This is a genomic window from Allosphingosinicella deserti, assembly GCF_003012735.1.
Taxonomy (GTDB): Bacteria; Pseudomonadota; Alphaproteobacteria; order Sphingomonadales; family Sphingomonadaceae; genus Allosphingosinicella; species Allosphingosinicella deserti.
On the sequence record NZ_PXYI01000003.1, the window covers coordinates 1 to 55,612 of the forward strand.

At 66.7% G+C, this 55,612-nt stretch carries 57 protein-coding genes (1 of these 57 cut by a window edge); 34 read left to right on the plus strand and 23 right to left on the minus strand.

Translation table 11 applies throughout. The features are described from left to right. Positions 1–187 precede the first annotated feature (187 nt). Together C7I55_RS08385 and C7I55_RS08390 are read right to left on the minus strand one after the other, a co-directional pair. On the minus strand, positions 188–604 hold the full coding sequence (locus C7I55_RS08385) for an iron chaperone (protein WP_106512501.1): 417 nt from the start codon (positions 602–604) through the stop codon (positions 188–190). Positions 605–742: 138 nt separating this feature from the next. Further along, complete coding sequence (locus C7I55_RS08390) at positions 743–1,795, minus strand: helix-turn-helix transcriptional regulator (protein WP_146150970.1); 1,053 nt, start codon at positions 1,793–1,795, stop codon at positions 743–745. A gap of 127 nt (positions 1,796–1,922) precedes the next feature. Here C7I55_RS08390 and C7I55_RS08395 point away from each other — a divergent pair, with 127 nt between their 5' ends. Then, positions 1,923–2,690 carry an SDR family oxidoreductase gene (locus tag C7I55_RS08395; RefSeq protein WP_106512503.1) on the plus strand — a complete coding sequence of 256 codons (768 nt, stop codon included), beginning with the start codon at positions 1,923–1,925 and terminating at the stop codon, positions 2,688–2,690. A 224-nt stretch (positions 2,691–2,914) separates the two neighbouring features. Then, a complete protein-coding gene (locus C7I55_RS08400) occupies positions 2,915–3,814 on the plus strand; it encodes an NAD(P)/FAD-dependent oxidoreductase (protein ID WP_106512504.1) in 900 nt (299 codons plus the stop codon). A gap of 195 nt (positions 3,815–4,009) precedes the next feature. On the opposite strand, the gene C7I55_RS08405 is transcribed toward C7I55_RS08400, so the two are convergent. Genes C7I55_RS08405 through C7I55_RS08420 form a run of 4 tightly spaced genes read right to left on the minus strand, consistent with a single transcriptional unit; the run spans position 4,010 to position 8,917 of the window. Beyond that, a complete protein-coding gene (locus C7I55_RS08405; RefSeq protein ID WP_106512505.1) occupies positions 4,010–6,067 on the minus strand; it encodes a 3-hydroxyacyl-CoA dehydrogenase NAD-binding domain-containing protein in 2,058 nt (685 codons plus the stop codon). A gap of 15 nt (positions 6,068–6,082) precedes the next feature. Then, positions 6,083–6,868: an SDR family NAD(P)-dependent oxidoreductase gene (locus C7I55_RS08410; protein WP_106512506.1), complete on the minus strand. Its 786-nt coding sequence runs from the start codon at positions 6,866–6,868 to the stop codon at positions 6,083–6,085. A 13-nt stretch (positions 6,869–6,881) separates the two neighbouring features. Further along, on the minus strand, positions 6,882–7,652 hold the full coding sequence (locus C7I55_RS08415) for an SDR family NAD(P)-dependent oxidoreductase (RefSeq protein WP_106512507.1): 771 nt from the start codon (positions 7,650–7,652) through the stop codon (positions 6,882–6,884). 20 nt (positions 7,653–7,672) lie between these two features. Next, positions 7,673–8,917: an acyl-CoA dehydrogenase family protein gene (locus C7I55_RS08420; protein ID WP_106512508.1), complete on the minus strand. Its 1,245-nt coding sequence runs from the start codon at positions 8,915–8,917 to the stop codon at positions 7,673–7,675. 135 nt (positions 8,918–9,052) lie between these two features. Here C7I55_RS08420 and C7I55_RS08425 point away from each other — a divergent pair, with 135 nt between their 5' ends. From C7I55_RS08425 to C7I55_RS08450, 6 genes are all read left to right on the plus strand, one after another. Beyond that, positions 9,053–10,531, plus strand: a complete 1,479-nt coding sequence (locus C7I55_RS08425) for a flavin-containing monooxygenase (RefSeq protein WP_106512509.1) — start codon at positions 9,053–9,055, stop codon at positions 10,529–10,531. A gap of 75 nt (positions 10,532–10,606) precedes the next feature. Then, positions 10,607–11,794 (plus strand): acyl-CoA dehydrogenase family protein, encoded by a 1,188-nt coding sequence (locus C7I55_RS08430; protein ID WP_106512510.1) that lies wholly within the window; start codon positions 10,607–10,609, stop codon positions 11,792–11,794. A gap of 98 nt (positions 11,795–11,892) precedes the next feature. Next, on the plus strand, positions 11,893–13,008 hold the full coding sequence (locus tag C7I55_RS08435) for an acyl-CoA dehydrogenase family protein (protein WP_106512511.1): 1,116 nt from the start codon (positions 11,893–11,895) through the stop codon (positions 13,006–13,008). Positions 13,009–13,158: 150 nt separating this feature from the next. Continuing rightward, a complete protein-coding gene (locus C7I55_RS08440; protein ID WP_106512512.1) occupies positions 13,159–14,325 on the plus strand; it encodes an acyl-CoA dehydrogenase family protein in 1,167 nt (388 codons plus the stop codon). 171 nt (positions 14,326–14,496) lie between these two features. Beyond that, positions 14,497–14,724: a hypothetical protein gene (locus C7I55_RS08445; protein WP_106512513.1), complete on the plus strand. Its 228-nt coding sequence runs from the start codon at positions 14,497–14,499 to the stop codon at positions 14,722–14,724. Between the two features lie 127 nt (positions 14,725–14,851). Further along, positions 14,852–15,301, plus strand: coding sequence for an FKBP-type peptidyl-prolyl cis-trans isomerase (locus tag C7I55_RS08450; RefSeq protein ID WP_158266344.1), 450 nt, complete (start codon positions 14,852–14,854; stop codon positions 15,299–15,301). Positions 15,302–15,506: 205 nt separating this feature from the next. Here the strand turns inward: C7I55_RS08450 and C7I55_RS08460 are convergent, their stop codons facing one another. From C7I55_RS08460 to C7I55_RS08485, 6 genes are all read right to left on the minus strand, one after another. Continuing rightward, positions 15,507–15,728: a DUF805 domain-containing protein gene (locus C7I55_RS08460; RefSeq protein ID WP_106512515.1), complete on the minus strand. Its 222-nt coding sequence runs from the start codon at positions 15,726–15,728 to the stop codon at positions 15,507–15,509. Positions 15,729–15,822: 94 nt separating this feature from the next. Then, positions 15,823–16,257, minus strand: a complete 435-nt coding sequence (locus tag C7I55_RS08465; RefSeq protein WP_146150972.1) for a MarR family transcriptional regulator — start codon at positions 16,255–16,257, stop codon at positions 15,823–15,825. A gap of 413 nt (positions 16,258–16,670) precedes the next feature. Then, on the minus strand, positions 16,671–17,531 hold the full coding sequence (locus C7I55_RS08470) for a helix-turn-helix transcriptional regulator (RefSeq protein ID WP_332888420.1): 861 nt from the start codon (positions 17,529–17,531) through the stop codon (positions 16,671–16,673). A gap of 47 nt (positions 17,532–17,578) precedes the next feature. Next, a complete protein-coding gene (locus C7I55_RS08475; protein ID WP_106512518.1) occupies positions 17,579–17,989 on the minus strand; it encodes a PaaI family thioesterase in 411 nt (136 codons plus the stop codon). A gap of 19 nt (positions 17,990–18,008) precedes the next feature. Continuing rightward, positions 18,009–18,626 carry a TIGR04282 family arsenosugar biosynthesis glycosyltransferase gene (locus tag C7I55_RS08480; protein WP_199192769.1) on the minus strand — a complete coding sequence of 206 codons (618 nt, stop codon included), beginning with the start codon at positions 18,624–18,626 and terminating at the stop codon, positions 18,009–18,011. Continuing rightward, complete coding sequence (locus C7I55_RS08485) at positions 18,623–20,758, minus strand: FAD-dependent oxidoreductase (protein ID WP_106512520.1); 2,136 nt, start codon at positions 20,756–20,758, stop codon at positions 18,623–18,625. The genes C7I55_RS08480 and C7I55_RS08485 overlap by 4 nt, the downstream gene beginning before the upstream one ends. Positions 20,759–20,775: 17 nt before the next feature. On the opposite strand from C7I55_RS08485, the gene C7I55_RS08490 reads away from it, so the two are divergent. Genes C7I55_RS08490 through C7I55_RS08500 form a run of 3 tightly spaced genes read left to right on the plus strand, consistent with a single transcriptional unit; the run spans position 20,776 to position 22,969 of the window. Further along, complete coding sequence (locus C7I55_RS08490) at positions 20,776–21,789, plus strand: radical SAM protein (RefSeq protein ID WP_332888412.1); 1,014 nt, start codon at positions 20,776–20,778, stop codon at positions 21,787–21,789. A gap of 8 nt (positions 21,790–21,797) precedes the next feature. Beyond that, positions 21,798–22,433 carry a TIGR04283 family arsenosugar biosynthesis glycosyltransferase gene (locus C7I55_RS08495; protein WP_199192770.1) on the plus strand — a complete coding sequence of 212 codons (636 nt, stop codon included), beginning with the start codon at positions 21,798–21,800 and terminating at the stop codon, positions 22,431–22,433. A gap of 53 nt (positions 22,434–22,486) precedes the next feature. Next, positions 22,487–22,969 carry a GNAT family N-acetyltransferase gene (locus C7I55_RS08500; protein WP_106512521.1) on the plus strand — a complete coding sequence of 161 codons (483 nt, stop codon included), beginning with the start codon at positions 22,487–22,489 and terminating at the stop codon, positions 22,967–22,969. Positions 22,970–22,986: 17 nt separating this feature from the next. Here C7I55_RS08500 and C7I55_RS08505 read toward each other — a convergent pair whose 3' ends face one another. Then, complete coding sequence (locus tag C7I55_RS08505) at positions 22,987–24,006, minus strand: hypothetical protein (RefSeq protein WP_106512522.1); 1,020 nt, start codon at positions 24,004–24,006, stop codon at positions 22,987–22,989. Positions 24,007–24,337: 331 nt separating this feature from the next. Between C7I55_RS08505 and C7I55_RS08510 the strand changes: the two genes are divergently transcribed. From C7I55_RS08510 to C7I55_RS08535, 6 genes are all read left to right on the plus strand, one after another. After that, positions 24,338–24,979: a hypothetical protein gene (locus tag C7I55_RS08510; RefSeq protein ID WP_106512523.1), complete on the plus strand. Its 642-nt coding sequence runs from the start codon at positions 24,338–24,340 to the stop codon at positions 24,977–24,979. Between the two features lie 189 nt (positions 24,980–25,168). After that, on the plus strand, positions 25,169–25,480 hold the full coding sequence (locus C7I55_RS08515; RefSeq protein ID WP_106512524.1) for a UrcA family protein: 312 nt from the start codon (positions 25,169–25,171) through the stop codon (positions 25,478–25,480). A gap of 88 nt (positions 25,481–25,568) precedes the next feature. Beyond that, positions 25,569–25,973, plus strand: a complete 405-nt coding sequence (locus tag C7I55_RS08520; protein ID WP_106512525.1) for a DUF423 domain-containing protein — start codon at positions 25,569–25,571, stop codon at positions 25,971–25,973. A gap of 116 nt (positions 25,974–26,089) precedes the next feature. After that, positions 26,090–27,925, plus strand: a complete 1,836-nt coding sequence (gene typA / locus C7I55_RS08525; RefSeq protein WP_106512526.1) for a translational GTPase TypA — start codon at positions 26,090–26,092, stop codon at positions 27,923–27,925. Positions 27,926–27,993: 68 nt separating this feature from the next. Then, the gene (locus C7I55_RS08530) at positions 27,994–28,407 is read left to right on the plus strand and encodes a DUF805 domain-containing protein (RefSeq protein WP_106512527.1); all 414 of its coding nucleotides are present in this window, start codon (positions 27,994–27,996) and stop codon (positions 28,405–28,407) included. A 122-nt stretch (positions 28,408–28,529) separates the two neighbouring features. Next, positions 28,530–28,931, plus strand: coding sequence for a DUF805 domain-containing protein (locus tag C7I55_RS08535; protein WP_106512528.1), 402 nt, complete (start codon positions 28,530–28,532; stop codon positions 28,929–28,931). Positions 28,932–28,950: 19 nt separating this feature from the next. On the opposite strand, the gene C7I55_RS08540 is transcribed toward C7I55_RS08535, so the two are convergent. Beyond that, positions 28,951–29,355 carry an EVE domain-containing protein gene (locus C7I55_RS08540; protein ID WP_106512529.1) on the minus strand — a complete coding sequence of 135 codons (405 nt, stop codon included), beginning with the start codon at positions 29,353–29,355 and terminating at the stop codon, positions 28,951–28,953. Positions 29,356–29,415: 60 nt separating this feature from the next. On the opposite strand from C7I55_RS08540, the gene C7I55_RS08545 reads away from it, so the two are divergent. Next, complete coding sequence (locus C7I55_RS08545; RefSeq protein ID WP_106512530.1) at positions 29,416–29,928, plus strand: hypothetical protein; 513 nt, start codon at positions 29,416–29,418, stop codon at positions 29,926–29,928. 245 nt (positions 29,929–30,173) lie between these two features. Then, the gene (locus C7I55_RS08550) at positions 30,174–31,004 is read left to right on the plus strand and encodes a cell wall hydrolase (protein WP_106512531.1); all 831 of its coding nucleotides are present in this window, start codon (positions 30,174–30,176) and stop codon (positions 31,002–31,004) included. Positions 31,005–31,011: 7 nt separating this feature from the next. Here C7I55_RS08550 and C7I55_RS08555 read toward each other — a convergent pair whose 3' ends face one another. Beyond that, positions 31,012–31,599 carry an alpha-ketoglutarate-dependent dioxygenase AlkB gene (locus tag C7I55_RS08555; RefSeq protein WP_106512532.1) on the minus strand — a complete coding sequence of 196 codons (588 nt, stop codon included), beginning with the start codon at positions 31,597–31,599 and terminating at the stop codon, positions 31,012–31,014. An 80-nt stretch (positions 31,600–31,679) separates the two neighbouring features. Here C7I55_RS08555 and C7I55_RS08560 point away from each other — a divergent pair, with 80 nt between their 5' ends. Together C7I55_RS08560 and C7I55_RS08565 are read left to right on the plus strand one after the other, a co-directional pair. Further along, the gene (locus tag C7I55_RS08560; RefSeq protein WP_158266345.1) at positions 31,680–32,444 is read left to right on the plus strand and encodes a PilZ domain-containing protein; all 765 of its coding nucleotides are present in this window, start codon (positions 31,680–31,682) and stop codon (positions 32,442–32,444) included. Between the two features lie 179 nt (positions 32,445–32,623). Then, positions 32,624–33,658, plus strand: coding sequence for a helix-turn-helix transcriptional regulator (locus C7I55_RS08565; RefSeq protein WP_106512534.1), 1,035 nt, complete (start codon positions 32,624–32,626; stop codon positions 33,656–33,658). Positions 33,659–34,106: 448 nt separating this feature from the next. Here the strand turns inward: C7I55_RS08565 and C7I55_RS08570 are convergent, their stop codons facing one another. From C7I55_RS08570 to C7I55_RS08580, 3 genes are all read right to left on the minus strand, one after another. Then, on the minus strand, positions 34,107–34,784 hold the full coding sequence (locus tag C7I55_RS08570) for a DJ-1/PfpI family protein (RefSeq protein ID WP_106512535.1): 678 nt from the start codon (positions 34,782–34,784) through the stop codon (positions 34,107–34,109). 241 nt (positions 34,785–35,025) lie between these two features. After that, complete coding sequence (locus C7I55_RS08575; RefSeq protein ID WP_106512536.1) at positions 35,026–35,928, minus strand: hydrogen peroxide-inducible genes activator; 903 nt, start codon at positions 35,926–35,928, stop codon at positions 35,026–35,028. A gap of 97 nt (positions 35,929–36,025) precedes the next feature. Beyond that, the gene (locus tag C7I55_RS08580) at positions 36,026–36,709 is read right to left on the minus strand and encodes a spermine/spermidine synthase domain-containing protein (RefSeq protein WP_106512537.1); all 684 of its coding nucleotides are present in this window, start codon (positions 36,707–36,709) and stop codon (positions 36,026–36,028) included. A gap of 392 nt (positions 36,710–37,101) precedes the next feature. On the opposite strand from C7I55_RS08580, the gene C7I55_RS08585 reads away from it, so the two are divergent. Further along, a complete protein-coding gene (locus C7I55_RS08585; protein WP_106512538.1) occupies positions 37,102–37,656 on the plus strand; it encodes a 3'-5' exonuclease in 555 nt (184 codons plus the stop codon). On the opposite strand, the gene C7I55_RS08590 is transcribed toward C7I55_RS08585, so the two are convergent. Next, the gene (locus C7I55_RS08590; RefSeq protein WP_106512539.1) at positions 37,653–38,219 is read right to left on the minus strand and encodes an NADPH-dependent FMN reductase; all 567 of its coding nucleotides are present in this window, start codon (positions 38,217–38,219) and stop codon (positions 37,653–37,655) included. The two genes, C7I55_RS08585 and C7I55_RS08590, sit on opposite strands and share 4 nt — an antisense overlap. Positions 38,220–38,464: 245 nt before the next feature. Between C7I55_RS08590 and C7I55_RS08595 the strand changes: the two genes are divergently transcribed. After that, positions 38,465–40,336, plus strand: coding sequence for an ABC-F family ATP-binding cassette domain-containing protein (locus C7I55_RS08595; RefSeq protein WP_106512540.1), 1,872 nt, complete (start codon positions 38,465–38,467; stop codon positions 40,334–40,336). A gap of 52 nt (positions 40,337–40,388) precedes the next feature. Here the strand turns inward: C7I55_RS08595 and C7I55_RS08600 are convergent, their stop codons facing one another. Then, on the minus strand, positions 40,389–40,817 hold the full coding sequence (locus tag C7I55_RS08600) for an OsmC family protein (RefSeq protein ID WP_106512541.1): 429 nt from the start codon (positions 40,815–40,817) through the stop codon (positions 40,389–40,391). 158 nt (positions 40,818–40,975) lie between these two features. Here C7I55_RS08600 and C7I55_RS08605 point away from each other — a divergent pair, with 158 nt between their 5' ends. The 10 genes from C7I55_RS08605 (at position 40,976) to C7I55_RS08650 (ending at position 51,381) form a co-directional block, all read left to right on the plus strand. Continuing rightward, positions 40,976–41,653 (plus strand): TIGR02117 family protein, encoded by a 678-nt coding sequence (locus tag C7I55_RS08605; protein ID WP_158266346.1) that lies wholly within the window; start codon positions 40,976–40,978, stop codon positions 41,651–41,653. Positions 41,654–41,732: 79 nt separating this feature from the next. After that, entirely contained in the window at positions 41,733–42,320 is a 588-nt protein-coding gene (locus C7I55_RS08610) for a urate hydroxylase PuuD (protein ID WP_106512543.1), read from the plus strand. A gap of 157 nt (positions 42,321–42,477) precedes the next feature. Continuing rightward, positions 42,478–46,086: a hydantoinase B/oxoprolinase family protein gene (locus tag C7I55_RS08615; protein ID WP_106512544.1), complete on the plus strand. Its 3,609-nt coding sequence runs from the start codon at positions 42,478–42,480 to the stop codon at positions 46,084–46,086. Further along, positions 46,083–46,796 (plus strand): DUF969 domain-containing protein, encoded by a 714-nt coding sequence (locus C7I55_RS08620; RefSeq protein ID WP_106512545.1) that lies wholly within the window; start codon positions 46,083–46,085, stop codon positions 46,794–46,796. The genes C7I55_RS08615 and C7I55_RS08620 overlap by 4 nt, the downstream gene beginning before the upstream one ends. After that, positions 46,793–47,746 carry a DUF979 domain-containing protein gene (locus tag C7I55_RS08625; RefSeq protein ID WP_106512546.1) on the plus strand — a complete coding sequence of 318 codons (954 nt, stop codon included), beginning with the start codon at positions 46,793–46,795 and terminating at the stop codon, positions 47,744–47,746. Before C7I55_RS08620 ends, C7I55_RS08625 begins: the two co-directional genes overlap by 4 nt. 5 nt (positions 47,747–47,751) lie before the next feature. After that, the gene (locus C7I55_RS08630; RefSeq protein ID WP_408640601.1) at positions 47,752–48,735 is read left to right on the plus strand and encodes a DUF2891 domain-containing protein; all 984 of its coding nucleotides are present in this window, start codon (positions 47,752–47,754) and stop codon (positions 48,733–48,735) included. Further along, entirely contained in the window at positions 48,732–49,226 is a 495-nt protein-coding gene (locus C7I55_RS08635) for an eCIS core domain-containing protein (protein WP_106512548.1), read from the plus strand. Before C7I55_RS08630 ends, C7I55_RS08635 begins: the two co-directional genes overlap by 4 nt. Before the next feature lie 64 nt (positions 49,227–49,290). Further along, complete coding sequence (locus tag C7I55_RS08640) at positions 49,291–49,824, plus strand: GNAT family N-acetyltransferase (RefSeq protein ID WP_106512549.1); 534 nt, start codon at positions 49,291–49,293, stop codon at positions 49,822–49,824. 111 nt (positions 49,825–49,935) lie between these two features. Continuing rightward, positions 49,936–50,943, plus strand: coding sequence for an AraC family transcriptional regulator (locus C7I55_RS08645; RefSeq protein WP_146150973.1), 1,008 nt, complete (start codon positions 49,936–49,938; stop codon positions 50,941–50,943). 144 nt (positions 50,944–51,087) lie between these two features. Further along, entirely contained in the window at positions 51,088–51,381 is a 294-nt protein-coding gene (locus tag C7I55_RS08650) for a hypothetical protein (RefSeq protein ID WP_106512551.1), read from the plus strand. On the opposite strand, the gene C7I55_RS08655 is transcribed toward C7I55_RS08650, so the two are convergent. After that, the gene (locus C7I55_RS08655; RefSeq protein ID WP_106512552.1) at positions 51,382–52,128 is read right to left on the minus strand and encodes a CDP-alcohol phosphatidyltransferase family protein; all 747 of its coding nucleotides are present in this window, start codon (positions 52,126–52,128) and stop codon (positions 51,382–51,384) included. A 164-nt stretch (positions 52,129–52,292) separates the two neighbouring features. Here C7I55_RS08655 and C7I55_RS08660 point away from each other — a divergent pair, with 164 nt between their 5' ends. Then, on the plus strand, positions 52,293–53,741 hold the full coding sequence (locus tag C7I55_RS08660) for a phospholipase D-like domain-containing protein (RefSeq protein WP_106512553.1): 1,449 nt from the start codon (positions 52,293–52,295) through the stop codon (positions 53,739–53,741). Between the two features lie 193 nt (positions 53,742–53,934). On the opposite strand, the gene C7I55_RS08665 is transcribed toward C7I55_RS08660, so the two are convergent. Together C7I55_RS08665 and C7I55_RS08670 are read right to left on the minus strand one after the other, a co-directional pair. After that, positions 53,935–54,393, minus strand: coding sequence for a hypothetical protein (locus C7I55_RS08665; protein ID WP_146150974.1), 459 nt, complete (start codon positions 54,391–54,393; stop codon positions 53,935–53,937). Positions 54,394–54,491: 98 nt separating this feature from the next. Further along, positions 54,492–55,612 carry the 3' end of an amidohydrolase family protein gene (locus C7I55_RS08670; protein WP_106512555.1) on the minus strand. It continues 2,122 nt past the right edge of the window, so the window shows 1,121 of its 3,243 coding nt (coding positions 2,123–3,243); its start codon lies off the right edge, out of view — the gene reads right to left on this strand; the stop codon is at positions 54,492–54,494.

The window sequence follows — 55,612 nt, forward strand, 5'->3', positions numbered from 1 at the left end:
TGCCTTCGCCGCCGGCTTCGAAAAGCAACGGCCTGCACGCGTGCAGGCCGTTGCTTCACATGCGCCAATGCGCAATCACAATCGCCGGTCTCTAGTCCCGACTGGATGAAAGTTGGGGGTCACGTCAGGCCTCCATACCATGCGAACGCGTCGGCATGGGAAGCTGAAGCCAATGTGGAATGGGGCGCTAGGCGTTGGCCTCCTGCGCGTATTGACGCGCCAGAGCGTCTGCCACGCGCCCGATCAGGTCAATCGGCAAGGGCTCACCATGCGGGAAGATCAGATTTCCCTTTAGGCCTCGATACGGCCCCAGTTCATTCACCAAGGCTGCGGGCTCAGTGACCGGAGGATAGATCCCGATGTGGTTCTTGAACGAAGCGAAGTAGAAGAAGATCTTCTTCTTGCGAAAAGCCGGCATTCCATAGCTGACGCACCGTTCCGCATCAGTCACCCTCTGCTCTACGATGGCCTGGATCGCCTCGAGCCGTTGCCGCGCTGCCGGCCGGACGGAGTCGAACAGGCTCTCATGACTCTCGTTCGGGGCCGTGAGCTTTCGGTCGTCTTCCATGGCCATGAAATAGGGTGCAATCAGCAGGGTCCGCAAGCGACCCGGCAGGCCGAGGCGCTGGATCGTCCGAGCGCCGGCGAGGGGGCGAACTGCGGGGGAGCTGGGGCACGTGATCGGCGCCGCGCAAGATCGGACGTGTTCTTCGGGCCGATGGGCTGAGGTCCAGGCAGAATGCTACGGCAGTCGAGAACCGCTCCGTTCAATTGCCGAAGCTCTCAGCCGCGGGCCCGTGAAGAGAGCTCGGATCGGGGGCACCCATCGGCGGAGCGCGCGGCTGAGGCTCGTGGGATCCGAATAGAATAGTGCCGCAGCGACTTCGGACCGTCGGTGCCCTTGACCAATCATGGCCAGGGCATGTCGTTTGAGATGATTGTCGAGGATCAAGCGGTAACTGGTGCCGGCACGGCTAAGCCGACGGACGAGGGTGCGCCGCGACAAGCCCAGCATCCGCGCCACATCCTCTTCCAGAAGGCGCCGGTCAGCGCCGGCGAGAAGCGAGTCGATTTGCACCACGAGCATGTCGCCGCTGCCGTCGGCCTGGCGCGCCGCGCGCTGGAGCTCGCGCTGGGCGGCCCTCTCCAGCCCCTTGTCTGCATAAGGTGAGGGCAGCGAAAGCAAGGCCCGCGGAACCGCGATGAAGACCTCTCCTGGCGTCTGCAGCACGCGTCCCCGAATCGTTGTCGATACTCTTGCGATATAATCCTTGGTACGGCCGGGAAGGTTTAGCGAAAGGTGCGTGGATCGGGTGCCGAGCAAGGCTTCGAGCATGAATATCGAGCTCAAAGCTGCGGTTTCGCGCAGCGCCTTCGCCGTGTCCGGTTCCATGGCCACCTTGCAGCCGAAGACGAGCCTGGCGGCAGAGCGAGACCGTTTGAGCGACATTTTCAAATAGGGCCCTCGGACATGGCCGAATGCCTCCAGGGTGGAAAGGGAGCCGTCGATCGTGGCGGCGCTTCGAACGGCGACCTCCAGCGCTCCCTGAGCCTGCGCACGCCAGACGTGGACGGCATCGATCGGCCATGTGTCGCCGACTAAGACCGAGAGGTTCTGGGCAAAAGCCAGCATCGAGAACAGAGACGTTTCCGCCGTCCCGCCATTGAGCACGCGCTCGGTCAGCCGAGTGCCGTGCAGAAGGGCAGCCCTTCGTTCCGCCGACTGTCCGAACGTATCGAGCAGAAGTCGCACATAGATGGCCGGCGCAGGGATCGCTTCGATGGCCGAACTCAATGGATGGATGCGCATATGGCGCAAATTGTCACATTTTTGGCGCGCCGTATACTCGGCATGGCACCTGCCGGGCGGTAAGTCGCGCTGAGAGACGAGTAGTCAGCATCAAATATTGGGAAGCTAGAGGATGAGTTTCGAAGACAAGGTTGTAGTGATCACGGGCGGAGCCGGTGGGTTTGGTGCCGCCCTCGCAAATCGATTCCGACAGGAAGGCGGCCGCGTTTATGTCGGGGACATCGTCAAACCTCCGGAGGGAGACGGCAACGGCGATCGGTTCATGCGCATGGACGTCGGACGGGAGCACGACATCAGGAGCCTAGTGGACTGGGTGGTCGGCGCAGAAGGGCGCATCGACACGTTCGTGTCGAATGCCGGCATCACGATCCCCATGGATGCGCATGCGGCCGAGCATGACTGGGACCGCATCGTCGCCGTGAACCAGATGAGCCATGTCCGCGTCGCACGCCATCTCGTCCCGATCATGTCCGCACGAGGCGGGGGCCAGCTGATCATCACCGCATCGGCGTCGAGCTTCCAGAGCGAGCTGATGAGCATCGGATACGCCGCGACGAAATACGCCGCCTTCGCGATCGCGGAGTGGCTGGCCTTCACATATCGCGGGGCAGGGCTTCGCGTCTCGGCATTGTGCCCAGGCCCGGTACGGACTCCTTTGCTGGACGGGGTCCCTTATTTGCATCCTCTGGCGATCTCGCCCGAGCAGGCAGCCAATGTCGCCTTTCCGCTGATTGCGGAAGGACGGTTCTTCATCCCGACGCATCCTTTCACCGGCGACCAATGGCAGCAGAAGGCGCAAGATCTCGACGGCTATGTCGACCAACTTGTCGCCCTGAAGGCGCAGCTTTCCCCAGCAGCGAGCCTCCCGTTGCCGACTTGAGACGATGCCGGCCCGCAACGAACTTCATTCGCCAGGCGCTCCTGGCCGGGCGCGCGCGAGCCAGGTTGGGGACAACTCCGGGGGACCCTATCCGCTACGCCGGATATCGGCCCACTCGGCCCGACGGACCACCCGCGCACCTCGCCTCTGACGATCTTGTCGAATTGCACATATCCATTTACGTAACCAACGGAGTTACGAAATCTTGAGAAGGAGCGAGGGAGATGAAGGACTATGATGTCGTGGTGATCGGCGGAAGCTTCGCCGGCCAATCCGCGGCGATGCAGTTGGCGCGCGCGCGCCAGGATGTGCTGCTCGTGGATGCCGGGCTGCCGCGCAACCGGTTCGCGGAGGAATCGCATGGCTTTCTAGGGCAAGACGGACGGGCGCCATCGGCGATTATTCGTACCGCGCGCTGTCAGCTCGACGCCTATCCAACGGCGACGATCAAACACGGACTGGTGCATTCGGTGGAGCAAGAGGCCGAACACTTCCTCGTCTCGCTCGACACCGATGATGCGGTGCGCGCCCGTCGGATGGTCCTCGCTACCGGCGTGAGCGATGAACTGCCGCAGATCCCGGGGCTCGCGGAGCGCTGGGGCGCCACGGTGCTGCATTGCCCCTATTGCCACGGCTATGAAGTCCGCGATCAGCGTCTGGGCGTGATCGCGAACCACCCCCTGGCCGCGCATCAGGCGAGCCTGATCCCCGATTGGGGCCCGACCATCCTCTTCACGCAGGGGCGGTTCGAACCCGATGAAGCGCAAATGGCCCTCCTCGGTAAACGCGGCGTCGACATCGAGCGCACGCCGGTCGTCGAGCTTGTCGGGGAAGGCCCGGGGCTGAGCGGTGTGCGCCTCGCGGACGAGAGGTTCGTCGAGCTCGGCGCGATCTTTACCAATCCGCACACCCGGATCAGCAGCCCGATCGCCGAGCGCATGGGCTGCGCTCTGGAGGACGGGCCGACCGGGAAATTCATCCGGGTGGACGAGTGGGGCCTCACGTCCCTCGACGGAGTCTATGCGGCCGGCGACGCTGCAATGCCCATGCACAATGCTACGCTCGCCTCCGCATCGGGCGTCAGGGCCGGGGTCGCGGCGCATCGATCGCTCGCCACCGGTTGACCAAAGCTGCTCGGATGGATCCGCCGCCGTGAGCCCCAGACGGCGGATACCCTCGGGTGTGCGGAAGGCGGGGCTGGACGGATGCCGCGCACGCGCGTCGGCCGTCACGCAGGGCCAGCGCAAGCCGAGGCCTCTCGGGAGCCCGCTCGCCGGGTGCGTCCCAGGGCCTTCCAAGTGGCAGCGCGGAGGCGCGCCTCAGCGGGTGAACTTCTCCCCCGCCTCGGCCTTGCGGGCGAGCAGCGGCGAGAGGGTGAAGTCGTCGCCCATCCGCTCCTGCTGGCGCTGCAGCCCTTCGACGATCGTGTCGAGCCCTTCGGTGTCGGCCCAGAACATCGGGCCGCCGCGATAGACCGGCCAGCCATAGCCGTAGATCCAGACGACATCGATATCGCTGGCGCGCTGGGCCATGCCCTCGTCGAGGATCTTCGCGGCCTCGTTGACCATGGAGTAGAGCGTGCGCTCCACGATCTCCTGATCGTCGATGTCACGCGGGGTGATCCCCGCCTGGCTACGGAAATCGTCGATGATCTCCTGGACCTTGGGACTCGGGGAGGGGCGTCGCTTGTCGTCATAATCGTAGAAGCCGGCGCCCTTCTTCTGGCCCCAGCGGTCGATCGCGCAGAGCGCATCGCGGATGGTCTCGACGCGGGTGGGATCACGGTGCCAGCCGATGTCGATGCCGGCGAGATCGGCCATCTGGAACGGGCCCATCGGCATCCCGAATTCGACATGGACACGGTCGATCTGCTCGGGCGTCGCGCCTTCGAGCAGCAGCTTGTTGGCCTCGGTCTGGCGCGGGATCAGCATGCGGTTGCCGATGAAGCCGAAGCAGACGCCGGCGACCACCGCGACCTTGCGAATGCGCTTGGCGAGCTGCATCGCGGTAACAAGCACATCCGGCGCGGTCTTCGCGCCCCGCACCACCTCCAGCAATTTCATGATGTTCGCCGGCGAGAAGAAATGCAGGCCGAGCACGTCCTGCGGCCGCGACGTCGCCGCCGCGATCTCGTCGACGTTCAGGTACGACGTGTTGGAGGCGAGGATCGCGCCCGGCTTGGCGATCGCATCGAGCTTGCCGAACACCTCCTTCTTGACGTCCATATTCTCGAACACCGCCTCGATGATCAGATCGCAATCGGCGAGATCGTCGAGCGAGAGGGAGGGGGTGAGCAGGGCCATCGCCTGATCCACCTGGGCCTCGGTCATCCGGCCCTTGGCGGCGGTCGCCTGGTAATTCTTGCGGATGATGCCGGTGCCGCGATCGAGTGCGTCCTGCTGCTGCTCGACGATCGTCACCGGGATCCCGGCCGACAGGAAGTTCATCGAGATGCCGCCGCCCATCGTGCCGGCACCGATCACGCCGACCTTGTTGATCGCGCGCGGCTGGGTGCCTTCGGGCAGGCCTTCGATCTTCGACGCCTTGCGCTCTGCGAAGAAGAAATATTGCTGCGCCTTGGCCTGGGTGCCGCTCATCAGCTCCATGAACAGCCGGCGCTCGTCCTGCACGCCCTCGGCATAAGGCTTGGCGATCGCCGCCTCGATCGCCTTGACGTTGGCTTCGGGCGCATCGAAGCCGCGGAACTTGCGGGCCTGTTCCTTGCGGAAATCGTCGAAGAGTGCGGGATTGGCGCGCGCTTCCTCGAGCTTGTCGTCGCGGGCGCTGGTGATCGGGATCGGCCGGACGTCGCGCACCTCCTCGGCATAAGCGACGGCATGCTGCTCGAGATCGCCCTCGATCAGTCGGTCGACGAGGCCGCAGGCATAGGCTTCCTTGGCCGAGATCGGGCTGCCGCTGGTCGCCATTTCGAGCGCCTTGCGGACTCCGGCGGCGCGGGGCAGGCGCTGGGTTCCGCCGGCGCCCGGCAGCAGACCGAGCTTCACTTCGGGCACGCCGAGCTTGGCCGAGGGCACCGCCACCCGGTAATGGCTGGCGAGCGCGACCTCGAGGCCGCCGCCGAAGGCGGTGCCGTGGATCGCTGCCACCACCGGCTTGGTGCACGCCTCGATCCGATCGACGACCTGGGGGAGCATCGGCAGCTGCATCGGCTTGCCGAATTCGGTGATGTCGGCGCCAGCGAAGAAGGTGCTGCCCTGGCAGAGGATGACCACCGCCTTGACCGCATCATCGGCTTCGGCCTGCTCGATCGCGGCGACGAGACCCTCGCGAACGGCATGGCCGAGCGCGTTGACCGGGGGATTGTTCGACAGGACGATGAGGACGTCGCCGTGGCGACGGGTGCTGATCGGGCTCATTGATGTCTCCGATGTTCAGAGGGCCGTGCGGCCATATTCCTGATGGTTGAACGGATGCGAGATCGAGAGGCCGCCGTCGACGACGAGCGCATGGCCGTTGACGTAAGAGGATTCGTCGGAGGCGAGGAACAGGGCCGCGCCGGCAATCTCGTCGGGCACGCCGCCGCGTTTCATCGGGTTGAGATGGCCGAGCCGGTCTTCCTTGCCGGCGGCGCGCGCCAGGTCGTAGATCGGCTGGGTCATTCCGGTCTCAATCAGGCCGGGGCAGATCGCGTTGACTCGGATCGCGGAGCCGGCGAGCTGGGTTGCGGCAACCTTGACCAGATTGATCACGCCCGCCTTGGACGCCGAATAAGCCGGACCGCCGGCGCCCGCGCGGATCCCGGCGACGGAGGCGGTGCAGATGATCGAGCCCTTGCCCCGCTCCTTCATCGCCGGCGCGGCATGCTTGATCGCCAGGAACGGTCCGATCAGGTTCACCCGCAAGATTTTCTGCCAGTCGTCGGCGCTTTGCTCGAAGATCGAGGCGAGCCCGCCGGAGATGCCGGCATTGGCGAAGACGATATCGAGCCCGCCATGATATTGCAGCGCGGCCTGCACGAGATCCTGAACGTCCTCGTCATTGCCGGCATCGGCCTGGATGCCGACCGCGGCCTCGCCGATCATCTCGGCGGTCTCGTCATGGCCCTTCACATCGGCGCAGATCACCCGCGCGCCTTCCTCGGCGAAGCGGATGGCGGTGGCGCGGCCGATGCCGGAGCCGGCGCCGGTGACGATCGCGATCCTGTCGGCAAGTCTCATCACAAGCTCCTGTTCAAAGGCCGACGCCGGTGGTCGAGCCGCCGTCGACGACGATCGCCTGCCCGGTGACGAAGGTGGAGGCGGGGCTGGCGAGGAACACCGCCGCGCCGGCGATCTCGTGCGGCTCGCCGATCCGCTGGAGCGGGGTGTGGGCGGTGACCATCGACAGCGTCTGCGGATTTTCCCACAAAGCCTTGGCGAAATCAGTGCGGATCAGACCGGGTGCAATGCAATTGACCCGCACCTGATGCGGCCCAAATTCGGCGGCGAGGTTGCGGGCGAGCTGGAAGTCGGCGGCCTTGGAGACGTTGTAGGCGCCGATCACCGTCGAGGCCTTGAGACCGCCGATCGACGAGACGATGATGATCGAACCCTCGCGGCGCTCGATCATCTCCGGCGCCACCATCTGGATCAGCCAGTGGTTGGCGATGACATTGTTCTCCAGGATCTTGCGGAACATGTCGTCCGAGATCCCGGCCATCGGTCCGTAATAAGGATTGGAGGCGGCGTTGCAGACGAGGATGTCGATCCGCCCGAGCTGCCGGCGAGTCTCGTCGACGAGCTGCTGGAGCGCCTCCTTGGACGAGATGTTGGCAGGAACGACGATCGCCCGCCCGGCGCCGTGCTTGCCATTGATCGCGTCAGCGACCTCCTTGCACGCGTCCGCCTTGCGGCTGGAGACGACCACCGTCGCGCCCTGATCGGCCATCGCCTCGGCGATCGCCCGGCCGATGCCTCGCGAGGAACCAGTGATCACCGCGACCTTGCCGGTCAGATCGAACATTTCACTTCCTCTCATGTCGGTCAGCCGCGAGGCGCATGCTTGGCGAATTCCAACCGCGCGATCGCACGGTTGTGGACCTCGTCCGGTCCGTCGGCGAGGCGCAGGGTGCGGATACCGGCCCAGCTCTTGGCGAGCTCGAAATCCTGGCCGACTCCGGCGGCGCCGTGCGCCTGGACGGCATCGTCGATGATCTGCAGCGCCATGTTCGGCGCCTGCACCTTGATCATTGCGATCTCCGCCTGGGCGGCCTTGTTGCCGGCCTTGTCCATCAGATCGGCCGCCTTGAGGCAGAGCAGGCGCGACATGTCGATGTCGATGCGCGCGCGGGCGACGCGCTGCTCCCAGATCGAATGTTCGGACAATTTCTTGCCGAACGCGACCCGGCTCTGCAGGCGGCGGACCATCGCGGCGAGCGCTTCCTCGGCGGCGCCGATCGTGCGCATGCAATGGTGGATTCGGCCCGGCCCCAGGCGTCCTTGCGCAATCTCGAAGCCGCGGCCTTCGCCGAGCAGCATGTTGGACGCCGGGATCCGCACGTCCTTCAATTCGATCTCCATGTGACCGTGCGGCGCGTCGTCATAGCCGTAAACGGTGAGCGGACGCTCGATCGTCACCCCGGCCGCGTCGAGCGGCATCAGCACCATCGATTGCTGGCGGTGCTTGTCGGCGCTCCGATCGGTCTTGCCCATGACGATCGCAACCTTGCAGCGCGGATCGCCGGCGCCGCTCGACCACCATTTGCGACCGTTCAGCACATAATCGTCGCCGTCGCGGGCGATATCACACTGGATGTTGGTCGCGTCGGACGAGGCGACGCCCGGCTCGGTCATCAGAAAGGCCGAGCGGATCTCGCCGTTCATCAGCGGGCGAAGCCATTGCTCCTTCTGCTCGCGGGTGCCGTAGCGGAGGAACACTTCCATGTTGCCGGTATCGGGCGCGGAGCAGTTGAACACTTCGGAAGCCCAGGAGACGCGGCCCATTTCCTCGGCGCAGAGCGCATATTCGAGGTTGGTGAGCTGGGTGCCTTCGAACTCGAAACTGTCGTCGACATGGGCAAGCGCATGGCCCGGCGGCATGAACAGATTCCACAGGCCGGCGGCGCGGGCCTGCGGTTTCAGCTCCTCGATGACCGCAATCGGCTGCCAGCGGTCTCCGGCCTCCAGCTGCGCCTTGTAATCGCCGCAACGAGGCCGAATCACAGTCTCGACGAAGTCCCGGACGCGGTCTCGATAAAAAGCCTGCCGTTCCGTAAGGTCAAAGTCCATGCGGCCGGATTCCTCTCCTTTTTTCGTCCCGTCCTGCTGCCAGAAACCGCGGTTTTGCGCCAGTGCCAGGGTGGTGCCGGCCCTTGCCGCAGCCATGCGGCGAGTGCCATGACCGCGCGGCAAGGAGCGGTATGAATGGGGCAGGCGGAGCAGGTTGACGGTCATTTCGACGTGCTGATCGTCGGCGCCGGCCTGTCGGGGGTGGACGCCGCCTACCGGCTGCAGACGCAATGTCCCGGCAAGAGCTACGCCATCCTGGAGGCGCGCGAGGCGATCGGGGGGACCTGGGACCTGTTCCGCTATCCGGGGATCCGATCCGACAGCGACATGTACACGCTCGGCTTTCCGTTCCGCCCCTGGACCGGCGAACATGCGATCGCCGGCGGCGCCGAGATCCGCGCCTATGTGGAGGAGACCGCCCAGCTTTACGGCATCGATCGGCACATCCGCTTTTCCCACAAGGTGGTGCGCGCCGACTGGTCGTCGGCGGAGGGGCGCTGGACGCTCGTGGTAGAGGCGGACGGCAGGGTGCGGCGCTACACATGCGGCTTCCTCTATCTGTGCAGCGGCTACTACGATTATGCTGGCGGCTACCGCCCGCATTGGCCCGGCGAGGACCGGTTCGGCGGCGCCATCGTCCATCCGCAGCATTGGCCCGAGACGCTCGATGTCGCCGGCAAGCGCGTGGTGGTGATCGGCAGCGGGGCGACCGCCGTGACTTTGGTCCCGGCTTTGGCCGAGACGGCGGCGCACGTAACCATGCTCCAGCGATCGCCGAGTTATGTCGTTTCGCTCCCGGCGAAGGATCCGATCGCCGCCGCGGCCCGAGGCTGGCTTCCGCGCCGGGCCGCCGACACAATCGTGCGACTGAAGAACGTGCTGCTCGGAATGGTCTTCTACACCTTTGCCCGGCGCTGGCCCGACGCGTTCCGGCGGCATGTGTTGAAGGGCGTTCGCGCGACGCTCGGGCCGGCTTACGACGTGGATCGCCATTTCGGGCCGACCTACAAGCCCTGGGACCAGCGCCTTTGCCTGGTGCCCGACGGCGACCTGTTCACGGCGATCAGCAGCGGCCGTGCCGCGGTGGTCACCGACGAGGTCGCAAGCTTCGAGGCGCATGGCCTGACGTTGCGCTCGGGCGAAAGGTTGCCCGCCGACATCGTCGTCACCGCCACGGGACTGGTGGTCAAGCTTGCCGGCGGCATCGATCTTTCGGTGGACGGAGCCCCGGTGCGGATTGCCGACAAGCTGGTCTACAAGGGCATGATGCTGAGCGACGTGCCCAATCTCGCGCTCGCCTTCGGCTACACCAACGCGTCGTGGACGCTGAAATGCGACCTTACCGCGCGCACGGTGTGCCGGTTGCTCAACCATATGGACCGGCACGGACTCACACGCTGCATGCCGCGGCTGCGCGATCCGGCAGTCGCGCGGGAACCGTTGCTCGATTTCACCTCCGGCTATGTGCAGCGGGCGGCGGGGATCATGCCCAAACAGGGGCCAAAGGCGCCGTGGCGGGTGCACCAGAACTACCTGCTCGACTTCGCCGCGCTGCGCCTGCGGCCGGTAGCCGACGAGGCGATGGAATTCGAAGGACGGTCGCCACCGGGCTGAAGCGGCGTTGACGTGACCCGTTGACGATCGCCGCTGCGCCCGGCATTTACGTTTACGTAAAGGAGAGGAGCGCCAATGAGCGATCTCGAATCGTTTCGTCAGGACGTCCGTTCGTGGCTGGAGGCGAATTGCCCGCCGGAGATGCGGGAGCCGGTCCGCGACGAAGCCGATCTGTGCTGGGGCGGGCGCAATGCCAGCTTCAAGAACGACGCGCAGCGGCGCTGGCTCGAGCTGATGGCCGAACGGGGCTGGACGGTTCCGGATTGGCCCCGCGACTATGGCGGCGGCGGCCTGTCGCCGGCGGAGGCCAAGATCCTAAAGCAGGAAATGGCGCGGATCGGGGCGCGCAGCCCGCTCTACAGCTTCGGGATTTCGATGCTTGGGCCGGCCCTGCTGAAGTACGGCACCGAGGCGCAGAAGAGGCGCTTCCTGCCCGAGATCGCCCGCGGCGAGATCCGCTGGTGCCAGGGCTATTCGGAGCCCAATGCCGGCTCCGATCTCGCCTCGTTGCAGACCCGGGCGGAAGACCGAGGTGACAATTGGGTGGTCAATGGCCAGAAGGTCTGGACCTCCTATGCAGACAAGGCCGACTGGATCTTCTGCCTGGTGCGCACCGAACCGAAGGCGCCCAAGCATAAGGGCATCAGCTTCCTGCTCTTCGACATGGCGACGGAAGGGGTGTCGACCCGGCCGATCCGGCTGATCTCCGGCGCCTCACCGTTCTGCGAGACCTTCTTCGACGAGGTCCGCGTGCCCAGGGACCAAGTGGTCGGCGAGATCAACAAGGGCTGGGACGTCGCCAAATATCTGCTCGGCCACGAGCGCGAGATGATCAGCGGCATGGGCGTTGCGCCCGGCGCCGACGGGACGCTCGGACGACTGCTCGCCGACAAGGCCGGCCGCGATGGTGAGGGGCGGATCGCCGATCCCTTCCTGCGTGTCGACATCGCCCGCTTCGACATCGACGCGCTCGCCTTCGGAGCGATGTCGGAGCGCTTCCTCGACGAACTGAAGGCGGGCCGGGCGCACCCCGCCCAGCCTTCGATGATGAAATATGCCGGCACCGAGCTCAACAAGCGTCGCAACGAGATTGTGATGTTGGCGGGCGGCGCCGACTTCCTCGAATGGGAGAGCGAGGCCAGCCGCGGCGGCAAAACGGCGCGGGAATGGCTGCGCAGCAAGGCCAACTCGATCGAAGGCGGCACCAGCGAGATCCAGTTGGGGATCGTGGCGAAAAGGATTTTGGAACTGCCGGGCTCTTGATCGTCATCCCGGCGCAGGCCGGGATCGGCGAGGACAGACGTCGCCGCCTTTCACCCCCTGAGATGCCGGCCTCCGCCGGGACGACGGAGTTACCCACAATGCCACTCTACCTCAACGACGATCAGACGATGCTTCAGGACACCGCCCGGACCTTCCTCGCGGAGGAAGGATCGATCCAGAAGCAGTTGCGCAAATATCGCGACATGAACTGCAAGGATGGGTTCGGCCATGCGTTGTGGCGGCAGTTTGGGGAGATGGGGTTCACCGGGATCCTCGTCGCCGAGGAGGATGGCGGCCTTGGCCTGGGCCATGTCGAGGCCGGGATCGTGCTGGAGGAGATCGGGCGCAATCTCACACCGTCTCCGTTCCTGACCACCGCGATCGGGGCGGTCGAGGCGCTGCGGGAAACGCCGCATCGGCAACGCTGGCTGCCGGGCATTCTTTCCGGCGAGACAGTGGCTGCTTTGGCGATCGACGAGGGTGCCAAGCATCGGCCGGAGGGCATCGCGCTCACGGCCGAGCGTTGCGGCAACGGCTTCCGCCTGAGCGGCGCCAAGCAATTCGTCGTTCAGGGCGCATCGGCCGATCTCTTCGTGGTCGCCGCAAAAGCCGAGGAGGGGCCGACTCTGTTCGTCGTCGAGAAGGATGCCGGCGGGCTGGAAGTCGAGGGCGTTCGGCTTGCCGACAGCAGCATCGCTGCACGGCTGACGTTCGAGGGCGTCGAGGTCGATGCCGATGCGGTGATCGGCGATGTCGGGCAGGGGGGCGCGGTGCTCGACCGGGTGCTCAACGGCGTGCGGGCCGGCGCCGCGTCCGAAATGGTCGGTGTGGCGTCGGGGTCGATGGCGCTGACCGTCGACTATCTCAGGCAGCGCAAGCAGTTCGGCAAGCTGATCGGCGAATTCCAGGCGCTCCAGCACCGCGCCGCGCATCTGTATTCCGAGGTCGAGATCGCGCGGGCCGCGGCGCTCAAGGCCCAGCAATTGCTGGATGAAGGCAGCGACGAGGCGGAATTGTTCGTCTCGGTTGCGAAGGCCAAGGCAGGCATGGTCTCGACGCTTGCCGTCCAGGAAGGCGTTCAGATGCATGGCGGCGTCGGCATGACCGACGAATATGACATCGGCCTCTACATGAAGCGCGACCGCGTGCTGAACGAGCTGTTCGGCGATGTGAACTATCACGCGGAGCGGGTCGCGCGGCTGCGGGGATACTGACGGATTGCCCTCCCTGAAAGGGAGGGGTCAGGGGTGGGTGGCGCGCGGAGCGCGCCCTCGTCCCGCAGTGCCAGGGCGGAGCGCCGGCGTCGAGCCGCCGCTCCGCCACCCACCCCCGGCCCCTCCCTTGCAGGGAGGGGGGAGTTCCCCATGCCCCTCGACACCGACACGTTCGACGCCCTGCTCGCCACCATCCGCCGCTATGTCGCCGAGCGGCTTCGTCCGCTCGAGTCGCAGGTCGCGGAGAACGACGAGGTCCCGCCGGAGATCGTGCAGGAGATGCGCGACATGGGCCTGTTCGGACTGTCGATCCCCGAGGATTATGGCGGGCTCGGGCTCGACATGACCGAAGAGGTGCGGATCGCGCTGGAGCTCGGGCGGACGTCGCCGGCCTTCCGGTCGGTGTTCGGCACCAATGTCGGCATCGGCAGCCAGGGCCTGGTGATGGCAGGCTCCGACGCGCAAAAGGCGGAATGGCTGCCGCGGATCGCCACAGGCGAGGTGATCACCAGCTTCGCGCTGACCGAGCCCGGCGCGGGATCCGACAGCGCGTCCGTCGCCACCCGCGCGGTGCGCGAGCCCGGATCGGGGCCGAGGACCGGCAACGACATCTACCGTCTGTCGGGCACAAAGCGCTACATCACCAATGCCGACAGGGCCTCGCTGTTCACCGTCATGGCGCGGACCGGCGAGGCCGGCGCGAAGGGTGTGTCGGCCTTCCTCGTCCCCGCCGATCTGCCCGGCGTCACCATCGGCCGGCCCGAGACCAAGATGGGCCAGCAAGGCGCCCATGTCTGCGACGTCCATTTCGACAACGTGCCGGTGCCGGCGGCCAATCGACTCGGCGCGGAGGGGGAGGGGTTCCGGATCGCAATGCAGGTGCTCGACCGCGGCCGGCTGCACATCGCCGCGGTCTGTACCGGCATCGCCGAAAGGCTGGTTGCGGATTCGGTCGCTTACGCGCTGGAGCGCAAGCAGTTCGGCAAGCCGATTGCCGATTTCCAGCTCGTTCAGGCGATGATCGCGGACTCCAAGACCGATGCGATGGCGGCACGCGCCCTGGTGCTCGAAACCGCTGCGCTCAAGGATGGGGGAGCGCCGATCACGCTGGAAGCGGCGGCCGCGAAATATTTCGCAAGCGAGGCGGTGGGCCGCGTCGCCGACCGCGCCGTCCAGATTTTCGGCGGTGCCGGCTATATCGCCGATTACGGCATCGAGCGCCTCTATCGCGACGTTCGCCTGTTCCGGATCTACGAAGGCACCAGCCAGATCCAGCAACTGGTGATCGCGCGCGAAACGCTCAAGCGGGGCGGCTGACCAGCCGCCTCTTCCGTACGTCATCGTGACGGCTTCGGAACAAGCCTGATATGTGTTAGTTGGGTATGTTGTCGCGTCACGCATTGCGGCACTGGCAGTTCAACTCCACTGCCAAAGGCGCCTCGGTGTTGCCGAGGCGTCTCTTATTCCGGAGGGGCCAAAGGAGGCTTCATGAAGACCATCACTGCAGGAATCATCGCAGCCGGCTGCCTGGCACTGGGCGCATGCGACGTCGACCAGACCAAGGAGACCAAGCTTCCGGATGTCGACGTCAATGCGAGCGGCGGCCAGCTTCCCGAATTCAACGTCACCGGTCCCGAAGTGAATGTCGGCACCGAGAACAAGACGATCGAAGTTCCGACGGTGGACGTGAAGGTCCCGGGCGAGAACGCGCAGTAAGCGAATTTCACTCTCCGGCGGGTCGCGGCAGGCGCTGCGGCCCGCCGGCGGGCTCGGGCATGCGGGGCTCGCTCCGGAATTGCCCGTCCCGCGATCCGTTTCAGCCTCATCCCTTGGAGCGAAGGCATTGCGTCCTTACGCGCTTGTCTGTGCCGGGATCCTGCTTTGCCTGACCCCGGCCGACTCCACAGCGGCCGGTTCAGCCGTCCGCCTGCCAGGCCCTCACTACGAAATCCTGCGCTCCGGCCCGGCCGGCGGCGCCCACCCCAGGCGATCGGACGAGGTCGCGATCCGCTATGTCGGCACGCTCAGCGACGGCCGGGTGTTCAGCACATCGGCGCGCGACGGCGCCGATGTCTCGACCTTTCCGGTGCGGACTGTGATCCCCGGGTTCAGCGCCCTGATCCAGCTCATGCGTCCCGGTGATCGCTGGCGGTTCACCATCCCGGCCTATCTGGCCTATGGACCGGAGGGCAAGCGCCTGACCCCGAGCGAGCGCAACCTGAAGCGAGACGTCCCGCCCGACAGCATTCTCATCTTCGACGTGGAGCTGGTGTCGATCGTCCCGGCCCGGTGAGCGGCGCCGACGTGCAGCCTCAGATGCCGGCATACCATTCATAGTGGCGGCGATCCTCCCAGAAGCCGGCCTTTCCGCGATGGGCGGCATCGAGCGACGCGACCGCTCCGACTCCGCGAGATATGTGGCATGCTTGCAGCCGAGCTGGCGTTCCCGGCGACGGAACGTCGTCTCGATCAGCCGAGGCGGGGCGGCGCCGCGAGGGTCATTGGACGATTTCCGGAGCGACCGTCCTGCCGTCTTCAACAGGCCAGCGCCCGAGCGCGAGGATCCACAGGGCGATCGCCCAGCCCGGCAGGCTGAGCAGCGCGAGCGCACTCCACCAGCCGGACCTACCGGCGCGCCGGAAGACCAGGGCGAGCGGCCAAATCACCGCGGCCCCGTAAATGAGGATGATGCCCCAGTGCCAGATCGACAGCCCGCCCATATTGTGCTCCCCTTTGGCTATTTCGATGTTTATCGCCGAGCGGTCGGCGCAATCACTTCGGGTTGCCGAGCTCGCCGGCATGCGCCGGCCGCACTCAAAGAGCGTCCCCGAGCAGCGGGTAGAACCCCGCCAGAACCCGCTCCACCTGCCCGCTCCCCAGCGGCGTGAGCCGCAGGAAGGCACGGCGCCGGTCTTCCGGATCGAGTGCACGGGCGATAATCCCGACCTCTTCCAGCCGTTTGACGTAGCGCAGGCCGGTCGATGGCGGGGCCGCGGCGGCGATCGAGGCGCTGGTCACCGAGACGGGCTCGTCAAGCGTCTCCGCGATGTAGAGGTTGAGGAGGATGTCCCAAGCGGGATCTGCGAAGAGGTCGTCCGGAAAAAGACCTTCGCGAAAGCGCCGGAAGCGGTAGAGCAGCAAGGCGAGCTGGGCGAGCGTCCGCCGCTGCGCGCGGGATGGCGGTGCCCGCTTCGCCTCGGGGCCGAGGGCTTCGGCGGCGCGACGCATCGCTTCGGGTGCGTCTGTCATCAACCGCTCGAAAGCTGCCCGAGAGAGTGCAATCAGCGGCTCGTCGTCAGTCCAGGGCATTGGATTTCGTCTCCGGCACCCGCTGTTCGTGCCGGTTCTCATTGTCGCGTTCAGGCACCGTTCCGCGCTGTCCCTTCCTTGTCGATTGCAGAGCACCTCCGCTCCGTCGCGTGGGCTTGTCGACACCGCCAACCCGCCGCTCGGTGCGGGAGAAGGCGGGGCGGCGTCGCACCCGGGTGAACCCTCGAGCCTTCGCTCGCGAGGGTGCCGGCGCCGCGCTTCGGGAAGGTGAAGATCGGCGCCGGCGCGAACGAGGGTCATCGGCGACCCGCTTTCATCGAAGAGACTCCCGTATTTTCAGGGGGTCGTCTCTCCCCCCAAAGGGTCATCGGGTAGAAAAAGGCGGTATCTGCTCAGTCGCGGACGAGATCGGACAGGCTGATCTGCCCGTAATGCAAGGATCGCGTGACGAGTTGCACGCTCTTGGCGACCTGGAATGCCTGGCGCGCTTCCTTGAGGTGGCGCTTCACCGTCTCGTCGGAGATGCCCAGCCTGGCGGCGATCTGCCGTTCGTTGAGGCCGCGCCCGACCAGGATGGTGCATTGCAGCTGACGGTCCGTGAGCTTCCGCGCGCGCGGGGCGGGCTGGGGGCGGGCGTTTGCGACCATCGTCCGGGCAGCCTGAAAGGCGAAGGCGCCGACAAGCTGGGCCATGGCGAGATTGTGCATCGGCAAGGGCCGCCCCACCCGCATCGCGAAAGTGCACGACCCGGTCGCTTCCCCGGGCACATGGGCCGGCACGGTATAGCCGGACCACAGACCGGCGCGACGGGTGTCGTCGGTGAGGGCACGATGCGCCGCGGTGAAGTCGATCAGGCTCGGCACCTCGTCCCAGGTAAAGCCGACATTGGTGCGCTGGCTTGCCAGCAGGATCGGATCGTCGGAGACGATGCCGCGGCGGATATATTCCTCGACCCAGGCCTGCGGATAGTTGCTGAGCGCGACCATCTCGCCGCGGTCCATGTGGCCGAGCGAGGGATCATAATGGGTAAGATCGACATGGTGCATCAGCGCATAATGATCGAAGCCCATCTCGTGCGAGACGGTCTCCAGAAGCGTCTCGAGAGCGCGCGCGGACCTGACCGAACGCGACTCGTCGATGAAGGACTGTACCTCGGCGATTCTGCTCAGATTGGCCTCCCACGACGGCCGATAAGTCCTTGTTCCCTGCGGAAGACAATCGCAGATCAGGGACGCGAAGTCGACAAGACCAATTCAGAAAGTGGGACGGCGTCTCGCGTGCACGGCCTGAGCGTGTCGCGTCAGTCCTGGACGGCAGCCGGGTCGCTGCGGCTGAGCAGGAGGTTCATCCGGGCGGCGGCGATCGGCTTCGTGCGGTCCTGCTGCCAGGCATGCGCCTCGACATTGGCGACGCGCTTGCCGAGCCGCGTGATCACCGCCGAAGCGTAGGTCTCCACGGCAGTGCCGCCGCGCATGAAATCGACGCTGACGTTGATCGGCTTCGGGGTCACGCCGGGCTGGTCGGCGAGCGCGTCGTAAAGGGTGCCGAGGGCCGCGAATTCGAGCAGGCCGGCGATGGCACCGCCGTGCAGGAAGCCGGGCCGGCCGATCACCTGGTCGCGAAACGGCATCACCCACAGCAGATTGCCGGCATCGTCGCGGCGGGTGCTGAGGCCGAGCAATTCGGCATAAGGCGGCAAGGCGGGAGTCATGCGGCCGGGTTAGCGAGCGTCACAAGCTCCGGCAATCGCGCAGGTGGGGGCGCATCGCGAGCGGAAGCGAGTCGATGTCGCTGGGTTCATCGATGTCGCGCAGCGTTTCCCGGAGATCGACGCTCCACCCAGAAGCGGCGATCCTTTGGATCGTCAAGGCAGCAACCCTGTCGCTGCTCCACGGCATGTCCTCGAACAGCCGCCCGTCGAAGCGGCGCAGGCCGAGCAGAACGTAGCCGCCGTCGGCGGCGGGATGGAGAACGGCGTCGTGGGTGTCCAGCGCCGCCGCTGCCGCGCGCAAATGGGCGGCATCGAGCGTCGGGCAATCGCCGCCGATCAGCAGAGCGGTCTCGCCGCCTTCGATCGTGCGCCGGGCGGCGCGGGCAAGCCGTTCGCCCAGGTCGCCATCGCCTTGGGCGGAGAGCCGAACCCCGAGCGAGAGCGGCCCCCAGGTTCGGGCATCGGGCTCCCCGCACAGTTCCACCGTAAGCCCGGTCGCGCGCGCCGTGCGCAGCGTCGAACACAGCATCCGCCGCGCCAGCCGGGCGGCGGCTTCAGCACCGAGCAAGGGTATCAGCCGAGTCTTCACCCGTCCGGCGACCGGCGCCTTGGCGAAGACGAGGATTCGGGTGCTCACCCGCGTCGCCAGCGATGCCAGCGCTCGGCGAGGGCGAGCGCCCATTCGGGCTTGTGCGTCTTCTTCCATTCGCCTGCGGCGTATTTGTTGGCCTCGGCCATGGTCGGATAAGCATGGATGGTGGAGAGGATCTTGTTGAGCCCGAGACCGTGGCGCATCGCCAGCACGATCTCCGCCAGAATCTCGCCGGCACTGGCGCCGACGATGGTGGCGCCGAGGATTCGGTCCTTGCCCGGCTGGACGAGCAGCTTCACGAACCCTTCGCGGGCGCCTTCGGCCACGGCGCGGTCGAGGTGCGAGAGGTCGTAACGATGGACTTCGTGCGCCACGCCGGCCTCCCGCGCGGACTGCTCGTTGTGGCCGACATGGGCGACCTCCGGATCGGTGTAGGTCACCCAGGGCAGCACCGAGATGTCGACCTTGAAACGGCGAACGCTGCCGAACAGGGCGTTGACCGCTGCATACCAGGCGTGGTGCGCGGCGAGGTGGGTGAACTGCAAGGTGCCGGTAACGTCGCCGACCGCGTAGATGTTGGGAAACCGGGTTTCCAGCCAGGGATCGACGATCGATCTCGCCTCCACGTCAATGCCGAGTTCCTCGAGCCCGTAGCCGCGGAGCCGCGCGCGGCGGCCAACGGCGACGATCAGCTCGTCGAACGGCACGCGCTCCTCGACTCCGCCGCAGGCGACGACGAGCATCCCGTCTTCGACGCGCAGCGCCGTGCAGCCGGTGCGGATATCGACGCCTTCACCGCGCAGGCGCGCCGCGATCAGGGCGGAGACCTCCGGATCCTCCTTTGAAAGGAGGCGGTCTCCATGATCGATCTGGGTGACGCGGCTGCCAAGCCGCACGAAGGCCTGGGCAAGCTCGGTGCCGATCGGCCCGCCACCGAGGATGACGACCCGGCCGGGGACGTGGTCGCGGCCGCGCAGGGCCTCCCACATCGTGTCGCTGGTGAGATAGCCCGAAGTCGCCAGCCCGGGCAGATCGGGGACGAACGGCCGGCCTCCGGCGGCAATCACGATCGACCGCGATGTCAGGCGCTCGCCGCCGTCGATCTCCACCGTCCAGGGATCGACGATTCGCGCACGGCCCTTGCGGACGTCGACGCCGAGGCCGGTATAGCGCTCGACGCTGTCCGCGGGGGCGATGATCCGGATCGCCTCGTGGACCCGCTCGATCACCGCGCGAAAGTCGACTCGCACGCCGGACGTCACGATTCCGTAGGCGCTGCCATCGCGCGCCGACTTGGCCGCCTTGGCGCTGGCGATCAGCGCCTTGGACGGCACGCAGCCGGTGTTGAGGCAGTCGCCGCCCATCTCTCCGGCCTCGATCAGGGTCACCTTGGCGCGGACGGTCGCGCCGATCAGGCTGGTGACGAGGCCGCCGGCTCCCGCGCCGATCACGATGAGGTTGCGATCGAACCGCTTCGGCTTGTGCCAGCCCTTGTAGATGCGGCGCCTGCGCAGCATGCCAACGACGAACTTGGCCAGCAGCGGAAACAGGCTGAGCAGCACGAACGCCCCGAGCAGTCCGCCCGAGAGGATGTCGCTGGTGCTTTCGATGCGCCCGATCTGCGTCCCCGCATTGACGAAGACGAAGGTGCCGGCGAGCATCCCGATCTGGCTTACCACCCAGAAGGTGACGAGCCGCATGCGGGTCATGCCCATGCCGAGATTGATCAGGAAGAAGGGGATCGCCGGATTGAGCCGCAAGGTGAGCAGGTAGAAGATGCCGTCACGTGCGATCCCTTCGTCGATCGCGCCCAATCGGGCACCGAACCGCGCCGCGACCCAGTCGCGCAGCAAGTAGCGGGCGCCCAGAAAGGCGAGGCTCGCTCCGATCGTCGAGGCGAAGGAGGCGAGCAGCAGCCCCTCCCACAATCCGAACAATGCGCCGGCCGCCAGCGTCAGGATTGCAGCGCCGGGCAAAGAAAGGGCGGTCACCACGATGTAGAGCAGCAGGAAGGCGGCAGCGGCAGCGAGCGGCTGCGCGGCGATCGCCGCCTGGATGGTCTCGCGGCTCTCCTTGAGCCGCGCCAGGGTCAGCCATTCGCGCAGCGGGGACAGGAAAAGCGCGGCGATCAGCACCACGACGAGTAGCAGAAGGAGGATCTTGCCGTGCCGCTTCATTCTTGCCCTTCCCGCCCGTGTCGGAGAGGCTTAACAGCGGGACAGGCCCCACACCATCCCGCCTTAAGGAGGGCGCCATCGCCACCAGGATCGCGCACAATCCGTCGCCGTTCGCCGATCTGTCCGCGCGGCCGCTCGACGCCGCGAAGTTCCGGGACCCGCTGGTCACGGCGAAGGGCGAGCGTCGGGCCTCCGTCGCCTTGCGCGCGCTCGAGACTCTGTGGCTCAACACCGGAACCCTGTGCAATCTCGCCTGCACCAGCTGCTACATCGCAAGCAGCCCGCGCAACGATGCGCTCGTCTATCTGAGCCTCGCCGAAGCGGTGGCCTATCTGGAGGAAGCGGCCGCGCTCGGAACGCGCGAGATCGGCTTCACCGGCGGCGAGCCGTTCATGAACCCGGACATGGTGCCGATGATTGCGGCGGCCCTGGCGCGCGGCTTCGACGTGCTGGTGCTGACCAACGCGATGCGGCCGATGCGGCGGTTCGAGGCGGCGCTAGCGCCCCTCGCCGGGCCGAAGCTGACGATGCGGGTCAGCCTCGATCATCACAGCCAGTCGGTACACGAGGCCGAGCGCGGCGCCGGCACCTGGGCCAAGGCGGTCGATGGCCTGCGCTGGCTGTCGGAAGCCGGTTTCCGCGTCGCGGTCGCCGGCCGGCAGCTTCCCGGGGAGACCGAGGCGGAGGCGCGTGCCGGCTATCAACGCCTGTTCGAGGCGCTCGGCATCACGGTCGATGCCGGGCTCGTCCTGTTCCCGCCGATGGACGCGGCGGCCGACGTGCCCGAGATCACCGAAGCCTGCTGGGACATTCTCCACCTTTCGCCCGATGCGATGATGTGCGCGTCGAGCCGGATGGTGGTGAAGCCGCGCGGCGCCGATCGGCCGCACGTCGTCGCCTGCACCTTGCTCCCCTACGATCCCCAGTTCGCGCTCGGCGAGACGCTGGCGGACGCGTCCGGCAAGGTGATGCTCAACCATCCGCATTGCGCCAAATTCTGCGTGCTGGGGGGCGCCAGCTGTTCCGGCTGAGCGTGGTCGTGCCGACGCTCGACGCGGCGGCGACCCTGCCGGCCTGCCTTGCGGCGCTCGCCGGGGCCGACGAGGTGATCGTCGCCGACGGCGGGTCGGCCGATGCGACGTGCGACATCGCCGCGACCGCCGGGGCGACGGTGATCGTCGGTGCACGGGGCAGGGGACGCCAGCTTGCGGCGGGCGCGGAGGCCGCGAGCGGCGACTGGCTGCTGTTCCTTCATGCCGACACGATCCTCTCCGCCGATTGGCGGTCGGCGGTGCTCGACCATGTTCGGGCGGCACCGGACCGTCCCGGCTGCTTCCGCTTTCAACTCGACGATAGAGCCTGGCAGGCGCGGCTGATCGAGCGCGGGGTCGCCGTGCGGGTCCGGCTCCTCGGGCTGCCTTATGGCGACCAGGGGCTGCTGGTCTCGCGGCCGGTGTACGATGTCGCCGGCGGCTACCGCCCGCTGCCGTTGATGGAGGATGTCGATCTCGTCCGCCGCCTCCTGCGGCCGGCACTGCTGGGCGCGGATGCGGTCACGTCCGCCGACCGCTGGCGCCGCGACGGCTGGTTCCGCCGCTCGGCGCGCAATCTCGCCTTGCTGACGCTCTGGCGGCTCGGCCTGAGCCCGGCGGCGGCGGCGCGGCTCTACGGCTGAGGGGGGCTGAATCCGGCACTCCAATTCCGGCGTGATGCTGTAGAGTCGACGCCATGCAGATCAGGAAAGCCGAACCCGGGGACGTTGCGGCGATCGCCGCGATCATCCTGCCGACTATCCGGGAAGGCGCGACTTACGCGCTCGACACCGACATGTCGGAAGCCGAGGCGCTCGCTTATTGGCTCGGCGCCGACAAGGAGACCTTCGTCGCCGAGGAAGACGGTGGGCTCATCGGCACCTATTACATGAAAGAAAATCAGCCCGGCGGCGGCGCGCATGTCTGCAATTGTGGCTACATGACGAGCCCTGCCGCGGCCGGTCGTGGCGTCGCCCGCCGCATGGGACTCCATTCGCTCGAACTGGCACGGGTTCGGGGTTATCTTGCGATGCAGTTCAACTTCGTCGTCACCACCAACGTGCGTGCCGTGCGCCTTTGGGAGTCGCTCGGCTTCGATGTCGTCGGTCGATTACCCGGAGCCTTCCGCCACCCGGAGCAAGGCTTCGTCGACGCATTGGTGATGTACCAGGCTCTGTGAGACCGGGGACGCGCGGATCAGCCGCGCGTGCGAACCGCATGATGCTCGACGAGCCGCAGTTCGAATTCCTCCGGCTCGGAGAAACTGACGAAGACGATGTCGAGCGCATCGTCGGCGAAGAGCTGGATGGCGCGGTCGATCGCCCCGTCGATCCAGGTCGCATCGTTCCCGAAGGCGCCGCCGCCGAGCCGGGTAAGCAAGACACGGTTCGACCCGCCCCGGGCAGCGTTGACGGCGGCGGCGTGGAGCGTCGCTTCATAGGCCGCTTCAAGGACGAGACAGGCAAGCGGGCGCCACACGGCAGGCTGAAGCCCCGAATAGCGTACCGGCATCGCCGAGCAGAATGCCTGCGAGACGCTTGGGCCCGATGCGATGTCGGTGACCTCCACATTCTCATGCAGACCGATCTTGAGGCAGGCGCGGAGGACATCGAGATCGTCCGGATCGGCGCTGGTCAGCCCGTCGGATATGCGCTGCAACGTGCTGCTGCTCGGCAATGCATAGCCATTCTCCATCGACCAGAGTTGGGCGTCCGGAGCGTCGATCCTCTCGGCCAGGCTGCGCTGGAACAGATCGAGTGTATCGAGCTGGCGGTCCGCGGTCTGACCCGTACGGTCGCCGATCGGGGCGAAATAGTTGCGGTAGATCGTCGCGGCGCCCGCGGCCATCGCGCAGGCCGGCCCCTGGGTGCGATCCCACTGATAGCGTGTGACGCCGTCTTCCGGCGTGATCTCCGGGCCAGTCATTTCTAAGAGGTTGAACTGCGATGCGACCTGGAACAGCGCCCCTTCATTCTTCGGATCGGCATGCATTTGCCGGACGTCGCCGGAGCAGGTGCCGAGTTTCAGACGTCCCTTGCGGCGCCCGGCTGCAGATGCGACGCGCAGTTCGGCCAGGCTCGGCATGCTCAGCGCGCCGATGCCGTAGCTCCGGCCATTGACCCTGGAGTGCAGGCGTCCGTCCGCTGCCTCGAGCCGCTTTCGCGTTTCAGGATACGACATTTCCGCAAAGCCGGTGAGGCGCTCGAACCAGTCCATCTCTGCTCCTCTGGGTGCCGCCGCGCAGCGGGCTGCGCCTCCGCTTACGCGCATTACGATCCTGTGATCGTTTTTTCCGTCATTGCTGACGAACAATGTTCGTTTCCTCGGCGCGGATCGGGCGCATAGCCTTTCAGGATAAAAGGAGAGAGGAGCTGAAGGCATGGACAGGAGGACAGCTGATGCCCCGAGTCGAGGAGCCCGCTCGCGCCGTCCTGAATCGCTGACGTGAGACGCGGCTCGCACAAGAGGCCCGGTCCCCGCAAACGGGTCCGTGTCGCGAGTCATGGCTTTGATGGCCTGCTTTGAGCAGCAGATACGAGGCAGCGAGATGGCAAAGACCCCCTATATCGAGAGTGCCGACGGCGTGTTCGTCGAAAGCGCCGAAGTGGTCAACATCGCAGGGCGAATGACTCCGCGGGAGACCGCAATCAGCTTCGATGTCGACGATTGGGTAATCGTCGAAGGTACCGGTGCGCCGATCGGCCAGTCGACCAAGGCTTATTATCCGATCCCCAACCGGCCGCCGACGAGCATCCTGCGCTGCCGGCTCCATAATGACGAGCGCCGGCTTCACGCCCTGCGCACGGCCGGTGCGGCGCCGATCCAGGCCGAGCTCGAGCTCGACATTCAGGCGACGCAGGACGGCACCAGCAGCGGCGCGGTCAGCCATCGTCCGCCGCCGGAAGCCGGTGCGGAGGGGGGCGCGGACGCTCCGGCGGAGCGCCTGTGCGGGCGGCTGCTGATTACCCAGGATCGCTTCCAGTTCATCGTCGACCGATTGAAGCAGCCGGGCGCACGCTTGCGGCTGATGATCAAGCTACCGCTGTACAAGAGCGCGATCGCCCATGCCGTCGACAGCGAGCGGATGACCCAGGATCTGTATCTCCGCTACGGCGAGACGGTGCCGCTCACCGGTTACTCGATCGAAGTGCTGTTCGGGCCGATGCGGGACGGAGGCCGCACCGCGTAGGGACGCAAGCCCGGCGCCGCGGCCGTCCTCTCGCGTCTGCCGTTCGTCGATCCGGAGCGCACGTTGATCGGCGGCCCTGGCAGCCGGCAGGTTCCCCGAAGTGTCCCGTCGCGCGGCGCGTGCCTTTCGCGCAGCATCGGCCGATCGAGACTGTCTCACCCTGGTGGTTCCACTGGAAGGGACGATACGATGCGGAAATCACTTCATGCGGCGCTGATCGCCGTCTCCCTCATCGCCGGCGGCGCCGCCGCGGCCGATCCCGTGACCGTCCGTATCCGTCACGGCGATCTCGATCTCGCCAGCCCGGCGGGGCGCGCGATCTTCGACAAGAGGGTTCGGGCCGCGGCGACCCGGATCTGCGGGATGCCGCCGGTGATGGATGACCCGACCTTCTGGGCGGTGAGCGGCTGCCGCGCCCAGGTGATCCGGTCGAGCGAGACCGGCGTCGCGGTGAGTCTCGCTTCGCGACGAAGCGACGCGCCGATATCGGGCGCCCGCTGAGCGAACCGGACGCTCGCTCGCGCCTTTTCGAGACGGCTGGTCCTCGCCGAACTTTCCCGGCACAATCGCCGGAGGAGGGAAAGCAGGAATGGCAAACGTCGATCGCGGGACCGCGGGCAGGGGCATCGCGCTCGTCGGTGCCTTGCTCGCCGGCCTTGGAGTCGCGCTTGGCGCGTTCGGCGCGCATGGCCTCCGCGCGATCCTCGACGCGCAGGCGCTCGGCTGGTGGCAGACCGGCGTCCAGTACCAGATGTGGCATGCCGTCGCTCTGATCGCGCTCACGGCCCTCCGCGGCGTGCGCACCCATGTGCCCGCCTGGCTGATCGCCGCCGGCACGATCGTCTTTTCCGGATCGCTCTACATCATGGCGTTGACCGGCGCGCGCTGGCTCGGCGCGGTGACTCCGATCGGCGGCCTGCTGATGATCGCGGGCTGGTGCCTGCTGGCGTGGCGGCTGTCGAATCCACGGACCACGGCCACCTCTCAGGACTAGATGTTTCGGCCTTGTCCCGATGGGAACGGTCACTATCTCACACTTGGTGCCCTAGTCACGCCGCATTGTCGTGTGTATAGGCGCGCGAAATCCCTATCCTGACAGGACCTATTCTAATGAGCCTCCGCAACGTGGCGATCATTGCGCACGTCGATCACGGCAAGACCACGCTCGTCGACCAGCTGTTCCGCCAGTCCGGCACCTTCCGTGACAATCAGCGCGTCGAAGAGCGCGCGATGGACTCGAACGATCTCGAGAAGGAGCGGGGGATCACCATTCTCGCCAAGTGCACGTCGGTCGACTGGACCGCGGCCGACGGCGAATCCGCGCGGATCAACATCGTCGACACACCGGGCCACGCCGATTTCGGCGCCGAGGTGGAGCGGATCCTGTCGATGGTCGACGGCGTCATCCTGCTCGTCGACGCTGCCGAAGGCCCGATGCCGCAGACCAAGTTCGTCACCGGCAAGGCGCTCGGCCTCGGCCTCAAGCCGATCGTCGTCGTCAACAAGATCGACCGTCCCGATGCGCGTCCGGCCGAAGTGCTCGACGAATGTTTCGAGCTTTTCCTCAGCCTCGACGCCAATGACGAGCAGCTCGATTTCCCGGTCCTCTACGCATCGGGTCGCGCCGGCTACGCCGGCGAGACCGACGACGTTCGCTCGGGCGACCTCAAGCCGCTGTTCCAGAAGATCGTCGATCATGTTCCCGATCCGGGCCTCGACAAGCAAGGCGAGTTCAGGATGCTCGCCACCCTGCTCGACCGCGATCCGTTCCTCGGCCGCATCCTCACCGGCCGCATCGAGAGCGGCAAGCTGGACGTCAACATGCCGATCAGCGCGATCGACGTCGACGGCAAGCCGGTCGAAGCGGGCCGCGCCACCAAGGTTTTCGCCTTCCGCGGCCTCGACCGCGTTCCGGTCGAGCATGCCGAAGCAGGTGACATCGTCGCCATTGCCGGCCTCGCCAAAGCGACCGTGTCGAACACCATCGCCGCGCCCGGCGTGACGGTGCCGGTGCCCTCGCGTCCGATCGATCCGCCGACGCTGGCGATGAGCTTCGCGGTGAACGACAGTCCGTATGCCGGTAAGGAAGGCGACAAGGTGCAGAGCCGCGTCATCCGCGATCGCCTGGAGCGCGAGGCCGAGACCAACGTCGCGATCCGCATCACCACCGCGTCGGACAATGACAGTTTCGAAGTCGCCGGCCGCGGCGAGCTTCAGCTCGGCGTGCTGATCGAGACGATGCGCCGCGAGGGCTTCGAGCTTTCGATCAGCCGTCCGCGAGTGCTGTTCAAGGACGGTCCGAGCGGCCGTGAAGAGCCCTATGAGACGGTGGTCGTCGACGTCGACGACGAGCATAGCGGCACCGTCGTCGAGAAAATGGCGATGCGCAAGGCCGAGATGACCGACATGCGTCCGTCGGGCGGCGGCAAGACCCGCCTGACCTTCTCGGCGCCGTCCCGCGGCCTGATCGGCTATCACGGCGAATTCCTGTCCGACACCCGCGGCACCGGAATCATGAACCGGCTGTTCGAGAAATACGGACCGTATAAGGGCCCGATCTCGGGCCGCCAGAACGGCGTGCTGATCTCGATGGAGCAGGGCGATGCCGTCGCTTACTCGCTCAACATGCTCGAGGAGCGGGGCATCCTGTTCATCGCACCGGGCGAGAAGCTGTACGAAGGCATGATCATCGGCGAGAATGCCAAGCCGCAGGATCTCGAAGTCAATCCGCTGAAATCCAAGCAGCTGACCAACTTCCGCGCGTCGGGCGGCAAGGACGATGCGATCCGCCTGACTCCCCCGAAGCGGATGACGCTGGAGCAGGCGATCGCCTACATCCAGGACGACGAGCTGGTCGAGGTCACGCCCAAGTCGATCCGCCTGCGCAAGCGCCACCTCGATCCGCACGAGCGCAAGCGCCAGTCGCGCAAGTCCGAAGCGGCGTAAGCGCCGCCTACAGAATTTCTTAAGTCGAACCGGATTAGCCTCTCTCCCAATCGGAGAGGGGCTTTTTCATGCTGGACATCATCATACGGCCGTGGCTGCACGCATTCACCTTTCAAGGACGGGCAACGCGGACGGAATATTGGTTGTTCGCGTTACAGCTGGTGATCGTCATCGCCTGTGAGTTCATCCTGTTGTTGGGCGCGGCGGGAAGCAGCGGTTTGGCCGGGATCGGCATTGTCGGCGCAATCATTCTGATCGCGTCGTTCGTCTTCGCCTTCATCGCCAATCTCACGGCGACGGTGCGCCGGCTGCACGACCAGGACAAAACGGGGTGGTTCTATCTGGTCCAGTTCATCCCCATGGTCGGCGGCCTGATCTTCTTCGTGCTGACGCTGTGGCCGGGCACGCCGGGCGAGAATTCCTACGGCTACGATCCGCGCGAGGGCGATTATTCCGGGTCGATGGCGCGCGTTTTCTCCTGAGGAGGGGCTCTCTCCGTAACCGAAGACTTGCGGCCGGGCTTTCGCCTGTTCTCGTTTCGGGCTGGTAGCCCGCTCCCTTGCTGCGCTAAGAGGCGCAGGCACTCGGGTAAGGGGGATTTCACATGTCGGACTATATCAAGGGCCCTTGGCGGCGCGCGCTGGATTTCAAGGGACGCTCGACGCGAACTGAATATTGGCTGTTCCAGCTGCAGATGCCGATCGTCCTTGGTGTCGGCTTCGCGATTGGTGCCCTCGTCGGCACTGAATGGATGACCTACATCCTGGGCGGCTTGCTGGTGCTGGCCTTCATTCCCTGGTTCATCGCTTCGCTGGCGATCGGCGTGCGCAGGTTGCACGATCATGACAAAAGCGGCTGGTGGCTGTTGATCGGCCTCATTCCCTATGTCGGCGGTGTCATCCAACTGGTTCTGATGCTCCTGCCCGGCGATCAGGGCGACAATCGTTACGGCTACAATCCTCGTTACGGCGATACTGCCGACCAGATGACTCGCGTCTTCTCCTGATCCGCGCGCGCGGCGCAAATCACGCTTCCGCGCCCATGTTGACGATGGTCAGATATTCGTCGTCGCGGACCGGCGAGACGGAGAGGCGGGACTGGCGCAGCATCTCGAGCGCGGCGAGCCTCGGCTCCGTCCTGATCGCGCTGAGCGGCACCGGAACGGCAAGCGCCCGCACCGGCTCGACCGCGACCGAGACCCAGTCGCCGTCGGCGCCGTCGGGCTTGCCCTCGCGTGCGATGCGCATGATGCCGACCACCGCCTTGTCGCCGCCGCTATGGTAGAAGAGCGCCTGGTCGCCCGCCTTCATCGCGCGCAGGTGGAGCCGGGCGGCGGCATTGCGGACACCATCCCATTCGGTGCCGCCGTTGCGGACGAGGTCGTCCCAGCTGTAGCTTCCGGGTTCTGATTTCATCAGCCAATAGGCCATGATGGCGCCTCCTTGTCGCCAGCGTAGATTTTTCCGGCGCGGCGCGCCACAAGGAGCACGATGCGACGCGCCCTGATCCTTCTCCCGCTCATCCTCGCAGGCTGCGGCCAGCCGGTGCGGGACGATCATTTCACCAATGCGCAGCAGCCTGCCGAGCAGGCGCCGTCGGCGCCGGAGGTGGCACCGCCGGTGGCCGTACGTGTCGGCGAACTCGGGCCGAATTTCGATGCCTGCCCGTCGATCGGGACGGCGCGACGGATCGAGACTGGTGCCGGCCTGGCGCTGCGGGCAGGTCCGTTCGATTATGCCGAGCAGACCGGGACGATCCCGTCGAGCGCCCGCTTCTTCGTCTGCACCCGCTCCCTCGACCAGAAATGGCTCGGGATCGTGCTTCACGAAAGCGGGCAGCCGAGCCCGGGCTGCGGAGTCTCTGAGCCGGTCACGCAGCGCCGGGCCTATGAAGGCCCCTGTCGCTCCGGGTGGGTTGCAAGCGCGGGAGTCAGGCTGGTCGCCGATGTCGGCGCGTCGAGCAAGGCGAATCGCTCCGAGCCGGAACCGGAGCCTGCGCGTTAGATCGCGAAGCACAAAGGTTCCATCGGCGGGCGAATAAATCTTCGGCATGCCCCCTCGGGGACACGGCTCATCGTGGACTCGCCGTCTGCGGGTTGAACCCCGGTGATTCCCCCTCCATCATTCAATCACGAGAGAAGAGCGGACCGGTTTTGCGCAGAGGCGGAGCCAGTCACGCGAGACGGGGGCGATCAGCGTGCGGTTTTCTTCGCACGGGGGGATCTCCAGCCGCATAGTTTTGGAAGCTTATGAACCGATCCAATCGGGCCGCGGCACTGTCCGCGACCTCCGCTGCACTCGTCGTTGCACTCAGCTATTCAGCGCCGTCCCAGGCCCAGAACACCTCTTTTTCCATCACCAGAGCTCCGATTCTTACGAGCACGGTCACCAATATTGGCGCCGTCAGCCACACCGCATCCCCTCATTATGCGACTGCGCCTGCGAGCGCCACGGAGAGGGTAAGCGACGGCAACAGCCTCGGCACCCCAGCATCGGCCAGGCCTGCGCTCGACAGTGCGCCGATGGTCGATGTCTCCCTCGACCGGATCGACATCAAGGTAACGCCGCCCGCAGCACAGGGCGCCGTGTCCGAAAAGAAGGGTTTCTTCGGCAATCTGTGGACCAAGGCGACGGCCTTGCTCGGCATCGGTCCGTCGACCCCGCCGACTCTCGACCAGCTCGTCGTCACCTATGCCGGCGAACAGACCGAAACGCCGGAGCAGGATTGCCTCGCCAAAGCGGTCTATTTCGAGGCCCGGGGCGAATCGCTCGAAGGTCAGCTCGCCGTTGCACAGGTCGTGCTCAACCGCGCCGCCTCCGGCCGCTATCCGGCTTCCGTGTGCGGGGTGGTCACCCAGCCGCGGCAATTCTCGTTCATCAGCCGCGGCAAGTTCCCGACGCCGGACATGCGCTCGGACGCCTGGCGCAGGGCGGTGGCGGTGTCGCGAGTCGCTCAGGAGAGGCTCGCCGGAACATTGGCGTCGGACGTGCTCTGGTATCACGCCTCCTATGTCTCGCCGGGCTGGGGCAAGCGCCTCCGCCGCTCCGCGCAGATCGGCACCCACATTTTCTATTCCTGATCCGGCCCTAACCCTGATCCGCTTTCCGGCGCAGCGTCCGAAACGTGATCGAGTAACGAAGCTCTTCCATCACCGGGATGCTGTGCTCCCATTCGTCGCGTGCCGGGCCGCGCAACAGGTAGACCGAGCGCGGCGCCGCGATCACGTTCGCCCGCTCCCAGCGATCCCCCTGTCTCCGCCGGAAGCGCAAGCGCGCCCGGGCAAGCAGCGACACGCCAAGGACATCTCCGAACACCGGCTTGTCGCGATGCCAGCCGATGCCGGCGCCCGGCGCATATTCGATGATCAGCGCGTGGACGAGCGCCGCGCCTTCGATCCCCGCGAACACCGCGGCGCGATCGCGCACGGGGAACAGCCAGTCGGGCATCGGCTCGGCCTCATGCAGGCCGCTGCCGTCGAAGGCATAATGCCAGCCGAACGAGACCGTCCGCCGGTTGCCGAGATAATTCTGGAATTCGAACGCCTGGAACGGGAGATCGGCGAGGCGCGCGACCAGATCCTGTTCCTCGGCCGGCGTGATCAGCGCCTCACCATAGACCAGGCCTGCAGGCAGCGCGGGCGGAGTCGGTCCTCCGAACAGGTTCAGCTGGGCCATCGTCCGGCCATCCTCTCGATCAGCAATTTCTTCATCCTTTCCGTGGCATGCATGCGGGAATCCGTATCCTGGGGAGCGTAATGCCCGATATCCGTTCCATGATCCCTCTGCGCCGCGACACCGGTCCGGGCCCGGAAGGTCGCAAGTCCGGCAAAGCTGCGGCCGAGAAGACGACCAACGGAGCCGGCCGGTCCGGCCTCACCAGGATCGCGATCAAGCGGGAGCAGGCGCGCACCAGCAATCACCGCATCGAAGACCGGCTGGGCGGCCTCGTCGAGGAAACCACGATCGTGTTTCGACGGAAGCGCTTGCGGGTGTGCGTGGTCAACGTCTCCTCGCGCGGCGCGATGATCGAATGCGACCTTCCGGCCCGTGTCGGCGAGCCGATCGATATCTTCTTCACCGACGATCACCGGACCAAAACCGTGGTCCGCTGGCTGCGCAACGGCCGGTTCGGCGTGGAGTTCGTCGAGGAAATGATCTGCTGGGATGCGACCCAGGCAAACGGGCCGATCCTGCGCTTCGCACCGCTGGTCGAGGATGACCAGCGGCCCGCGCCGCGCAAGGTGAGCGACCGCGCACCGCGTCAACGGGTCGCCCGGCGCGGATCGCTGCTGGCCTGCGATCTGTTCGTTCCGGTTCGCATTCGCGACCTGTCGCCGGGCGGCGCCGGCATCGAATGCGACCGGACGCTCCGCGCGGGCAGGGAGGTGGAGCTCGATCTCGGCGAGGCGGGCATCCGTAGCGCGCAGGTGCGCTGGTCCCGCAACGGCCAGGTCGGGCTGCGCTTCACGAGCGAATTCGATCTCAGTGCCTTGCCCCCGGGGAGCTCAGGCCGCGCCTGAGCATCGGGAGGCCTGCTCGGCCCCGGTCCGCAGGGTTGGGCAGCCCAAGTGCCGTAGCGTGAACGACACGGGTGCTTAACGATCCGCATCCTTGCCGCATTCGGCCGCTTTGCTGCTGTACGCCGCGCAGAGTGCAGCGTTAGAAGTCGTTCTTCGCTCTGCTTGCGAAGGAGGATTGATTGGCCCGCATTTCCCCGACCGATGAACTGTCGGTGCCGCATGGGGAAATGACGCTTCAAACGCGGCAGACTATCCCGATCCTGCGTTACTCGACCGACCACCTGCCGGAACAGCAGCGCTATGAAGAATGGTTGCGCCGCGATTGGCCGCGCACCGAGCCCATCTACCGGACCGAGCGCACCGAGCCGTTCAACACACGCTGGGAGTCCGCACAGCTCGGCCCGGTGATCTTCGTCTACACGGAGATCACGGGGATGCATTGGGAGCGTCGGGCCGAGGACATCCGGTCGTCGGATTTCGATCCGATCATCGTCAGCATGATGATCGATGGCCTGGCCCAAGGCGATCTCGACGGCCGCGCCTTTCGGGAGCCGTCGGGCACGCTGCATTTCCACGACCTCGGCCGCCCCTCGCTGCACGTTTCGACGGCGAGCCGGACCTACGCGATCGTCATGCCCCGCCCGGTGGCGGAGGAATGGATCGGCCCCGTCTACGATCTCCATGGCCTGGTCGTCGAGGAAGAGCCCGCCGCGATGCTGTTCTCGCATGCGGCGCAGACCCACAAGGCGTTGCCGCGGCTCGACATCGCCGCTGCGGAACGGCTCGGCCGGACGTTCCTCGAACTGATCGCGATCGCAGCAGCGGAGGTACGTCCGCGCGAGGCGGCGCGCGTCAGCCCGGAAGCGGCGCTCCGCCGCCGAGCCGAGGAGGAGATCGAGCGGCGGCTCGGCTCCACCAGTCTCACCGTGGCCTGGTTGTGCGATCGTCTCGGCGTGTCACGCGCCCGCCTGTTCCGCGCGTTCCAGTCCGAAGCGGGGATCCACACGTACATCCTGCGGCAGCGGCTCGAACGGGCGCGCACCGCCCTTGCCGATCTCGATCGGGGAGAGCCGATCGGGACGATCGCCCATCGGCTCGGCTTCAGCGATCCCGGCCATCTCAGCCGCAGCTTCCGCGCCCGTTTCGGCATGAGCCCGCGCGACTACCGCCAGCTGGTTTCGGCAAACAGCACCGGTTCTCCAGCGGAGGCGTGAGGGGGCCTTTACGGGATCGCGCTCGCCCATCGGACCCGTCGTGCCGAACCGGAAAGGCCGAAGCCGCCATTGAGTCTTGGCGCTTCGCTCCCAACCCCGTCGTTGCGCTCGTCGAGGTCCTCTCCTTATCTTTTCTTTAATCGAAGGCAGTAAAGAGGAGCTTCGACAGGCTCGGCCCGAACGGGGTGGAGGGGGCTGGTCGGGAGCGTCAGAGTCGAGATATGCAGCTCAGTGCGTCTGCCGCGGGTGACGTGGACGTGGCAGTCAGTACACGCCGAAACCTTTGCACCGCATCGTCGCTCGTCAAGGCAAGTGTCCATGTTTTGGCGCGCGGCTCATCACCCCGTTCGGGCTGAGCTTGTCGAAGGCCTTTCCTTCGGTCTTCCGTCACCGAAGGCCTCGAAAGGAGGGCTTCGGCGCGAAGGTCCAGGCGCTCGCTGTTCGCAGGTCAGCCTGCGAGCTTCGCCGCAGCTCTGCGTGCGGCTGCCTCTCGAAGGGCCTGGAACTCGGCCGCCGCGGCGACCACGGTTTGCGTTAAGGACGGCTCCGCATGCACAGGCGATCCGCCGGAAAAGGGCGGCTTCGGATCATATTCCATCGTGAGCTGTGCGGCGCGGGCCAGCTCGTCTCCGAAGATCCGTGCCGCGAGAACAAGCGCAAAATCGATCCCCGAGGTCACGCCGGCGCCGGTGACCCGATCACGATCGATCACCACGCGTTCAGAGACCGGCGTAGCGCCAAACAGATAAAGCTGAGGCAAGGATTGCCAATGGCAGGTCGCACGGTAGCCGGTGAGCAGGCCCGCTGCCGCAAGCACGAGCGAGCCGGTGCAGACGGACGTAACGTAGGCAGCGCCAGATGCCTGCTGCCTCAGAAATGCCAGCACCTCCTCATCCTCCATCAGGGCTAACTGGCCCGGTCCGCCGGGCACGAACAAAATGTCGGCCGGGGGAGAGTCGGCGAGGCACGTTGAGGGAATGATGCGAAGGCCGCTGGCATCCCTCACCGGATCCTGGCCTTTCCAGACGATCTCGATCTTCATCTCGGGAAATCGCGAGAAGACCTCGAATGGGCCGGTAAGGTCCAGCTGGGTCATGTCCGGGTAGGCAAGCATGACGATCTGCATGGCGGCTCCTCTTCGGGTTCCGGCGAAGGCCCGTCGGCGCCGCTCGCCGCTTTGTATCGCATCGCCAACGTCGAGAGCGGCCGTCCCAAGTGTCGTTGCGGTCTTCCAACCCTGTTCGGGCTGAGCTTGTCGAAGCCCTCTCCTTACGTCTTCCATCCAAATAAGGGAGAAAAAAGGGCTTTGATAAGCTCAGCCCGAACAGGCTGAGCCTGCGAAGGTTGGGTCGCCCGAATGCGTGCCCTCAATGGGTCGCCTTCAGCGCGTCCGCGAGCAAACGAAAATCCTTTTCGCGGGGGCTGCCCTTGCGCCAGATCAGGGCGATGCGGCGGAAGGCGTGTTCGGCATCGAGCGGAAAGGCGACGACCCCGGTACCGTCGAGAATACCGGCATCGACCGCCATTTCCGGCACCATGGTGACTCCGAGGCCGTTGCCGACCATTTGTACCAGGGTGTGCAGCGAGGTGCCGAGCATCGTCGCCTCGGCGCGAAGCTCCGGCCGGTTGCAGGCGGCCAGGGCGTGTTCGCGCAGGCAATGGCCGTCCTCGAGCAGCAGCAGCCGGGTTTCGTCGATCGCGCCCGGAGGAACGCTGGCGGCGCCGCCGACCGGGGCGTCGCCGGGCGGGAAAGCGACGAACAGGCGATCTTCGAACAAAGGTTCGGCCTCGATGTCGCCGCAGCCATAAGGAAGCGCGAGCAGGACGCAGTCGAGCTGGCCGCGGTGGAGACTGTCGCAGGCGGCCTGGCTCGTCTCCTCGCGCAGGAACAGGCGCAGATCGGGCCAGTCGACCCGAAGCTTGGGCAGCAGGCGCGGCAGCACGAACGGCGCGATCGTCGGAATGACGCCCATGCGGAGCTCGCCCGACAGGGGTTTGCCGGCGGCGCGGGCGAGATCGGCAAGCTCCTCGGCCTCGCGCAGCACCCGCCGCGCCTTCTCGGCGATGCGATCGCCAAGCGGGGTGAAGCGGACGACCCGCCGGGTGCGCTCGACCAGGGTTACGCCGATCAGGATCTCGAGCTCGCGCACACCCGCCGAGAGGGTCGACTGGGTGACGAAGCAGGCGTCGGCAGCCCGCCCGAAATGCCCCTGGTCCTTCAGCGCCACGAGATATTGAAGCTGCTTCAGGGTCGGCAGGTAGGTGGTCATCGTTATCGCCTCAGTCGATCAGTGCCCCATCTTTAATGGGATGCGCCGATAAAGGCGAGTCAGGATTGCTGCGTATCCGTCGGCTTTGACGGCCCGCTCACCGCTTGGCCGCGAACCAGATGACGTGGCGCGGTCCCTTGCCGCTCTGGCGGGCGCGGACGGCGACCTCCTCGACCGCGAACCCGGCCTCGCGCAGGCGTTTGGCGAATTTCACGTCGGGAGCGGCCGACCAGACCGCCAGGATGCCGCCGGGCTTCAGCGCCGCTTTCGCCGCGGCGAGCCCGCTTGCGGAGTAGAGGCCGTCATTGGCGGCGCGGGTGAGGCCGTCCGGCCCGTTGTCGACGTCGAGCAGGATCGCGTCATAGGCATTGGCTTCGGCGCGGATCAACGCACCGACATCGTCCAGCACCACCCGAACCCGGCGATCGTCGAGGCAGCCGGCGGCAAGCTCCGCCATCGGTCCGCGTGCCCAGTCGATGATCTTGGGGACCAGCTCGGCGACGGTCAGACGGGCCTTGGGGCCGAGCGCAGCCAAAGCGGCGCGCAGGGTGAAGCCCATGCCATAGCCGCCGATCAGCAGATGCGGGTCGGCCGGAGCGGGTTTCCGCAACGCGAGCCGCTCGCAGGTCATCACCGCCAGCGCTTCCTCGGAGCCGCTCATCCGGCTGTTCATCAGCTCGTTGCGATCAAGCACGATCATGAAGTCCGCACCGCGCCGGAACAGCCGCAGCGGCTCGCCGCCGGGCACGTCGGCAATGTCGATGAGTTCGCGGGGGATCATGCAAAGGCTCCAGAAAATGGGTGCGCGCCGCCTACAGCATTGTGCTGGCCGCTGCACGTGGGCGTGTCCGCAGGCAGGATCGGCCATGCCAGAGCGGATCGCCGGCCGCCGCAGGACACCAAGCTTCTCCCGCCAGCGATTTCGGTGCCGTGGGGTGGAAGCCGGCTGTCTGCCAAGGCTTTGCCAGGATCCGCCGCTCGTTCGCGAACATCTCGTCGAGACACGTCATGCGCCCACAACCGCTCATTGCCGTCACCGATGTCGAAGCGAGCAGCCGATGGTATCAGCAGCCGCTCGGCTGCCGCAGCGATCATGGCGGCTCCACGTGCGAGCGGGGGGGGGGGGCACCGACAGGCTTGAGCTTTTCCCGATCTTCGGCGTTGATCCGGCCAATGCACGTGTTCATCGATTTCGAGGCTTCCTCGCTCAGCAAGACCGGTTACCCGATCGAGGTCGGCTGGGTGTTCGAGGACGGCCGGTCCGAAAATCACCTGATCCGGCCGGCGCCGCAATGGACCGACTGGGATGAGAAATCCGAGGCGATACACGGCATCAGCCGCGAAACCCTGGAGCGCGACGGCACGCCGCACGACATCGTCGCGGCGCAGCTGGTGGCGGCGCTGACCGGCCACCGCGTGTTCGCCAGCGCGCCGTCGTGGGACGGCAAGTGGCTCAGCGCCTTGCTGCGCGCGGCCGGGCTGCCGCGCCACGCGATCCGCCTGCAGGACACCGAGCTTGCCCAGCATGAGAGCGCCGTCGCACTCCTCACCGGGCTGCTGCCGCCGGCCGAGCGGATGGTTCGGGTGCGAGCGATCATGGCGCGGGTGCGCAGCGAAGGGGAGGCGCGTCCGGTGCGTCACCGTGCGGTCGCCGATGCGGAGGAGGAATTGCGTCGGTGGCGGGAGGTGATGCGGCTGGCGGAAGAGGAAGCGGCGGCTGCGCTCTAGCGGGCGCCGTTCGTGCGCGTGCCGACGTAGGCGACGAAGGCGTCGAGGAAGGCCTGCAGCCGTTCCTCGGTGGTGGGGTCGACGAGCTTGCCCTCCGCAAAGGCCTTGCCGGCGCCGGAAACGAGCAGGCGCCCGCCATTCCAGGTGTCGCATCCAAGGGTGCGCAGCACCGGCAGCCAGGAATTCTGGCTGAGGATCGTGCCGAAGCCGCCGAGCGACGCGCCCATGATCGCGACCGGCTTGCCGCCGAAGACACGGGCGATGTCGGAGGAGGGGCGGGAGGTCCAGTCGATGGCATTCTTGAACACGCCGGGGATCGAATTGTTATATTCCGGCGTGGCGAGCAGCAGCCCGTCGCAGGCGACGATCTGCTGCTTGAGACGGGTGACCGCCGCCGGCAGCCCCTCGGCGGTCTCGACATCCCCGTCGTAGAGCGGGATGCCGGCGATGGTCCCGATCTCGAGCGTCGCGCCGTCCGGCATCAGCTCGCCCGCCCGGCGCAGCAGGGCGCTATTGTACGAGCCCTGGCGCAGGCTGCCGGAAATGCCAAGAAGCTTCACCATCGCTCGTCCCTGCTCTCGTCCTTTGGCTCTTGTCTCCGACCCTTTTGCCCCTTTCATCATCCTCGCGAAAGCGAGGATCTCAGGACAGGCAGGTGCTGCCGCCGCCTCCCCTCTGGAGCCTTTCCGGCCTGAGATCCCGGCTTTCGCCGGGATGATGGGTGCGAACGCGCGCAGATCCGCGCGGTCTCTTCTTGTGCGGTGCAGTACGGGCTTATCCCGGCGCGCGTCTCGTGCTAGGCGGCCGCATGCTCAACTTGAACGGTATCACCGTGCGCCTCGGCGGGCGAACGATCCTCGACGGCGCCACGGCCGCACTGCCCCCCAAGAGCCGGGTCGGCCTGATCGGCCGCAACGGCGCCGGCAAGTCGACTCTGGTGCGGGTGATCGCCGGATTGCTCGATGCCGACGAGGGCAGCGCCGACATGCCCAAGGGCGCCAAGCTCGGCTATATCGCGCAGGAGGCGCCGGCGGGGTCGGAAACTCCGTTCGAGACCGTGCTCGCCGCCGATGTCGAGCGCGCGGCCCTGCTCGGCGAGGCCGAGGGCTGCGAGGACATGCACCGGCTCGGCGACATTCACGACCGGCTGAATGCGATCGATGCCCATGCCGCCCCCTCGCGCGCGGCCCGCATCCTCGTCGGCCTCGGCTTCGACGAGGACATGCAGCACCGGCCGCTCGACAGTTTCTCGGGCGGCTGGCGGATGCGCGTGGCACTCGCGGCCTTGCTGTTCTCGGCGCCGGACCTGCTGCTGCTCGACGAGCCGTCCAACCACCTCGATCTCGAAGCGGTGATGTGGCTGGAGGACTTCCTGCAATCCTATCGGGCGACGATCGTCATCGTCAGCCACGAGCGCGACTTTCTCAACAACGTCGTCGACCACATCCTCCACCTCGATCGCGGCAAGGTCACGCTCTATCCGGGCGGCTATGACGCGTTCGAGCGCCAGCGCGCCGAACGTCAGGCGCAGCAGGCGGCGGCGCGAGACAAGCAGATCGCCCAGCGCGAGAAATTGCAGGCCTTCGCCGATCGCTGGCGGGCCAAGGCGAGCAAGGCCAAGCAGGCGCAGAGCCGGCTCAAGGCAATCGCGCGGATGGCGCCGATTGCCGAGCTGGTCGACGATCCCTCACTCTCCTTCGGCTTTCCGAACCCGGACGGGCTGCGGCCGCCGCTGATCACGCTCGACATGGCCGCGGTCGGCTATGGCGAGACCCCGATCCTGTCGCGTCTCAACCTGCGCCTCGACCCGGACGATCGCATCGCCCTGCTCGGCCGCAACGGCAACGGCAAGACGACGCTCGCCCGCCTGCTCGCCGCGCAATTGCCGCCGATGGAAGGCGAGATGAACGCCAGCGGCAAGATGAAGGTGGGGTATTTCACCCAATATCAGGTCGAGGAGCTGGACGGTTCGGACACGCCCGTCCAGCATATGGCGCGGCTGATGCCCGGCGCGACTCCGTCGGCGGTGCGGGCGCAGCTCGGCCGGTTCGGCTTTTCGGGCGACAAGGCGATGACCGAGGTGCGCAAGCTCTCAGGCGGCGAGCGTGCGCGGCTGGCGCTGGCGCTGATCACCCGCGACGCGCCGCATCTGCTGATCCTCGACGAGCCGACCAACCACCTCGACGTCGACGCGCGCGAGGCTTTGGTCCAGGCGCTCAACGATTATTCGGGCGCCGTCGTGGTGGTCAGCCACGATCGCCACATGCTCCAGCTCACCGCCGACCGGCTCGTGCTCGTCGAGAACGGCACCGCTACGGAGTTCGACGGAAGCCTCGACGATTATACGACGATGGTGCTCCAGAAGGACAATGGCGCCGGGTCGAAGGGCGAGAGCAAGGCCAGCCGCAAGGACGAGCGCCGCGCCGCTGCCGCCGCGCGTGCGCAAAGCCAGACTTTGCGCAACGACTTGAAGGCCGCCGAGACGGATATCGCCAAGCTCACCGCCCAGCGCGCCAAGATCGATCAGGCGATGTTCGATCCGAGCGGCGCCGAGGCGTCGCTGACCAAGCTCACCATGACGGAGCTGATGAAGAAACGGGCGGAAGTCGAAGCCAAGCTCGAGGCAGCGGAAGCGCGCTGGCTGCAGGCGACCGAGGCGCTGGAGCTCGCCGTCGGGTAAGGCTCGTGCCGGGGACGAGGCGGAGCAGATCCTGCCCCGCCTCGCCTGAGCGTCAATTGCTGAGGCTGTGCTCGAGCGTGATCTCGGCCTTGAGCAGCTTCGAGATTGGGCATCCCGCCTTGGCCCCGGCGGCGATCTCCTCGAACTTCGCCGCGTCGATGCCGGGCACCGTCGCCTGGAGCTTCAGATCGGAGCGGGTGATCGCGAAGCCGTCGCCGTCCTTGTCGAGCGTGACCCGCGCGGTCGTCTTCAGCGTGCCGTCCGCATAGCCTTCCTTGGCGAGCGCGAAGGACAGCGCCATGGTGAAGCAGGCGGCGTGCGCCGCGGCGACCAGTTCCTCGGGGTTGGTCCCCGGCGTGTCGCCGAAACGGGTGCCGAAATCATAGGCCTGCTCCGACAATACCCCTGATTCCAGCGAAACATGCCCCTTGCCCTCGCGGCCGAAGCCTTCGTAGCGCGCCGATGCCGAACGTGTTGCCATGCTCATGTCCTCTTTTGGTGTCCGCCCGACATGGCGACGCCGGCACTGCCGGCCAAGGGGCGGGCGCCGAGACGTGCCGGCCTTCGGGCATTTCGCTTGCTCGAGGCTGTGCCGCGCAGGCCCTTCTCAACCGGCACGTGCATGTTACTCTGCGGCGCATGAAGCGAGCGGTCCGGATCGGTGCATGGAACGCGGGCGCAATCCTCGCTCTGCCGTTCCTCTATTTCCTGGCCGCGCTCGTGCTCGGCGCAATCCCGGCGAACCGCGGATGGCAGGAGCCGAAGGACGGGATCACGATTTTCCTGCGCACCAACGGAGTGCACACATGGATCGTGGTTCCCAAGGTCACGCCGGAGATGGACTGGCGGCCATATGCGCCCGGCGCCCACCTCAAGGATCCGCGCTGGGGCGCGGCCGATCATGTCGCGCTCGGCTACGGCAACCGCACTTTCTATCTGGAGACCCCGACCTGGGGTGATCTCACCATGAAGAATGCCTTGCTGGCGATGTTCGGGCGCGGGCGCAGTCTGATGCACGCCGACCATATCCACCATCCCCGCCCGGAAGAATGGCAGCGCCCGCTACGCATCCGCCACGAAGAATATCGCAGGCTTGCCGCCCATATTGCCAAGAGCTTCCAGCGCGATGCGCAGAGCCACACCATCCCCGTGCTCGGCCGCGGCTATACCAGCTCCGACATGTTCTACGAGGCGGTCGGCCATTACAACGCTTTCTACACCTGCAACAGCTGGACGGGCGAAGCGTTACGCGCCGCCGGAATCAGGACGGGCGCCTGGACACCGCTTTCCCAGAGCATCATGTGGCGGCTGGACTGACGCGGCTTTCATGAGCCCCGGGGCTTACGCTCGACTGCCGCTTGCGTTAAGCTCCCGGAACGAAAAACAGGGGGTCAGGATGGCGAAGATACTCGGCAACTTCCACTTCGCGCTGCTGATCGGCATCCTTTTGCTGATCGCCGCGATGTTCGGGCTTCACGGTGCGCAGATCGGCGACGGGGCCTATTGGGCGCAATGGCTGCGCTACGTGCATGTCTTCGCCGGAATCCTGTGGATCGGCCTGCTTTATTATTTCAACTTCGTGCAGATCCCGACCATGCCGAAGGTGCCGGCCGAGCTGAAGCCGGGGGTCTCAAAATATATCGCACCGGCGGCGCTGTTCTGGTTTCGCTGGGCGGCGCTGGCGACGGTCATCCTCGGCCTGCTCACCGCCGAGATGCAGCAGGGCGGCTATCTCGCGCGGGCGTTCACCCTGTCGGACGGCTACCGGACGATCGGCATCGGCATGTGGCTTGGCCTGATCATGGCGGCGAACGTCTGGTTCATCATCTGGCCGAACCAGAAGCGCGCGCTCGGCATCGTCGCGTCGGAGGACGCGGTGAAGGCGAAGTCGGCGACGACGGCGATGATGGCCAGCCGCACCAATTTGATCCTGTCGATCCCGATGCTCTATTGCATGGTCGCCCAGGCCCATATCGGCGGCTGACCGGCCGGGCCAAGACGCTTCCGCGGCGGCTGAACTCCGTCCAGAACGGATTGCGTACCGATGGCATCGGTCCGCCCGCTTTGGATCCCTGGATCGCCGGGATTTTCGGGTCGTCAGACGGTTCCGTCCGACGACATATCGCTCTAAGCCGCTGCGGATGACGGCAAGCTGGACTTTCTCGATCGACCGCGGCGGCACCTTCACCGACATCGTCGCGCGGACTCCCGATGGGCGGGTGCTGACCCGGAAACTGCTCTCCGACAATCCCGAGCGCTATGCCGATGCGGCGGTCGCCGGCATCCGGGCGCTGCTTGCCGACGAAGGCGAGGGGCCGATCGAGGCGGTCAAGATGGGGACCACCGTCGCCACCAACGCCCTGCTCGAGCGCAAGGGCGAGCCGGTGGTGCTCGCGATCACGGCCGGGCTCGGCGACGCATTGCGCATCGGCTACCAAGCGCGGCCCGATATCTTCGCCCGGCGGATCGTCCTCCCCGAGACCTTGTACCAACGCGTCGTCGAAATCGACGAGCGCGTCCGCGCCGATGGCGCCGTGCTCCGGCCGCTCGACACCGACGCCGCGCGGCGGGACCTCCAGGCCGCCTATGACGACGGTATTCGCGCGATCGCGATCGTGCTGATGCACGGCTGGCGCTTCACCGCGCACGAGGCGGCGATCGCCGATCTAGCGGCGCGCATCGGCTTCACCCAGATCTCGGTCAGCCACCGGGTCGGCCCGCTGATCAAGCTGATCGGGCGCGGCGATACCAGCGTCGTCGATGCCTATTTGTCGCCGGTGCTTCGCCGTTATGTCGACCGCGTGGTCGCGGCGATCGGCGCCGAAACCCGCTTGCTGTTCATGCAGTCGAGCGGCGGGCTTACCGATGCCGGCGCCTTCCAGGGCAAGGACGCGATCCTCTCGGGGCCCGCGGGCGGGATCGTCGGCATGGTCAAGACCGCCGAGGACGCCGGTTTTGACCGCATCATCGGCTTCGACATGGGCGGCACCTCGACCGATGTCTCCCATTATGCCGGCCGCTACGAGCGCACCAACGAGACGGTGGTCGCCGGGGTTCGGGTGCGCGCGCCGATGCTCGAGATCCACACGGTGGCGGCGGGCGGCGGCTCGATCTGCCATTTCGACGGCACTCGCTTCCGCGTCGGCCCGGACAGCGCCGGCGCGGTTCCGGGGCCGGCCTGCTACCGGCGCGGCGGCCCGCTGACGATCACCGACTGCAACGTCGTGCTCGGCAAGATCCGGCCGGAGCATTTCCCCCGGGTCTTCGGCCCCGGCGGCGACCAGCCGATCGATGCCGAGGCGAGCCGGGCGCTGTGCGGAGAGATCGGCGCGCAGGCGGGCCTTTCAGCGCGCGACGTCGCCGAGGGTTTCGTCCGCATCGCCGTCGACAACATGGCCAGTGCGATCAAGCAGATCTCGATCGCGCGCGGCCACGATGTCACCCGCTACACCCTGGTCTGCTTCGGCGGGGCAGGGGGGCAGCATGCGTGCCTCGTCGCCGACGCGCTCGGCATGGAGCGGGTGATGATCCATCCGCTTGCCGGCGTGCTTAGCGCTTACGGCATGGGCCTGGCCGACATGGTCGAGCTACGCCAGCGGACCTTCGGGCGCGGGCTGGACGAGGGAGCTGCGCTGGAGGCGATGCTGGGGGCGCTTGCCACGGAAGCGGAGGCGGCGCTGGTCGCGCAGGGCGTTGCGGCGGAAGCGATCGAGATCCATCGCCGCGCAGCGCTGCGTTACGACGGCAGCGACAGCGCGCTGGAAGTGGCGGTCGGTATGGCGGAGGAAATGCGTTCGGACTTCGAGGCGGCGCACAAGCAGCGATTCGGGTTTCTGTCACCGGGGAATGCGGTGGTGATCGAGACTGCGATCGTCGAGGCGGTCGGAAAATCCTCCCCGGTACGGGGAGCGGGACCGCCGCCGGAGGCGGTGGTGGAGGGGCTGCTCCAGACTCGGTGCCAGCCCCTCCACCAGCCTTCGGCTGGTCCCCCTCCCCGTACCGGGGAGGATTTGGTGCTTCAGCGTGACGGGCTTGCGGCCGGCGACACCGTCCGCGGACCCGCGCTGATCATCGATCCGTCAGCGACGACGGTGGTCGAGCCGGGCTGGACCGCCGAAGTCGACCGGCTCGGCAATCTCATCCTCACCCGCACCACGCCGCGCGGCGCGGCCCGTGCGATCGGCACCGCGGCCGATCCTGTGATGCTGGAAGTGTTCAACAACCTCTTCATGGCGGTCGCCGAGGAGATGGGGGTGGCGCTCCAGAACACCGCATCCTCGGTGAACATCAAGGAGCGGCTCGATTTTTCCTGCGCCCTGTTCGACCGCGAAGGCTGCCTGATCGCCAATGCGCCGCACATTCCGGTCCATCTCGGCTCGATGGGCGACAGCATCCGCACCGTCATCGCGGCGCGTGGAGAGGGCCGCGACGGGCGAGGCATGAAGCCCGGCGACGTCTATGTGCTGAACGCCCCCTATCGCGGCGGCACCCATCTGCCGGACATCACGGTGATCATGCCGGTGTTCGTCGAAGGCGATGCGGCGCCGGCCTGGTATGTCGCGGCACGCGGCCACCATGCCGATGTCGGCGGGATCGCGCCGGGATCGATGCCGCCCGACAGCAAGAATGTGCACGACGAGGGCGTGCTGATCGACAATGTCCTGCTCGTCGACGCCGGCAATTTCCTCGAGGCCGAGATGCGGGCGCTGCTCGGCGCCGGCGCGCTGCCGGCCCGCAATCCGGACCAGAATATCGCGGACCTGAAGGCCCAGGTCGCCGCCTGCACCCGCGGTGCGACGGAGCTGCGGCGTGTGGCGGCCGATTATGGCCGCGACGTGATCGACGCCTATATGGGCCACGTACAGGCCAATGCCGAAGAAGCGGTGCGACGGCTGATCGGCGGCCTGCGCGACGGCCGCTTCGTCTACAGGATGGACAATGGGGCCGAGATAAAGGTCGCCGTTACCGTCGATCCGGAAACCCGGTCGGCGACCGTCGACTTCACCGGCACGAGCGCGCAGCAGCCGAACAATTTCAACGCGCCCTATTCGATCTGCCGCGCGGCGACGCTTTACGTCTTCCGGACGATGGTCGACGATGCGATCCCGATGAACGACGGCTGCCTGCGGCCGATCACGCTGATCGTGCCGGAAGGATCGATGCTCAACCCGCAATATCCGGCCGCCGTCGTGGCCGGCAATGTCGAGACCAGCCAGGTGATCACCGACTGCCTGTTCGCCGCCTGCGGGGCGCTGGCGCCGAGCCAGGGGACGATGAACAATTTTACCTTCGGCGACGCACGACGGCAATATTATGAGACGATCGCCGGCGGCGCGGGCGCGGGCCCGGACTTCGACGGTGCGAGCGCTGTGCAGACCCACATGACCAACAGCCGCCTGACCGATCCTGAAATCCTGGAAACTCGATTCCCAGTGCTGCTCGAGCGGTTCGCGATCCGCCGCGGATCCGGCGGATTCGGACGGCAGCAAGGCGGCGAGGGCGTCGAGCGCCACCTCCGCTTCCTCGAGCCGATGCGCGCCAACATCCTCTCCAACCGCCGCGCGGTCGCGCCGCGGGGGATCGAGGGTGGAGGCGATGCCGCGCCGGGGGTCAATCGGGTGGTTCGTGCCGACGGCAGCGTCGAGCCGCTCGGCGCCACCGCGGCGGTCTCGATGGATGCGGGAGACATGTTCGTGATCGAGACGCCCGGCGGCGGCGGCTTCGGCGCGACGGTGGAGCGGGCGAGATGACCTGGCTTCCGTTGCTCGGCATCCTGATCGTCGTCGTCGGCTTCATGCTGAAGCTCAATCCGATGCTGGTCGTCACCGCCGCTGCGATCGCCACCGGTTTGCTCGCCGGCATGGATCTCGTCCAGGTGATTTCGACCTTCGGCAAGGCGTTCAACGACAACCGAATCATCGCCATCGTCTGGATCGTGCTGCCGGTGATCGGGCTGCTCGAGCGCTTCGGCCTCCAGCAGCGCGCGGCGACGCTGATCCGCGGCATGGCGAGCGCGACCGCCGGCCGCTTGCTCATCCTCTATCTTCTCTACCGGCAGCTCACCGCCGCAATCGGTCTTCACTCGACGGCTGGGCATCCGCAGACGGTGCGCCCCCTGGTCGCGCCGATGGCGCTGGCCGCCGCGGAAAAGCAGCACGGCACGCTCGCCGAGGACTCGCAGGAACGGGTGAAAGCCTATGCCGCGGCGACCGACAATGTCGGCGTCTTCTTCGGCGAGGACATCTTTTTCGCGATCGGCTCGATCGTGCTGATCCAGCAGACCCTGGCGGCCTACGGCTACCAACTGGCGCCGCTGCAGCTGGCGATCTGGGCGGTACCCACGGCGATCGCGGCCTTTCTGATCCACGGTGCGCGACTGCTGCTGCTCGATCGCCGGCTTGCAAGATCCTCCCTCCCGCGAAGCGACGAGGCTGCGCCTCGCACGGAGGATCTGCGTTGATCACCCTCCAGTGGCTGTACGTTCTCGCCGGCCTGATGTTCGCAGGGTTCGCGGTCCTCAGCGCCGCCGACGCCGCGAACCCGAAGCGCTTCGGCAATGGCGCCTTCTGGGGGCTGATGGCGTTGAGCCTGCTCGCCGGCGACAGGCTCGGCGATTTTGCCAACGGGCTGCTCGTCCTCGGACTGGCCGGCCTCGCCGGCTTCGGCTTTCTCGGCCGCTCCGCGCCGCCGACGACCTCGGGCGCGGAGCGCGAACAATCCTCGCGGCGGCTCGGCAACCGGCTGTTCCTGCCGGCGCTGATCATTCCGGGAACGGCGCTGATCGGAACCCTGCTCTACACCTACACGCCGCTCAATGCGCTCGGCTGGTTCGAGCCGAAGCGGGAGACCTACATCCTGCTCGCGCTCGGCGTGCTGCTCGCGCTGGCGGTGATCTTCTTCTGGCTTCGGCCGCCGGCTTCGGCGCCGTTGCAGGAAGGACGGCGGCTGATCGATGCGATCGGCTGGGCGGCGGTATTGCCGCAGATGCTCGCCGCGCTCGGCGTCTTGTTCGCCGCTGCCGGGGTGGGAACGGTGATCGGCGATATGACCCGCGCGCTGATCCCGGAGGGCAGCATCTTCCTCACCGTCCTGGTGTTTGCGGTGGGCATGGCGGTGTTCACGATGATCATGGGCAATGCCTTCGCTGCATTTCCGGTGATGGCCGCGGCGATCGGCGTGCCGCTGCTGATGCGGACCTATGGCGGTGATCCGGCGGTGATCGGCGCGATCGGCATGCTCGCCGGCTTCTGCGGCACTTTGATGACGCCCATGGCGGCCAACTTCAACATCGTGCCCGCCGCCTTGCTGGAACTGAAAGACCGCAACGGCGTCATCAAGGCGCAGATCGGCACGGCGATGCCGCTGCTGCTCGTCAACATTCTCCTCATCTACTTCCTGGCGTTCCGATGACCAACATGCTCACCCCCGAGATCGCAGCCCGTTTCGCGCGGATCGCGCTCGGCCACGTCACCCGCGAATATCCGCACAAGCTCGACCATGTGATGGACGGGCCGGAAGATGTGCTGTCGCCAAGCCAGCTCCACCCGATCTTCCACGGCAGCTTCGACTGGCATAGCTGCGTCCACGGCTGGTGGCTGATGCTGCGGCTGCGGCGGCTGTTCCCCGATCTGCCCGAAGCTCGGCAGATCGAAGCGCTGGCCGAGGAGATGCTCACGCCTGGCAAGATCGCCGGCGAACTGGCCTATCTCGATCGCGCTTATTCCGGCGGGTTCGAGCGTCCCTACGGCTGGGCCTGGCTGCTCGCGCTCCACCGCGAAGCGCAGCGGCACGAAGATCAGCCCTGGGGCGAGGACCTCGCGCCTCTGGCGGCGGCCTTCGCGGACCGATTTCGCCTTTTCCTGCCCAAGCTCACCTACCCGCTGCGGGTCGGCACCCATTTCAACACGGCGTTCGCGCTCACTCTGGCGCTCGAATGGGCGAAGGCGAACGATGACGGCCTGGCCGAGCTGATCCGCCGCCGCGCGCGCGACTGGTTCGAGGAGGACCGCTGCTATCACGGCTGGGAGCCGGGCGGCGACGAGTTCCTGTCCGGAGGCCTCAGCGAAGCCTTGCTGATGCGGGCCGTGCTCGGCGATTCAGGGTTCGCCGCCTGGTTCGATGCCTTCCTCCCCGAAGCGGTGGTCGGGCTGCCGCGCAGCCTGTTCACGCCGGCGATCGTCTCGGATCGCAGCGACGGCAAGATCGCCCATCTCGACGGCCTCAATCTCAGCCGCGCCTGGTGCTGGCGCGGTCTCGCCGGCGCGCTCGATCCGGCGCTCGCCGACCTCGTCCTGCGCACCGCCGACGAGCATCTCGACGCAAGCCTGCCGCACGTCGCCGGCGATTATATGGGCGAGCATTGGCTCGCCACCTTCGCCTTGCTCGCCCTGGAGCGATGAGCGCCCACAGCAATCACATGCGATCGCTGACCCCGGGCGAGATCGCCTTGTGCCGGGGCGTGTTCCCGGACGCGCTTCCCTACGAGGACGTGCGGCTGTGCGACGGCCCGGCGGTCAACGACCTTGCCGAGCGCGCCTTCCACAATCGCAACACCGCAATCACCCTGCGCAGGACGATCTACTTCCGGGTCCGGTATTGTCGGGACTTCGCCCACGCCGGAGACGAAGCGCGGCGGCTGTTTCTCCATGAAATGACTCATGTCTGGCAGTGGAGGACGCTCGGCGTCCCGCGGTTCCTGCTGCGTTATGGGCGTGAACTGGCCGGCTGCCGCCTCGATGCGGCCGCCATGTACCGCTATGAGGGCGATCCGCGCCCTTTCTCCCGCTGCCGGCTGGAAGCGCAGGCCGAGATGGTGGGCGACTATCAGCGCCCGTCGCTGCGTCCGTTGATTGCACCCAGGCTCCAGGGCACGGGGCTTTACGGCCTGTGAGCTGACGTTCAGGGCCGCCGGCGCGCGCTGGGAGCGTCCCGGCGGGAGGATCGTTGCCGCGTTCATGGAAGCAGAGCCCGCAACGCGCGCCGACTGGTCGGGAGCGCTCGTCGCCAAGACCGGGATTCGCTTCTTCGTCCGTCCGGCGGAGCCCGAGGACGTGGCGGCGCTCGGCGACTTCTACGCGCGGCTGTCGCTCGAGGATCTGCGGTATCGCTTCCTCACCGCGGTGCGGGAGGTCGGGCAGGCGCGGCTGATCGAGATGGCCACGGTCGACCACGATCGCACTGAGAACTTCCTCGCTTTCTGGGCCGACAGCGACATTCTGGTCGGCAGCGCGATGCTGGTCGCGGACGAAGCGCGGGAGCGCGCGGAAGTGGCGATCGCGGTGCGTTCGGATCTGAAGCGCCGCGGCATCGGTGCGCGGCTGCTGATGCATGTGGCCGATTATGCCGAGGCGCGCGGCATCCGGATCCTGGAATCGATCTCGTCCGCGGACAATTGGGCGTTGATCGAGCTGGAACGCCGCCTCGGCTTCACCTGCCGCCCGCTCCCCGACGATGCCTCCCTCGTATTTCTTCAGCGCCGCCTCGGCTGACCTGCTCCGCTTTCGTCCGATCCGGCGCAGACTCTCCTGCTTTCGCCGCTCACCCAGGGCCCCGCGGCGATTGCGCAATCGGCCAGACGTGCGACACTCGGCAGCCAGGAGGTGGCGGCTCGTATGGATGTCGAGGGCGCGCAGATGTCGCGGCAGGGGGATGCGGACGACGCGTCCGTGGCCGTGGCAAGGCTTTCCACCCGCGCGCTCGATCGCGGAAACCGCGAGGCCGAAGTCCGCGAATATTACGGGCGGATCGGCATGGGCCTGGATCTCGAGCCGCGGACCGAAGCCGGGCTCGAGTTCGAAGCCGCCACGCTGATCCTGCCGAACCTCAGCGCGTCGTTCGGATCGGTTGCTCCCGTGACCTGGACCCGCCGCGCCGATCTGATGGCGGACGGCCGCGACGACATCTGCATCTCGTGGATCGCCGGCGGCTATCGGTTCGAGCGGCCGGGCAGCGGCGACGCTCGTACCGCGCCGGGAGCCGGCTGCATCATGCCGCTGGACCGGCGCTTCTCCGCGACGACCGAGGACGGATCGTGGACCGCCTGCATCCAGATCGCGCGGGATCTCCTGGTCGATCGAGTCCCGGGGCTGGACGACGTCGCTTTCGACCGCATCGACCGCAGCCGGCCGGAAGCGTGTCTGCTGTTCGACTATCTATGGTCGGTCACCCACTTGCCGATCGGCGACGCGAGGGCGGCGACCGTCTCCGCGCACCTCGTCGATCTGGTTGCATTGGCGCTGGGCTCCACCGGCGATGTCGCGCGCGGTGCGCAGGAAGGCGGCGTCCGTGCGGCGCGCTTGCTGTCGGTCAAGCTGTACATCGCCCGCAACCTGCATAGGTCGACCCTGTCGGCGCGTACCGCCGGCCAGGCGCTCGGCATCGGTGCGCGCTACGTCCGCAGCCTCTTCGCGGACGACGGGACGAGCTTCTCCGATTATGTGACGGAGCGCCGGCTGGTGGCGATCCGCAGCCGCATCGCCGATCCTTCGGAAGCGCTTCGGCCGATCGGCGATATCGCAGCGGAGCTCGGCTTCCCCGAACCGTCGACCTTCTATCGCCGGTTCAAGAGCCGCTTCGGCGTGACGCCTTCGGAAGTTCGCCGCGGCTGAAGCCGGCAGGCAAGGGCGCTGGGGTCTCGGCACCGCCGTTAAGGATGATTGTTGCGGCCGATCCTTGCCAAAGCGTTACGATCACAATAGGTTTCAACACGGATAGGATGCCAGGCAGCGCAGTCGGCTTGGGGGGATGTGAACATGGAAGCGATATCGTCGGTCGGGAGCACGGATTTCGGTCCTTCCCGCTATGCGCGTGTCGCGCAGATCGAGGCGGCGCAGCGTGTCGCCGAGATCACCGCCCTGCAGGAGCCGAAGCCACCCGAGGCGGTGTCGATCATCCGCGATCTCCACATGGCGCGCTATGCGCTGCTCGCCGTCGATCCCGGCCGCAACGACGTCATTTCGGCGGCCGTTGCTGCCTATAACCGCGCGACTCGGGTGCTGAACGTGGTCAGCCCGAGCGGAGCGATGCTGCCGCAGCTGCGCGGCTGATCAGGCGATCGCGGCTGGGCGCTCTCCGCGAACCGTCCGCAGCAATCCGAGCGCAACCAGAACGAGTGCGCTGCCGACCGAGAGGATGAGGCACGCCGTCCGCGCGGTGCCGGGCGCGTCGAACCACAGCAAGGCCGTGCTTGCGGTCGCCCAGGCAGAGGCAAGCGCAGGCGGCCAGCGGCCATAATCGCGCACCCGAAAGGGATGGATGAAGAGCAACGGCGCGAAGGTCGTGATCACCAGGAACAGGATCACGATGGTTCCGGCAATCGGGCCGGCGCCAAGCGCGTAGAGATAGAAAGCGACGACATTCCACAGTGCCGGGAAGCCGCGGAAATAATTGTCGTCGCTCTTCATGTCGCGGCGGGCGAACAGATAAAGCGACGACAATTGAATCGCTGCGGCAAGCCACGGCGCAAGCGCCTCGGGCATCAGCCCGGCACGCCACAGAAACAGCGTCGGCACGAACACGTAGGTCAGATAGTCGACGACCAGGTCCAGCGTGTCGCCGTCGACCCGGGCGGCCTTTTCCTTGACCCGCGCCCAGCGGGCGAAGCTGCCGTCGATCCCGTCGACCACGACCGCCACGAACAGCCAGAACAAAGCAAGCCGCCATTCACCGCGCTCGACAGCGAACAAAGCGAGCATCGCCAGGATCGCACCGCTGGCGGTGAAAGCGTGGACCAGCCAGGCGAAGAAGGCGGGCGGGCCGCCACCCGGCGGGCTGGTATCTGCCGGCGAGTCCATCTCACCCTTTCGTAAAACTGTTGCGGGTCCTCAACATTCCTGCGAACGCCAAGTCTCGCGGGGCGGTTCCGAAAAAGGCCGTTTCGGCGGCGAAACCGAAGCGGCGCTGCCGCGTTCTCGCGCCATGTTGATCCATCATGTGCGTAACCCGATCGCCGCCGCTCATGCTTGAGCCGGGGCGTAATTGCTGGCGCATCGAGCGTGCCGATCGCGCGGCTCTGGTCGTCGATGCCTGCGACTATTTCAAGCTCGCCCGGCAGGCGATGCTGCGGGCCAAATCGCAGATCATGCTGATCGGATGGGACTTCGACACGCGCATCTTCCTGGACGAGGAGGAGCGGGACGGCGCACCGGGCGAACTCGGTCCCTTTCTGTCGTGGATGGCCAAGCACCGCCCGGAGGTGAAGATCAACATCCTCCGGTGGAATCTGGGCGCAATCAAACTGCTCGGCCGCGGCACGACCATATTCCGGCTCGCCCAATGGGCGGCCAGCAAGCAGATCACCTTCAAGCTCGATGGTGCCCACCCGTTCGCGGCCAGCCACCATCAGAAGATCGTGGTGATCGACGATCGGCTCGCTTTCTGCGGCGGCATCGACATGACCGCCACGCGCTGGGACACGAGCGAGCACCGCACCGACGATCCGCGCCGCAAGCGCCCGACCACCGGCCGACTCTACGGCCCGTGGCATGACGCGACGATGGCGGTGGACGGCGCGGCGGCGCGCGCGCTCGGCGATCTGGCGCGAACGCGGTGGGAAATTGCCGGCGGAGGGAAGCTGCCGGTCCCCGACGTCGAAAGCGATCCCTGGCCTCCCGAGCTGGAGCCGCATTTCACCGGAGTCGATCTCGCCGTTGCCCGTACCCGGGGCAGCATCAAGGACGTCGAGCCGCTCCGCGAGATCGAGGCGTTGTTCCTCGACATGATCAAGCGCGCCCGCCGCTTCGTCTATGCCGAAAACCAGTTCTTCGCGTCACGCACGATCGCCGAGGCAATCGCCGAGCGTCTGAAGGAGCCCGACGGACCCGAATTCGTCTTCGTCACGCCGAACGTGGTCGAGGGGGTGATCGAGGAAGAGGTGATGAGCCCAGCGCGGGCGGAACTGATGCGCCGCCTCGCCGAGGTGGACGTCCACAAGCGGTTCCGGATCTACACGCCGGTGACGCAGGATGGCGAGGACATCTATGTCCATGCCAAGATCACCATTGTCGACGATGAGATGCTGCGGGTGGGATCGGCGAATATCAACAATCGGTCGATGGGCCTGGACAGCGAATGCGATCTCCTGCTCGACGCACAGGCGGGGAATGCGGGCGTCGAGGACAAGATCGGCTTCCTGCGGTGCCGCCTGCTTGCCGAGCATCTCGGCGCCTCCGGCGAGGAAGTGAAGCAGGTGTTCGCCGACAAGGGCCTGATCGGAACCATCGAGCAACTGCGGGGCAAGGGGCGTACGCTCGTGCCGTTCGTGCCCAAGGAGCCGAACGATCTCGAGAAAGCGCTTGTCGAAAAGGAGTTGCTCGATCCCGAGAGCGCCGGCGAGGACGACGACCCCGCACCGCGGCCGGGCCTTCTGCGCGGGATGCGGCGACGGTTCGGGCACCGGCGGAGATAGGCAGGGAAAGATCCTCCCCGCGACGGGGAGGGCAGTGGAGGGGGTCGCGAGGCTCCCTCAGCGTGTGCAAGTTGGACTGGGGACCATTCCGTTCACCGCAACGCGGGTCTCGAAACCCCCTCCACCGCCGCCTATCGGCGGCGGTTCCCCTCCCCGCGAGCGGGGAGGATCTTCATGCCGAGGATCTATCCGTTCAAGCGCAGATGTCGGGCTGGCCAGAGGCGACGGTCAGCGGAACCGCGGCGCCGGTCTGGCTGGCGGCGGTGACGTCGCGCAGGTTCCACTTCACCTTGAAGCTCTTGCCGGCGGCGAGCGCAGAGGCGGCAGGGGCCTTGACCATCTTGGGCTTCGGGCTGATCGCTGCGGTGGTCGCGCCGGCCTGGAAGCCGCCGCTGACGATGTCGCCGCCATTGCAGCTGACCCGAAGCAGACCCTTGTCCTTGGCGCCGTCGCTGTCCGTGTCGGCATCGGCCTGCACTTCGATCAGCCGCTCGTCGCCGTCGCTCGCGTAGGAACCGAGCGCGGTGAAGGCGACGGTCTTCATGACGGGGGCGGCGCCATCGCCGGCGCCGATCACCGGCGCCATGTCGTTCTGGGCGAAAGCGGCACCGGTGGACAGCAACGCGGCGGTCGAAATCAACATCTTAAGCAAGGCAGCTCTCCTGAAACTCCGCGCCTAAATGCCCTGAAGCGCGCGCCGGAGCAAGACGGGCTTCCCGAAACTCGTCGATCCGGGAAGCCCGCTTCACCTTATTGGGCGGCAGCCGGCGCTGGCGGGACGGCGCCCGCGGTCTTGCGCTCCCAATAATAAGGCGCCCGCTGACGGGTTCCCGTGACTTCCTCATTCATCGTCATCGCGTCATAGAGCCGGCCGTTCAGCATCACCTTGGAGATCTTCTCGGTGTTGCGGATATTCTGGGTCGGATCGGCATCGAGGATGACGAGGTCGGCAAGCTTGCCCGGCTCGAGCGAGCCGATGTCACGGAATCCGAGGGCCCGCGCCGGAGTCCGCGTCGCGGCGCGCAGCGCCTCGATCGGGGTCATGCCGCCGCGCACGAACGACCACATCTCCCAATGGGCGGCGAGGCCCTGCTGCTGGCCGTGGCCGCCGATCGACACCGGCACGCCGCGCTGCGAGATCTTCTCGGCGGTACGGGCGCTGACCTGATCGGCATAATCCTCAGCCGGTGCCTTGATCACCCGCACCATCTCCGGATTGAGGACGTGGGCGGGAACGTAGCGGGTGAGCAAGGGATGCTTCCACACCTCGCTCTCCTGGCTCCAATAAGGCTCGCCGCCAGGGCCGCCGTAGGTGACTCCCAGGGTCGGCGTGTAGCCGACCTTGGTCTGGCCGAAGAGGCTGAGAATGTCCTCGTACAGCTCCGCCTGCGGGATGTTGTGCTCCAGGGTGGTGTTGCCGTCCTGGATCAGGGTGACGTCCTGGCTGTAGAGCGAGGCGCCCTCGGCGACGACGGCGATATTCTCGCGCAGGGCGGCGGCGACGACCTGCTGGCGCTGGTCGCGGCGCGGCTGGTTGTAATTCTTGATGCTGTGCGCGCCCTGCGCCTTGAGGCGACGCACGTGCGCCAGCGCATCGTCGATATTGTCGATCACCGCGAAGCGGCCGGGCGCACGGGCGCCGTAGACGATCTCGCCCGTCGAGAAGGTGCGCGGCGCAACCAGGATTCCGGCCCGCTGCATCTCGCCGGCCGGAAAGATCTCGCTCGAGGTGGACGACGGGTCGTGGACGGTGGTGACCCCGAAGGCGAGGTGGGCCTGCGCATCCCAATTCTGCTGCGGCACCAAATCGTCCTCGCCCTGGGCGCCGTGGGCATGAGCGTCGATGAAGCCGGGCACGATCGTCTTGCCGG

Coding starts and splice junctions, on each gene's coding strand:
- C7I55_RS08580 (WP_106512537.1), bottom strand. CDS start 36,709: ATGATCCCCCGCGAACTCATCGACATTGCCGACGTGCCCGGCGGCGAG.
- C7I55_RS08555 (WP_106512532.1), bottom strand. CDS start 31,599: ATGGCCCAGCTGAACCTGTTCGGAGGACCGACTCCGCCCGCGCTGCCT.
- C7I55_RS08415 (WP_106512507.1), bottom strand. CDS start 7,652: ATGTTCGATCTGACCGGCAAGGTCGCGGTGATCACTGGTTCCTCGCGA.
- C7I55_RS08630 (WP_408640601.1), top strand. CDS start 47,752: ATGCTCACCCCCGAGATCGCAGCCCGTTTCGCGCGGATCGCGCTCGGC.
- C7I55_RS08575 (WP_106512536.1), bottom strand. CDS start 35,928: ATGACCACCTACCTGCCGACCCTGAAGCAGCTTCAATATCTCGTGGCG.
- C7I55_RS08400 (WP_106512504.1), top strand. CDS start 2,915: ATGAAGGACTATGATGTCGTGGTGATCGGCGGAAGCTTCGCCGGCCAA.
- C7I55_RS08660 (WP_106512553.1), top strand. CDS start 52,293: ATGCTTGAGCCGGGGCGTAATTGCTGGCGCATCGAGCGTGCCGATCGC.
- C7I55_RS08430 (WP_106512510.1), top strand. CDS start 10,607: ATGAGCGATCTCGAATCGTTTCGTCAGGACGTCCGTTCGTGGCTGGAG.
- C7I55_RS08405 (WP_106512505.1), bottom strand. CDS start 6,067: ATGAGCCCGATCAGCACCCGTCGCCACGGCGACGTCCTCATCGTCCTG.
- C7I55_RS08475 (WP_106512518.1), bottom strand. CDS start 17,989: ATGACTCCCGCCTTGCCGCCTTATGCCGAATTGCTCGGCCTCAGCACC.
- C7I55_RS08395 (WP_106512503.1), top strand. CDS start 1,923: ATGAGTTTCGAAGACAAGGTTGTAGTGATCACGGGCGGAGCCGGTGGG.
- C7I55_RS08650 (WP_106512551.1), top strand. CDS start 51,088: ATGGAAGCGATATCGTCGGTCGGGAGCACGGATTTCGGTCCTTCCCGC.
- C7I55_RS08635 (WP_106512548.1), top strand. CDS start 48,732: ATGAGCGCCCACAGCAATCACATGCGATCGCTGACCCCGGGCGAGATC.
- C7I55_RS08535 (WP_106512528.1), top strand. CDS start 28,530: ATGTCGGACTATATCAAGGGCCCTTGGCGGCGCGCGCTGGATTTCAAG.
- C7I55_RS08605 (WP_158266346.1), top strand. CDS start 40,976: ATGAAGCGAGCGGTCCGGATCGGTGCATGGAACGCGGGCGCAATCCTC.
- C7I55_RS08420 (WP_106512508.1), bottom strand. CDS start 8,917: ATGGACTTTGACCTTACGGAACGGCAGGCTTTTTATCGAGACCGCGTC.
- C7I55_RS08500 (WP_106512521.1), top strand. CDS start 22,487: ATGCAGATCAGGAAAGCCGAACCCGGGGACGTTGCGGCGATCGCCGCG.
- C7I55_RS08560 (WP_158266345.1), top strand. CDS start 31,680: ATGCCCGATATCCGTTCCATGATCCCTCTGCGCCGCGACACCGGTCCG.
- typA (WP_106512526.1), top strand. CDS start 26,090: ATGAGCCTCCGCAACGTGGCGATCATTGCGCACGTCGATCACGGCAAG.
- C7I55_RS08530 (WP_106512527.1), top strand. CDS start 27,994: ATGCTGGACATCATCATACGGCCGTGGCTGCACGCATTCACCTTTCAA.
- C7I55_RS08540 (WP_106512529.1), bottom strand. CDS start 29,355: ATGGCCTATTGGCTGATGAAATCAGAACCCGGAAGCTACAGCTGGGAC.
- C7I55_RS08440 (WP_106512512.1), top strand. CDS start 13,159: ATGCCCCTCGACACCGACACGTTCGACGCCCTGCTCGCCACCATCCGC.
- C7I55_RS08445 (WP_106512513.1), top strand. CDS start 14,497: ATGAAGACCATCACTGCAGGAATCATCGCAGCCGGCTGCCTGGCACTG.
- C7I55_RS08460 (WP_106512515.1), bottom strand. CDS start 15,728: ATGGGCGGGCTGTCGATCTGGCACTGGGGCATCATCCTCATTTACGGG.
- C7I55_RS08590 (WP_106512539.1), bottom strand. CDS start 38,219: ATGGTGAAGCTTCTTGGCATTTCCGGCAGCCTGCGCCAGGGCTCGTAC.
- C7I55_RS08520 (WP_106512525.1), top strand. CDS start 25,569: ATGGCAAACGTCGATCGCGGGACCGCGGGCAGGGGCATCGCGCTCGTC.
- C7I55_RS08595 (WP_106512540.1), top strand. CDS start 38,465: ATGCTCAACTTGAACGGTATCACCGTGCGCCTCGGCGGGCGAACGATC.
- C7I55_RS08620 (WP_106512545.1), top strand. CDS start 46,083: ATGACCTGGCTTCCGTTGCTCGGCATCCTGATCGTCGTCGTCGGCTTC.
- C7I55_RS08640 (WP_106512549.1), top strand. CDS start 49,291: ATGGAAGCAGAGCCCGCAACGCGCGCCGACTGGTCGGGAGCGCTCGTC.
- C7I55_RS08600 (WP_106512541.1), bottom strand. CDS start 40,817: ATGGCAACACGTTCGGCATCGGCGCGCTACGAAGGCTTCGGCCGCGAG.
- C7I55_RS08610 (WP_106512543.1), top strand. CDS start 41,733: ATGGCGAAGATACTCGGCAACTTCCACTTCGCGCTGCTGATCGGCATC.
- C7I55_RS08435 (WP_106512511.1), top strand. CDS start 11,893: ATGCCACTCTACCTCAACGACGATCAGACGATGCTTCAGGACACCGCC.
- C7I55_RS08615 (WP_106512544.1), top strand. CDS start 42,478: ATGACGGCAAGCTGGACTTTCTCGATCGACCGCGGCGGCACCTTCACC.
- C7I55_RS08410 (WP_106512506.1), bottom strand. CDS start 6,868: ATGAGACTTGCCGACAGGATCGCGATCGTCACCGGCGCCGGCTCCGGC.
- C7I55_RS08485 (WP_106512520.1), bottom strand. CDS start 20,758: ATGAAGCGGCACGGCAAGATCCTCCTTCTGCTACTCGTCGTGGTGCTG.
- C7I55_RS08570 (WP_106512535.1), bottom strand. CDS start 34,784: ATGCAGATCGTCATGCTTGCCTACCCGGACATGACCCAGCTGGACCTT.
- C7I55_RS08545 (WP_106512530.1), top strand. CDS start 29,416: ATGCGACGCGCCCTGATCCTTCTCCCGCTCATCCTCGCAGGCTGCGGC.
- C7I55_RS08465 (WP_146150972.1), bottom strand. CDS start 16,257: ATGACAGACGCACCCGAAGCGATGCGTCGCGCCGCCGAAGCCCTCGGC.
- C7I55_RS08515 (WP_106512524.1), top strand. CDS start 25,169: ATGCGGAAATCACTTCATGCGGCGCTGATCGCCGTCTCCCTCATCGCC.
- C7I55_RS08505 (WP_106512522.1), bottom strand. CDS start 24,006: ATGGACTGGTTCGAGCGCCTCACCGGCTTTGCGGAAATGTCGTATCCT.
- C7I55_RS08425 (WP_106512509.1), top strand. CDS start 9,053: ATGGGGCAGGCGGAGCAGGTTGACGGTCATTTCGACGTGCTGATCGTC.
- C7I55_RS08550 (WP_106512531.1), top strand. CDS start 30,174: ATGAACCGATCCAATCGGGCCGCGGCACTGTCCGCGACCTCCGCTGCA.
- C7I55_RS08585 (WP_106512538.1), top strand. CDS start 37,102: ATGCACGTGTTCATCGATTTCGAGGCTTCCTCGCTCAGCAAGACCGGT.
- C7I55_RS08655 (WP_106512552.1), bottom strand. CDS start 52,128: ATGGACTCGCCGGCAGATACCAGCCCGCCGGGTGGCGGCCCGCCCGCC.
- C7I55_RS08510 (WP_106512523.1), top strand. CDS start 24,338: ATGGCAAAGACCCCCTATATCGAGAGTGCCGACGGCGTGTTCGTCGAA.